Source organism: Mycobacterium sp. 2YAF39 (genome assembly GCF_052114565.1).
Taxonomy (GTDB): Bacteria; Actinomycetota; Actinomycetes; order Mycobacteriales; family Mycobacteriaceae; genus Mycobacterium.
Map to the genome: position 1 here is coordinate 112,545 of NZ_JBFREZ010000007.1, position 56,752 is coordinate 169,296.

Annotated in this window: 58 protein-coding genes (2 of these 58 only partly in view); 27 read left to right on the plus strand and 31 right to left on the minus strand. The window is 65.3% G+C overall.

Translation table 11 applies throughout. The features are described from left to right. The 3 genes from ypfJ to AB4Z42_RS20340 all read left to right on the plus strand — a co-directional run. Positions 1-788, plus strand: partial view of a KPN_02809 family neutral zinc metallopeptidase gene (gene ypfJ, locus AB4Z42_RS20330; RefSeq protein ID WP_442011021.1) — the 3' portion only. 97 nt of this gene lie to the left of the window's left edge; only the last 788 of its 885 coding nucleotides appear in the window; its start codon lies beyond the left edge, outside the window; it ends in the stop codon at positions 786-788. 197 nt (positions 789-985) lie between these two features. Beyond that, on the plus strand, positions 986-1,522 hold the full coding sequence (locus tag AB4Z42_RS20335) for a DinB family protein (protein WP_442011022.1): 537 nt from the start codon (positions 986-988) through the stop codon (positions 1,520-1,522). Next, on the plus strand, positions 1,506-2,339 hold the full coding sequence (locus AB4Z42_RS20340; RefSeq protein WP_442011023.1) for a mycofactocin-coupled SDR family oxidoreductase: 834 nt from the start codon (positions 1,506-1,508) through the stop codon (positions 2,337-2,339). Before AB4Z42_RS20335 ends, AB4Z42_RS20340 begins: the two co-directional genes overlap by 17 nt. Here AB4Z42_RS20340 and AB4Z42_RS20345 read toward each other — a convergent pair. After that, a complete protein-coding gene (locus tag AB4Z42_RS20345) occupies positions 2,336-3,220 on the minus strand; it encodes an acyl-CoA thioesterase (protein ID WP_442011024.1) in 885 nt (294 codons plus the stop codon). The two genes, AB4Z42_RS20340 and AB4Z42_RS20345, sit on opposite strands and share 4 nt — an antisense overlap. Positions 3,221-3,298: 78 nt before the next feature. Between AB4Z42_RS20345 and AB4Z42_RS20350 the strand changes: the two genes are divergently transcribed. The 4 genes from AB4Z42_RS20350 to AB4Z42_RS20365 all read left to right on the plus strand — a co-directional run bounded on the left by AB4Z42_RS20350 (position 3,299) and on the right by AB4Z42_RS20365 (position 7,766). Then, entirely contained in the window at positions 3,299-3,964 is a 666-nt protein-coding gene (locus tag AB4Z42_RS20350; RefSeq protein ID WP_442011025.1) for a TetR/AcrR family transcriptional regulator, read from the plus strand. A 112-nt stretch (positions 3,965-4,076) separates the two neighbouring features. Next, positions 4,077-5,297: an amidohydrolase family protein gene (locus AB4Z42_RS20355; protein ID WP_442011026.1), complete on the plus strand. Its 1,221-nt coding sequence runs from the start codon at positions 4,077-4,079 to the stop codon at positions 5,295-5,297. Between the two features lie 79 nt (positions 5,298-5,376). Next, positions 5,377-6,513, plus strand: coding sequence for an acyl-CoA dehydrogenase family protein (locus tag AB4Z42_RS20360; RefSeq protein ID WP_442011027.1), 1,137 nt, complete (start codon positions 5,377-5,379; stop codon positions 6,511-6,513). Beyond that, on the plus strand, positions 6,510-7,766 hold the full coding sequence (locus AB4Z42_RS20365; RefSeq protein ID WP_442011028.1) for an acyl-CoA dehydrogenase family protein: 1,257 nt from the start codon (positions 6,510-6,512) through the stop codon (positions 7,764-7,766). Before AB4Z42_RS20360 ends, AB4Z42_RS20365 begins: the two co-directional genes overlap by 4 nt. A 22-nt stretch (positions 7,767-7,788) precedes the next feature. On the opposite strand, the gene AB4Z42_RS20370 is transcribed toward AB4Z42_RS20365, so the two are convergent. The 3 genes from AB4Z42_RS20370 to AB4Z42_RS20380 form a co-directional block, all read right to left on the minus strand. Then, positions 7,789-9,639: a hypothetical protein gene (locus tag AB4Z42_RS20370; RefSeq protein ID WP_442011029.1), complete on the minus strand. Its 1,851-nt coding sequence runs from the start codon at positions 9,637-9,639 to the stop codon at positions 7,789-7,791. Between the two features lie 65 nt (positions 9,640-9,704). Beyond that, positions 9,705-10,721 (minus strand): Rv2578c family radical SAM protein, encoded by a 1,017-nt coding sequence (locus AB4Z42_RS20375; RefSeq protein WP_442011030.1) that lies wholly within the window; start codon positions 10,719-10,721, stop codon positions 9,705-9,707. 63 nt (positions 10,722-10,784) lie between these two features. Beyond that, positions 10,785-11,840: a phosphotransferase family protein gene (locus AB4Z42_RS20380; RefSeq protein WP_442011031.1), complete on the minus strand. Its 1,056-nt coding sequence runs from the start codon at positions 11,838-11,840 to the stop codon at positions 10,785-10,787. A 122-nt stretch (positions 11,841-11,962) separates the two neighbouring features. On the opposite strand from AB4Z42_RS20380, the gene AB4Z42_RS20385 reads away from it, so the two are divergent. Beyond that, positions 11,963-12,316 carry a gamma-glutamylcyclotransferase family protein gene (locus AB4Z42_RS20385; protein WP_442011032.1) on the plus strand — a complete coding sequence of 118 codons (354 nt, stop codon included), beginning with the start codon at positions 11,963-11,965 and terminating at the stop codon, positions 12,314-12,316. A gap of 1 nt (position 12,317) precedes the next feature. Here AB4Z42_RS20385 and AB4Z42_RS20390 read toward each other — a convergent pair whose 3' ends face one another. Next, positions 12,318-12,725, minus strand: a complete 408-nt coding sequence (locus tag AB4Z42_RS20390) for a hypothetical protein (RefSeq protein WP_442011250.1) — start codon at positions 12,723-12,725, stop codon at positions 12,318-12,320. Between the two features lie 243 nt (positions 12,726-12,968). Here AB4Z42_RS20390 and urtA point away from each other — a divergent pair, with 243 nt between their 5' ends. The 7 genes from urtA (at position 12,969) to AB4Z42_RS20425 (ending at position 19,461) form a co-directional block, all read left to right on the plus strand. Continuing rightward, the gene (gene urtA / locus AB4Z42_RS20395; RefSeq protein ID WP_442011033.1) at positions 12,969-14,234 is read left to right on the plus strand and encodes an urea ABC transporter substrate-binding protein; all 1,266 of its coding nucleotides are present in this window, start codon (positions 12,969-12,971) and stop codon (positions 14,232-14,234) included. A gap of 34 nt (positions 14,235-14,268) precedes the next feature. Then, positions 14,269-15,153 carry an urea ABC transporter permease subunit UrtB gene (gene urtB, locus AB4Z42_RS20400; RefSeq protein ID WP_442011034.1) on the plus strand — a complete coding sequence of 295 codons (885 nt, stop codon included), beginning with the start codon at positions 14,269-14,271 and terminating at the stop codon, positions 15,151-15,153. Beyond that, positions 15,150-16,262 (plus strand): urea ABC transporter permease subunit UrtC, encoded by a 1,113-nt coding sequence (urtC, locus tag AB4Z42_RS20405; protein WP_442011035.1) that lies wholly within the window; start codon positions 15,150-15,152, stop codon positions 16,260-16,262. Before urtB ends, urtC begins: the two co-directional genes overlap by 4 nt. Continuing rightward, positions 16,259-17,092, plus strand: a complete 834-nt coding sequence (urtD, locus tag AB4Z42_RS20410; protein ID WP_442011036.1) for an urea ABC transporter ATP-binding protein UrtD — start codon at positions 16,259-16,261, stop codon at positions 17,090-17,092. Before urtC ends, urtD begins: the two co-directional genes overlap by 4 nt. After that, positions 17,092-17,784 (plus strand): urea ABC transporter ATP-binding subunit UrtE, encoded by a 693-nt coding sequence (gene urtE / locus AB4Z42_RS20415; RefSeq protein WP_442011037.1) that lies wholly within the window; start codon positions 17,092-17,094, stop codon positions 17,782-17,784. The genes urtD and urtE overlap by 1 nt, the downstream gene beginning before the upstream one ends. Positions 17,785-17,860: 76 nt before the next feature. Beyond that, on the plus strand, positions 17,861-18,388 hold the full coding sequence (locus AB4Z42_RS20420) for a hypothetical protein (RefSeq protein WP_442011038.1): 528 nt from the start codon (positions 17,861-17,863) through the stop codon (positions 18,386-18,388). A 5-nt stretch (positions 18,389-18,393) separates the two neighbouring features. Beyond that, the gene (locus AB4Z42_RS20425; RefSeq protein ID WP_442011039.1) at positions 18,394-19,461 is read left to right on the plus strand and encodes an MBL fold metallo-hydrolase; all 1,068 of its coding nucleotides are present in this window, start codon (positions 18,394-18,396) and stop codon (positions 19,459-19,461) included. A gap of 7 nt (positions 19,462-19,468) precedes the next feature. Here the strand turns inward: AB4Z42_RS20425 and AB4Z42_RS20430 are convergent, their stop codons facing one another. Beyond that, positions 19,469-20,458, minus strand: coding sequence for an amidohydrolase family protein (locus AB4Z42_RS20430; RefSeq protein WP_442011040.1), 990 nt, complete (start codon positions 20,456-20,458; stop codon positions 19,469-19,471). Positions 20,459-20,709: 251 nt separating this feature from the next. Between AB4Z42_RS20430 and AB4Z42_RS20435 the strand changes: the two genes are divergently transcribed. Next, positions 20,710-21,258 (plus strand): TetR/AcrR family transcriptional regulator, encoded by a 549-nt coding sequence (locus AB4Z42_RS20435; protein WP_442011251.1) that lies wholly within the window; start codon positions 20,710-20,712, stop codon positions 21,256-21,258. 5 nt (positions 21,259-21,263) lie between these two features. Here the strand turns inward: AB4Z42_RS20435 and hisS are convergent, their stop codons facing one another. Next, the gene (gene hisS, locus AB4Z42_RS20440) at positions 21,264-22,529 is read right to left on the minus strand and encodes a histidine--tRNA ligase (RefSeq protein WP_442011041.1); all 1,266 of its coding nucleotides are present in this window, start codon (positions 22,527-22,529) and stop codon (positions 21,264-21,266) included. Beyond that, on the minus strand, positions 22,529-23,203 hold the full coding sequence (locus tag AB4Z42_RS20445) for an MBL fold metallo-hydrolase (RefSeq protein WP_442011042.1): 675 nt from the start codon (positions 23,201-23,203) through the stop codon (positions 22,529-22,531). The genes hisS and AB4Z42_RS20445 overlap by 1 nt, the downstream gene beginning before the upstream one ends. A 103-nt stretch (positions 23,204-23,306) precedes the next feature. Here AB4Z42_RS20445 and AB4Z42_RS20450 point away from each other — a divergent pair, with 103 nt between their 5' ends. After that, complete coding sequence (locus AB4Z42_RS20450; protein ID WP_442011043.1) at positions 23,307-24,185, plus strand: peptidylprolyl isomerase; 879 nt, start codon at positions 23,307-23,309, stop codon at positions 24,183-24,185. Then, positions 24,182-25,210 (plus strand): peptidylprolyl isomerase, encoded by a 1,029-nt coding sequence (locus AB4Z42_RS20455; RefSeq protein ID WP_442011044.1) that lies wholly within the window; start codon positions 24,182-24,184, stop codon positions 25,208-25,210. The genes AB4Z42_RS20450 and AB4Z42_RS20455 overlap by 4 nt, the downstream gene beginning before the upstream one ends. Positions 25,211-25,216: 6 nt before the next feature. On the opposite strand, the gene AB4Z42_RS20460 is transcribed toward AB4Z42_RS20455, so the two are convergent. The 7 genes from AB4Z42_RS20460 to yajC form a co-directional block, all read right to left on the minus strand. Further along, entirely contained in the window at positions 25,217-25,507 is a 291-nt protein-coding gene (locus tag AB4Z42_RS20460; protein ID WP_442011045.1) for a DUF4333 domain-containing protein, read from the minus strand. A gap of 50 nt (positions 25,508-25,557) precedes the next feature. Beyond that, positions 25,558-27,918: a RelA/SpoT family protein gene (locus AB4Z42_RS20465; protein WP_442011046.1), complete on the minus strand. Its 2,361-nt coding sequence runs from the start codon at positions 27,916-27,918 to the stop codon at positions 25,558-25,560. Between the two features lie 40 nt (positions 27,919-27,958). Continuing rightward, on the minus strand, positions 27,959-28,516 hold the full coding sequence (locus tag AB4Z42_RS20470; protein WP_442011047.1) for an adenine phosphoribosyltransferase: 558 nt from the start codon (positions 28,514-28,516) through the stop codon (positions 27,959-27,961). Further along, positions 28,483-30,138: an ABC transporter substrate-binding protein gene (locus tag AB4Z42_RS20475; RefSeq protein WP_442011048.1), complete on the minus strand. Its 1,656-nt coding sequence runs from the start codon at positions 30,136-30,138 to the stop codon at positions 28,483-28,485. Before AB4Z42_RS20475 ends, AB4Z42_RS20470 begins: the two co-directional genes overlap by 34 nt. 5 nt (positions 30,139-30,143) lie before the next feature. Next, positions 30,144-31,400, minus strand: coding sequence for a protein translocase subunit SecF (secF, locus tag AB4Z42_RS20480; protein ID WP_442011049.1), 1,257 nt, complete (start codon positions 31,398-31,400; stop codon positions 30,144-30,146). 4 nt (positions 31,401-31,404) lie between these two features. Continuing rightward, positions 31,405-33,249 (minus strand): protein translocase subunit SecD, encoded by a 1,845-nt coding sequence (gene secD, locus AB4Z42_RS20485; protein ID WP_442011050.1) that lies wholly within the window; start codon positions 33,247-33,249, stop codon positions 31,405-31,407. A gap of 72 nt (positions 33,250-33,321) precedes the next feature. Beyond that, positions 33,322-33,666 (minus strand): preprotein translocase subunit YajC, encoded by a 345-nt coding sequence (gene yajC / locus AB4Z42_RS20490; protein ID WP_442011051.1) that lies wholly within the window; start codon positions 33,664-33,666, stop codon positions 33,322-33,324. Between the two features lie 140 nt (positions 33,667-33,806). On the opposite strand from yajC, the gene AB4Z42_RS20495 reads away from it, so the two are divergent. The 3 genes from AB4Z42_RS20495 (at position 33,807) to AB4Z42_RS20505 (ending at position 37,170) form a co-directional block, all read left to right on the plus strand. After that, positions 33,807-34,217: a VOC family protein gene (locus AB4Z42_RS20495; RefSeq protein WP_442011052.1), complete on the plus strand. Its 411-nt coding sequence runs from the start codon at positions 33,807-33,809 to the stop codon at positions 34,215-34,217. A 148-nt stretch (positions 34,218-34,365) separates the two neighbouring features. Further along, positions 34,366-35,706 (plus strand): 4-aminobutyrate--2-oxoglutarate transaminase, encoded by a 1,341-nt coding sequence (gabT, locus tag AB4Z42_RS20500; RefSeq protein ID WP_442011053.1) that lies wholly within the window; start codon positions 34,366-34,368, stop codon positions 35,704-35,706. A gap of 21 nt (positions 35,707-35,727) precedes the next feature. Then, positions 35,728-37,170, plus strand: a complete 1,443-nt coding sequence (locus tag AB4Z42_RS20505; RefSeq protein ID WP_442011054.1) for a gamma-aminobutyraldehyde dehydrogenase — start codon at positions 35,728-35,730, stop codon at positions 37,168-37,170. 13 nt (positions 37,171-37,183) lie between these two features. Here the strand turns inward: AB4Z42_RS20505 and AB4Z42_RS20510 are convergent, their stop codons facing one another. After that, complete coding sequence (locus AB4Z42_RS20510) at positions 37,184-38,020, minus strand: alpha/beta fold hydrolase (protein WP_442011055.1); 837 nt, start codon at positions 38,018-38,020, stop codon at positions 37,184-37,186. Positions 38,021-38,078: 58 nt separating this feature from the next. Here AB4Z42_RS20510 and AB4Z42_RS20515 point away from each other — a divergent pair, with 58 nt between their 5' ends. Next, positions 38,079-38,543, plus strand: coding sequence for a MarR family winged helix-turn-helix transcriptional regulator (locus AB4Z42_RS20515; protein ID WP_442011056.1), 465 nt, complete (start codon positions 38,079-38,081; stop codon positions 38,541-38,543). On the opposite strand, the gene AB4Z42_RS20520 is transcribed toward AB4Z42_RS20515, so the two are convergent. After that, positions 38,540-38,827, minus strand: coding sequence for a hypothetical protein (locus AB4Z42_RS20520; protein WP_442011057.1), 288 nt, complete (start codon positions 38,825-38,827; stop codon positions 38,540-38,542). The genes AB4Z42_RS20515 and AB4Z42_RS20520 overlap by 4 nt on opposite strands. A gap of 232 nt (positions 38,828-39,059) precedes the next feature. Then, complete coding sequence (locus AB4Z42_RS20525) at positions 39,060-39,695, minus strand: hypothetical protein (RefSeq protein ID WP_442011058.1); 636 nt, start codon at positions 39,693-39,695, stop codon at positions 39,060-39,062. A gap of 233 nt (positions 39,696-39,928) precedes the next feature. Here AB4Z42_RS20525 and car point away from each other — a divergent pair, with 233 nt between their 5' ends. After that, entirely contained in the window at positions 39,929-43,426 is a 3,498-nt protein-coding gene (gene car, locus AB4Z42_RS20530) for a carboxylic acid reductase (protein WP_442011059.1), read from the plus strand. Between the two features lie 8 nt (positions 43,427-43,434). Here the strand turns inward: car and AB4Z42_RS20535 are convergent, their stop codons facing one another. From AB4Z42_RS20535 to AB4Z42_RS20560, 6 genes are all read right to left on the minus strand, one after another. Further along, positions 43,435-44,349: an alpha/beta fold hydrolase gene (locus tag AB4Z42_RS20535; RefSeq protein WP_442011252.1), complete on the minus strand. Its 915-nt coding sequence runs from the start codon at positions 44,347-44,349 to the stop codon at positions 43,435-43,437. Positions 44,350-44,361: 12 nt separating this feature from the next. Next, entirely contained in the window at positions 44,362-44,748 is a 387-nt protein-coding gene (locus AB4Z42_RS20540) for a DUF1304 domain-containing protein (protein ID WP_442011060.1), read from the minus strand. A gap of 26 nt (positions 44,749-44,774) precedes the next feature. After that, positions 44,775-45,845, minus strand: coding sequence for a Holliday junction branch migration DNA helicase RuvB (gene ruvB, locus AB4Z42_RS20545; protein ID WP_442011061.1), 1,071 nt, complete (start codon positions 45,843-45,845; stop codon positions 44,775-44,777). After that, positions 45,842-46,429, minus strand: a complete 588-nt coding sequence (gene ruvA / locus AB4Z42_RS20550; RefSeq protein WP_442011062.1) for a Holliday junction branch migration protein RuvA — start codon at positions 46,427-46,429, stop codon at positions 45,842-45,844. The genes ruvB and ruvA overlap by 4 nt, the downstream gene beginning before the upstream one ends. Beyond that, positions 46,426-46,992 (minus strand): crossover junction endodeoxyribonuclease RuvC, encoded by a 567-nt coding sequence (ruvC, locus tag AB4Z42_RS20555; RefSeq protein WP_442011063.1) that lies wholly within the window; start codon positions 46,990-46,992, stop codon positions 46,426-46,428. The genes ruvA and ruvC overlap by 4 nt, the downstream gene beginning before the upstream one ends. A gap of 87 nt (positions 46,993-47,079) precedes the next feature. Continuing rightward, complete coding sequence (locus AB4Z42_RS20560; RefSeq protein WP_442011064.1) at positions 47,080-47,388, minus strand: hypothetical protein; 309 nt, start codon at positions 47,386-47,388, stop codon at positions 47,080-47,082. A 142-nt stretch (positions 47,389-47,530) separates the two neighbouring features. On the opposite strand from AB4Z42_RS20560, the gene AB4Z42_RS20565 reads away from it, so the two are divergent. Then, complete coding sequence (locus AB4Z42_RS20565) at positions 47,531-48,754, plus strand: mechanosensitive ion channel family protein (protein WP_442011065.1); 1,224 nt, start codon at positions 47,531-47,533, stop codon at positions 48,752-48,754. On the opposite strand, the gene AB4Z42_RS20570 is transcribed toward AB4Z42_RS20565, so the two are convergent. Continuing rightward, positions 48,728-49,336: a TetR/AcrR family transcriptional regulator gene (locus AB4Z42_RS20570; protein WP_442011066.1), complete on the minus strand. Its 609-nt coding sequence runs from the start codon at positions 49,334-49,336 to the stop codon at positions 48,728-48,730. The genes AB4Z42_RS20565 and AB4Z42_RS20570 overlap by 27 nt on opposite strands. Positions 49,337-49,404: 68 nt before the next feature. Between AB4Z42_RS20570 and AB4Z42_RS20575 the strand changes: the two genes are divergently transcribed. Continuing rightward, entirely contained in the window at positions 49,405-50,235 is an 831-nt protein-coding gene (locus tag AB4Z42_RS20575; protein WP_442011067.1) for an alpha/beta fold hydrolase, read from the plus strand. On the opposite strand, the gene AB4Z42_RS20580 is transcribed toward AB4Z42_RS20575, so the two are convergent. The 3 genes from AB4Z42_RS20580 to AB4Z42_RS20590 all read right to left on the minus strand — a co-directional run bounded on the left by AB4Z42_RS20580 (position 50,225) and on the right by AB4Z42_RS20590 (position 52,132). Next, the gene (locus tag AB4Z42_RS20580; RefSeq protein WP_442011253.1) at positions 50,225-50,659 is read right to left on the minus strand and encodes an ester cyclase; all 435 of its coding nucleotides are present in this window, start codon (positions 50,657-50,659) and stop codon (positions 50,225-50,227) included. The genes AB4Z42_RS20575 and AB4Z42_RS20580 overlap by 11 nt on opposite strands. A gap of 6 nt (positions 50,660-50,665) precedes the next feature. Next, positions 50,666-51,421 (minus strand): YebC/PmpR family DNA-binding transcriptional regulator, encoded by a 756-nt coding sequence (locus AB4Z42_RS20585; RefSeq protein ID WP_442011068.1) that lies wholly within the window; start codon positions 51,419-51,421, stop codon positions 50,666-50,668. A gap of 114 nt (positions 51,422-51,535) precedes the next feature. After that, entirely contained in the window at positions 51,536-52,132 is a 597-nt protein-coding gene (locus AB4Z42_RS20590) for a TetR/AcrR family transcriptional regulator (RefSeq protein WP_442011069.1), read from the minus strand. Positions 52,133-52,195: 63 nt separating this feature from the next. Between AB4Z42_RS20590 and AB4Z42_RS20595 the strand changes: the two genes are divergently transcribed. Next, complete coding sequence (locus AB4Z42_RS20595) at positions 52,196-53,917, plus strand: CocE/NonD family hydrolase (protein ID WP_442011070.1); 1,722 nt, start codon at positions 52,196-52,198, stop codon at positions 53,915-53,917. A 59-nt stretch (positions 53,918-53,976) separates the two neighbouring features. Continuing rightward, positions 53,977-55,188 (plus strand): acyl-CoA dehydrogenase family protein, encoded by a 1,212-nt coding sequence (locus tag AB4Z42_RS20600; protein WP_442011071.1) that lies wholly within the window; start codon positions 53,977-53,979, stop codon positions 55,186-55,188. 62 nt (positions 55,189-55,250) lie between these two features. Here the strand turns inward: AB4Z42_RS20600 and pdxT are convergent, their stop codons facing one another. The 3 genes in view from pdxT to pdxS are tightly spaced (at most 9 nt apart) and all read right to left on the minus strand, a layout consistent with a single transcriptional unit that may run on beyond the window. Next, on the minus strand, positions 55,251-55,835 hold the full coding sequence (gene pdxT / locus AB4Z42_RS20605) for a pyridoxal 5'-phosphate synthase glutaminase subunit PdxT (protein WP_442011072.1): 585 nt from the start codon (positions 55,833-55,835) through the stop codon (positions 55,251-55,253). Further along, on the minus strand, positions 55,832-56,668 hold the full coding sequence (gene tesB / locus AB4Z42_RS20610) for an acyl-CoA thioesterase II (RefSeq protein ID WP_442011073.1): 837 nt from the start codon (positions 56,666-56,668) through the stop codon (positions 55,832-55,834). The genes pdxT and tesB overlap by 4 nt, the downstream gene beginning before the upstream one ends. A gap of 9 nt (positions 56,669-56,677) precedes the next feature. After that, positions 56,678-56,752: the 3' end of a pyridoxal 5'-phosphate synthase lyase subunit PdxS gene (gene pdxS / locus AB4Z42_RS20615; RefSeq protein WP_442011074.1), read on the minus strand. Its footprint extends 837 nt past the window's final position; the window shows 75 of its 912 coding nt (coding positions 838-912); its start codon lies off the right edge, out of view; it ends in the stop codon at positions 56,678-56,680.

Consider the following 56,752-nt stretch of genomic DNA (forward strand, 5'->3'; position numbering starts at 1 on the left):
GCGGTCTCCTCATTCTCGTCGTCGCGCTTTTCCTCGGCGTCGACCCGAGCACGGTGATACCGCAGCAGCAGATCGACAGCGGCGGCGTTGAGGCGCCCGGCTTCGACACCAGCCAGTGCAAGACCGCCGAGGATGCGAACAACATCGTGCAGTGCCGGGTGATCGCCACGGGCAATTCGGTGGACGCGGTGTGGCAGCAGCTGCTTCCGGATTACACACGGCCGCGCGTGCGACTGTTCACCCGCTCGGTCGACACCGCCTGCGGGCCTGCGACCAGCGATGTCGGCCCCTTCTACTGCCCGGGCGATCAGACGGCCTATTTCGACACGGACTTCTTCGACGTTCTCACCACGCAGTTCGGTTCGAGCGGCGGACCGCTGGCTCAGGAGTATGTGGTCGCCCACGAGTTCGGCCATCACGTGCAGGATCTGCAGGGTTCACTCGTCAACGCACAGCGGGATCCGCAGGGCGCCACGGGCGGCGGCGTGCGCACTGAGTTGCAAGCCGACTGCTATGCGGGCATCTGGGCGCACTACGCAGCCATCACCAAGCAGGAGAGCACGGGCGTGCCGTTCCTGGAGCCGTTGAGCGACAAGGACATTGCCGACGCGCTGTCGGCCGCGGCATCGGTGGGTGACGACCGCATCCAGCAGTCCGCGACCGGACGCGTCAATCCCGAGGCGTGGACTCACGGCTCGTCGGAGCAGCGGCAGAAGTGGTTCACCGAGGGATACCGCACCGGCGACATCAAGAGCTGCGACACGTTCTCCGCCACCGATCTGGGCTAGATTTCGCCAGTAGCTTATCGGCTTCGGCAGCCGCACGACGCGACCTAGCGTCGTGGATATGGACACCGTCGCCGTAACGCCGACCCTCACTATGCTGCGCGTGCGCGGGTGGCAGCTCTACGTATGGCGCGACGGCGATTCGGTCACCGTGGCAGCTGGAACCCAGCTCCGCGACACACGGCTGCCACACTGATCCAGTGACGTCCGAGCAAGACCCGATTGAGCCCGACACCAAGGACTGGACCTGGGTTCTCTCCCGCGCGTGCGCTGATTGTGGCTTCGATCCGGACTCTGTGCGCCACACCGAGGTCGCCGACCACATCCGCGCCGACGCCGCCGACTGGGTGCCGCGGCTGAGCGGGCCCCGCGTCAGGCGGCGGTCGCAGCCGACGGTGTGGTCGACGCTGGAATACGGCTGTCACATCCGCGACGTGCACCGCATCTTCGACCAACGCGTGCGGCTGATGCTCGACGAAGACGAACCGCTGTTTCCCAACTGGGACCAGGATGAGACGGCGCTGGCCGACGACTACGGGTCGCAGGATCCGGCCGTCGTCGCCACCGAGCTGTTCGACGCCGCCAACGTCGTCGCCGACACCTACATGCGGGTGCCCGCTCACGCATGGTCGCGGCGCGGCTTGCGCAGCAACGGCAGCGAGTTCACGATCGCGACAATTGCGGTCTACCACTTGCACGACATCGTCCATCACGCGCACGATGTCGACCATGGCTGAAGACACACCGCTGGCGGGCAAGGTCGCCTATGTCACGGGAGCGGCGCGCGGACAAGGGCGTTCACACTGCATCCGGCTGGCCCGGGCCGGTGCCTACATCATCGCGATCGACGCCTGCGGGCCGGTTGCCGAGCACAACGGCTATCCCCCGGCGCTGCCCGAGGATCTCGCCGAGACGGTGAATCTGGTCGAGGGCGAGGGGCGCAAGATCCGCGCCGAAGAGGTCGACGTCCGCGACCTCGACGGCCAGCAACGGGTGGTGGCCGACGCGATCGAACAGTTCGGCCGGCTCGACATCGTCGTCGCCAACGCCGGTGTGCTGAATTGGGGCCGGCTGTGGGAGATTTCGGCGCAGCAGTGGCAGGACGTCATCGACATCAACCTGACCGGCGTGTGGCACACCATCAAGGCCGTCGTGCCCGCGATGATCGAAGCGGGAAACGGTGGGTCGATCATCAACATCAGCTCGGCGGCGGGCATCAAGGCCGTTCCCGGCGGCGGGCACTACTGCGCAAGCAAATTCGGCGTCGTCGCGCTGACCAATTCACTGGCAATCGAGCTGGGCGAGTTCGGCATCCGGGTCAACTCGGTGCACCCGTACGGCACCGATACGCCGATGGGCAACGACGTGTCGATGTACCAGATGTTCGCCGACCATCAGACATACATCCACAGCTTCTCGCCTGGCGCCCTGCCGACCGACTCGCTCGCCGATCCCAACCTGATCTCCGACATCGTGTTGTGGTTGGCCAGCGATGCCTCATCACTGGTGACCGCGGCCCAGATCCCCGCGGACAAGGGCTATCTGAAGATCTAGAGCCGCGACTGCTCCTTGATGCTGGTGTCGGTGGTCCGCAGCGGGCGGATCAGCGCGTCCTGCCCGAACGAGGCGATGAGCTCGCCGCTTTCGGTGTGAACCGCGCCGCGCACATACGACATGCCCGCACCCACCTGGGTGCTCTCGTGGGTGTAGAGCAGCCAGCCGTCCCACGTGAACGGCTCGTGGAAGCTGACCGTCACCGTCATGGGCGCCGTCGACACCGTCAGGTGCGACTGTGCGGTCCCAATGCCTTCATGTGCACGCATCGTCGTCGAAATGCCGAGGTGTCCAGTGAAATAGGCAATCAGCGCCTTCGCGAGGTCGTCGCGGGTGGGGATCGGATCGTAATGCAGCCACGCGTACAGCTCCGGCGGGCCCACCTCGTCGGGGCTGTTCACGTCGACGACGTCGACCAACCGTAGTTGCCTGCCGGCCATCGGCATGTGCGACTCGTTCGCGTCGTCGGGGCCCGCGACATCGGGCCGCGGCAGGTTATGACGGATGACGTCGGCGGTGGGCACATCGGTGAGCACCGTCGCCGTGATGCACCGCTTGCCGTTCTGTTTCGCCGCGACGATCGCGGTCGCCGTCGACCGCCCCTCGCTGACGACGTCGAGTTCCAACTCGACCGGACCCGCACCCACCATGACCGCGCGGGCGAACACCGCGGACACCGAGCGCACCGACTTCTCCGGAAAGCGCTTGGCCACAGCGACAATCGCTTGAGCGAGCACCTGCGTTCCCTCGACGACCTGGCGATCGTCTTCGCCTGCAGGTCCCGTCTCGGCGGTGAATCTGTTCTCGCCGTCGGGCTGCACGTCGAACAGGTCGAGCAGGCTCTGAACGGTCCAGGGCGTCTGCGCTGAGTCTGTGGTCATGGGTGGGAACAGTAACCGAGCATGGGTAAAAGCGGTAACGTCGTTACCGACATTCGCGGACAACCCGGAAGGTGCCCCATGGCGAAGCGCAGCGGTCCGTCGTCGGGCGGAGCCGCCCGTCCGGCGACATCGGATGCCGTCGTCGACCTGGATCCGGAGTCACGTCCGAAGCGATTCATGAAGTCGGCGTTGGCGATTCTCGGCGAGACCGGCCGCACCGACTTCACGGTCCTGGAGGTCGTGGAACGGTCCAAGACCTCGCTGCGGTCCTTCTACCAGCACTTCTCCACCAAGGACGAGTTGCTGCTGGCGTTGGTCGACAAAATCATGTCGGAGTCGACGCGCAAATGGCGCGAGGACACCACCGGTCTGCCCGCCCTCGATGCCCTGCGGATACTCATCGACCGCATCTGCACGCCCGCGGAGACGACGACACAGGACAAGGTCAACAGGGGCCTCACGTTCTACAACGATCGCTTGGCCGAGGCGCTGCCCAGCGAGTACGCCCGCGTGCTGGCCCCGGTGCACGAGCTGATCAAGGACATCATTCGTAGCGGCATCGACGAGGGCGCGTTTCGCACCGATCTCGACATCGAGGCCACCGCCGCGCTGATCATGCAATCAGCGCTGGGCGCCATGCGAATACGGGTGCTCGGCGCCGAGCTGAGCGGTATCCCCATAGAGGCCGACCAGATCTACGACTTCTGTGTCAACGGCCTCACCGGCGGGCACAAACGCGCCTGACCTGCACGGTCCAATGTGAAAAACACCTCAACCAGCGGTGGTGTTTTCCCTGGTCCAGACGTGGTAATGTCATTACCACCACAGCCACATGAGACTCCCAGGAGGCGGAACAATGACCCGCGAACTCCCCTATCCGGTGTTCGATGCCGATAACCACTTCTACGAGCCCAAAGAGGCGCTGACGCAGTTCCTGCCCGATCACCGCAAGGGCGTCATCGACTACATCGACGTCCGCGGCCGCACCAAGATCATGGTGCGCAACGTGGTCAGCGACTACATTCCGAACCCGACGTTCGAGGTCGTCGCCCGGCCCGGCGCGCAGGAGGAATACTTCCGGCACGGCAGTGGCGGCAAGAGCTTCCGCGAGGTCATGGGCAAGCCGATGAAGTCCATCCCCGCCTTCCGCAATCCCGAGGCCCGCCTCGAGGTGATGGACAGCCTCGGGCTGGATTACTCGCTGATGTTCCCGACGCTGGCCAGCCTGGTCGAGGAGCGTCTCAAGGACGATCCCGACCTGATCCTCGACATCGTCCATGCGCTCAATCAGTGGATGTACGAGACATGGCAGTTCAACTACGAGGACCGCATCTTCTCCACCCCGGTGGTCAACCTGGGCAATGTCGATCGCGCCATCGAGGAACTGAACTGGTGTCTGGAGCGCGGCGCGAAAACCGTTCTGGTGCGGCCCGCCCCGGTTCCCGGCTACCGCGGCACGCGATCGCTCGGCGTTGAGGAGTTCGACCCGTTCTGGGATGCCTGCGTCAAGGCCGGTATCCCGGTGTCGATGCACGCATCGGACAGCGGCTACTCCGAGTACCTCAACGACTGGGAGCCCGGCGACGAGTTCAAGCCGTTCGCACCGACGTCGTTCCGCATGGTCGCGATGGGCAAGAGGCCCATCGAGGACACCATGGCCGCGCTGGTCTGCCACGGTGCGCTGACCCGCAACCCGGATCTGCGCATCCTGTCGATCGAGAACGGCGCGGATTGGGTTCCCTACCTGTTCAAGCAGTTCAAGAACGTCTACTCGAAGATGCCGCATGGCTTCCTGGAGGACCCGATCGAGGCGTTCCATCGCTGCGTCTACGTCGCCCCGTTCTGGGAGGACGACTTCGCCCAGATGGCGGACCTGCTCGGCATCGACCGCGTGATCTTCGGTTCCGACTGGCCGCACCCGGAAGGCCTCGCGCAACCGACGCACCTGATCGACGACCTTCAGGGACTCGACGCCGAGGGGCAGCGGAAGGTCATGGGTGGCAACATGATCGATCTGTTCAAGATCCCGAACGAGGTCGTCCACAAGCCGGGCGTTCCCGCACTGGAATTCGCCTGACCCCCGACGGTATCGATCGTGATGTGCGTGCCGGTGTTCCGGCACGCACTTCGCGCGTTAGTGAAAGTGAGCTCGCGCCGTGACCGACGTCGCAAACCCCGAACGGCTGCTGTTCGCCTCGACGACCCAGTCATTCCTCGAAAAGGGCGCCTCCCTCGGTCGGCTGCGTGAACTCCACGATGCCGGAACGTCGTTCGAGAACGACTGGTGGCGGCGCGCCGCCGAACTCGGCTGGACCAGCCTGCTGGTCCCGGAAGAACTCGGCGGCGGCAGCGTGTCCGGCGATGGCGTCGCCGACCTCGCTCTGGTCGCGGAACTGTGCGGCCGAACCGTCGCACCCGGACCGCTGCACCCGGTCAGCATCGTGCTGGCGGCGCTGGCGGAAGCACCCGGAGACCACGAGCAGACCATCGAATCCCTGATCTCCGGCGAGGTCGTGGCGTCGTGGGCGGTCTACGAACCGGGCAAGCAGTTCTCGCCCCTCGATGCGGAGGTGACCGCGACGCGCACCGACACCGGTTATCGCATCGACGGTGTGAAAGATCGTGTCGAGTCCGGTGCCGAGAGCGCGCTGCTGCTGGTGGTCGCGAACTGCGACGGCGCGGTGAGGCAGTGCCTGGTTCCGACCGACGCACCCGGCGTCACGGTCGAATCGCAACGCTCCATCGACATGGTGAAGTCCTATGCCCGAGTGCAATTCGACGGCGTCGAGGTGGACGCCTCCGCGGTCGTCGGCTCGGCCGAGCAGACCCCGGCGCTCATCGCCAGGCAGAGCCAGATCGCCACGATCCTGCAGTGCGCCGAGATCGTGGGCATCCTGGAGACGGTGCTGGACTTCACCATCCAATGGGGATTCGACCGGCATTCGTTCGGCAGGCCGATCGGTTCGTATCAGGCGCTGAAACACAAGTACGCCGACCTGAAGATCTGGTTCGAGTCATGCCGGGCGACGACGAACGCCGCGGTGGCCGAGGTGGCCATGCGCTCCGCAAGCGCCGATATGGCAGTCAGCGTCGCGAAATCCTATGTGGGCGAGCATGCTCCGGGGATGCTGCAGGACTGCATCCAACTGCACGGCGGAATCGGCGTGACCTGGGAGCACGATCTACACATATTTCTGCGGCGAGTCACGCTGTACCGCTCGCTGTACGGCACACCCGAGGATCACAACCTCCGCGTGTACGCGCTGACCAAGAACGTGGAGCACGCATCATGACCGAAACCGCAACGCCGACGACCGAGACGACGGAGTCGGTCGAAGAGTTCGCCGCGCGGGCCCGAACCTGGTTGGCAGAGAACATGCCATCGATCGATCCGGTCGACCCGCCCGCGCACGACCGTGGTGAAGAGGAACCGTGGAAACGCGCCCGGGAGTTGCAGAAGAAGCTGTACGAGGGTGGGTTCGCCGGAATCTGCTTCCCCCGCGAGTATGGCGGCCTCGGTCTCCCCATCGCTTACCAGAAGGCGTTCAACACCGAATCACGGTGCTATGAGCTGCCGGTAATCCTGAACACCCCGACTTTCACGATCTGCGCCGCGACCATCCTGGACACCGGGTCCGAAAAGCAGAAGCAGCAACACATCTCGGCCGCGCTGCGCGGTGAAGAGGTGCTCGTGCAGCTGCTGTCGGAGCCCAGCGGCGGGTCCGACCTCGCCGGTGTCATCACCCGCGCCGACCGTAAGGGCGACAAGTGGGTGATCAACGGCGCCAAGACCTGGAGCACCAGCGCGTTCGCCGCGGACTACGGGCTGATGCTCGCCCGCACCGACTGGGACGTGCCCAAGCACGAGGGCTTGACCATGTTCATGGTGCCCATCAACAGCCCGGGCATCACCCTTCGGCGCATCAAGCAGGTGAACGGCTCGGTCGAGTTCTGCGAGGAGTTCTTCGACAACCTGGAGCTCGGTGACGACGCCGTCGTGGGCGAGGTCAACGGCGGCTGGCACGTGGCCTCACGGCAGCTGTACCACGAGCGCCGTGCCGTCGGGGGCGGGTCGGAATTCGCGAGCGGCATTGGCGCCGAAGGCAAGTCCGACGTGCCGATCGACTACGTCGCGCTGCTCGAGGCAACGGGACAGGCCGACAGCGAACGGGCACAAGAGGCAGCAGGCCGCGCGCTGGTGCACCGGGCGGTGCGCGAGCAGCTCATCGACCACGTGTATCACGGCGTTCTCGACGGCTCGCTGCCGCCGGCCGCAGGCTCGATCATCCGGATCGCGCACGCTGACGTGCATCATCTTGAGTTCGATACCGTCCTGTCGCTCACCGGGAGTTCCGGCGTCGTGGATGCCGACGACGACATGATCCGTTTCGGTGAGCGCTACCTGTCGCGACAGGCGGCGGCGCTCGGCGGTGGCACGACCGAGATCGCGCGCAACATCATCGGCGAACGCGTGCTCGGCTTTCCTCGCGAGCACGCCGCTGATCGTGGGGTGCCGTTCAATCAGGTCAAGCGCAACAAGGGCTAGAACAGCGGCGCTAGTTGCCGCTTCAGGGTTGCGGCCGCACCTTCAGAGCGGGTCGCGGTTTTGGCGCTCCTTCGCGGAATCTGCTTTCGGGACGGTCTTTCGTCGATTCGTAGGCCGCGGCCAAGCCGGTGATCGCGTCGGCGACGAGCGGCCCCGCGGTCTTCAGCGTCGGAACTTTGTATGACGGCGGGTCCAACATCAGCTCGCGATAGCTCTTGAGATCGTCGCTCGACGGTGCGTTGAGCCGTACAGCAGCGGGCTCCACGAAATCCTCGAGCGTTTGGAACATCGAACGCAACCGCACCCAGCGATGGTTCTCGAAGTCGAAGTTGTCGGCCCGCTGTCCGGCGAACCGCCCGCGTTCCGCGAGCAGAGCGACGGTGGAGCTTTCCATGTCCAGGTTCAAGCCACCCTCTTGCTTGGTGTGATGTACCGCGACGATGCGGTCGCGGTATCCGGGGACCCGGGCCTGCATCGAGTCCGACCAATTCTGAATGGTGTCGGCCAGTGCGCCGACGAAGTCGGCCAGCGTCTCGATGGCTCTCGTGCGGGCCAGTATTCCGTCCCGGTTGGTCGCCGGCATCGACACATTCTGGTCAGGGTTCGCGTTCAGGCTCGCGACCGTGACGAGATCTATGCCGAAGGTGGGCCGGCCCGGGATCGCCGCGTCAAAGAAGTGGATCGGAAAGTTGCTTGTGATTCCGCCGTCGGAAAATCGGTGCACCACGATCGGGTGACCGTCCCGCGTGTAGTCGACGGCATGCAGCGGTACCGCGGAGAGCAGTATCGGGAAGCTCAGGCTCATCCGCACCGCAACGATGATCGGGAGGGCGTCGGCCGCTGGCAGCGGGCACAGACCGTTCGCTTCGAATCTCGCGAACACCTTCCGGTCGTCTTCGGATTCCGGAACCGCGGGATGCGCCGTCATCCACTCAACGATCCGCGGCGGGAACAAGCGGGCGAACTCCTGCGGATCGAATGCCCATGCCCGGGTCCTGAGTGGCATCTGATTCTGCGTCCCGGCGCTGAGATCGGTGGTCAGCATCGCAAGGGTGATACCGCGACTCGTCAAGTCGCCGAACGTCAATGGACCCTCGACTGCCGGCTTGCCTGAGATCTGATCGAACTTGTCAGCCAGCCACTCGGTGAGCGGCGGATGGCTGCTGTCCGGGGCGGCCATCCCCGAACACATGCCGTACAAGTTCTTGGGGACGTCCCTCGACAGCCGTATCACGACACTCGCCGCCACCGCCGCCAGCGCTGCGAGCAGGGACACGACGAGGCCGGCCAGCAGAAGTACGCCAGCCACCACTGTGCCTCCGCGACTTCGATCGGCAATCGCCCACGCCAGCAAGAGGCTTGGCGTCACGAGCCCGACCATGGCGACGGCGAGCAGGCCGATCGCCGGCAGTGGACGCAGTGTGCGCAGTCCTGGGATCACGGCTCGCCCGAACTTGCTGCGACTCGTTCCGCGACCGATCAGCACGGATACAAAGCGGTACAGCGTCCGTGTCTCGGCCTGAGCCTGAAAGAGATGGAACAACCGGGTGTGCCCGTCCGCGGTTTGCTCGGCGAGTTGGCTTGGCAGCGAGGCAAGTTGCGGAAATCCCGACGCCGAACTGTGAGTGTCGCGGCCGTATTCGGCCGCCGCCGCACCGCCGGCCGCGATGGCGCCTGCCGATGTCCCGCCGACCTGGACGAGCCGTCGCGCGGTGGCCAGTTCGCAGACGGTGTGGGGGTAGATCACCCCACTGGTGATCCCTCCCTTCATCACCAGATCACAGGTTTCGGTCAGCTCATCCCGGCGTGGGTAAGAATCGGGATTCAGCAGATCCGGGATTTCGACAGCCGTCGTCGGCTCAGGTGATGACATGCGGTTACCCCCTCAGGCCCTGCGCTCAGGCTATGCCGAAGACGATGCAGGGGCGGCACATTCAACTAGAACAGCGTCGGCTGCGATGCCTCGGCACAGTCGACCGCCGGAGCCGCCACCGCCCGAAACGGTCTGCGACCCGGCGCGAGACCGTGCTTGGCGATCAACGGGGTCACCCTGTCGTGCAGCATCTTCTTGTAGTCAGACGACAGATACGCTCCGCGCCTGTATAACTCGCGGTACACCGACACCAGTTCGGGATGGGACCGCGCAAGCCACGCCATGAACCACCCACGCGTCGAGCCCCGTAGGTGCAGACCGAACGCGGTCACTCCCGTCGCTCCCGCCGCGGCGATCTGACCCAACAACGCGTCGAGATGGTTCACGGAATCTGTCAGATGCGGCAGCACCGGCGCAACCATGACATGGCAGTCCAGGCCCGCTTCGCGGACGGCGGAGATGAGCCCCAGACGGGCCTGTGGTGTCGGCGTTCCGGGTTCGACGTCCTTGTGCAGTTCGGGATCGCCGACGGCCAGCGACACCGCCACGCTGACGTCGACGCGGCGGGCCGCCTCGGTGATCAACGGCAGATCGCGGCGCAACAATGTGCCCTTGGTCAGGATCGAGAACGGTGTACCGGAATCCGCAAGCGCCGCAATGATTCCCGGCATGAGTGCATAGCGTCCCTCGGCGCGCTGATACGGGTCGGTGTTGGTGCCGAGCGCCACCGTCTCGCGTTGCCACGACCGCCGAGACAACTCGCGCCGGAGCACGTCGGCGACATTGGTCTTCACCACGACCTGGGTGTCGAAGTCCGTGCCGGAGTCCATCTCCAGGTACTCGTGGGTGGGCCGGGCGAAGCAGTATCTGCACGCGTGCGAACAACCGCGGTAACCGTTGACGGTGAAGCGGAAGGGCAACATCGACGCGTTCGGCACCTTGTTGAGCGCGGATTTGCAGAGCACCTCATGAAACGTGATGCCGTCGAACTGCGGCGAGCGCACGCTGCGGACGAAGCCAATCCGCTGCAGTCCGGGCAGCGCGCCGTCATCGACGCTGACGCCCTGCGCGTCCCATCGCATACCTCTATTCGAACTTATGTTCGATACGATGTCAAGGTAATTACGCGCGTGGCGGACGTTCGACTACGCCAGCCGACGACGGAGCAGATCGGCGACTCCGTGGTCTGCTATCGCAGCGTCGGCGCGCATCGTCGCGGCCATACCGATCTCGATCGGCTGCCACTTCGAGCCCATTCCCGCCGTCACGACGGCAGCGATCCACGCCGAGATGAGATGCACCTTGTACTGATCCCAGGCCTCTCCGATGTCGAGGACTGCACCGTGCTCCGCGATTGCCCTGCAGTAGCGGTCGATCAGCTGCCGTTCGTGGGCGCGACGCAAGTCTGTCGGTACTGAGTTGCCGAGAAAATACGCGACATCCCGCATACCCGGCGCACAGCCGACCATCGCCCAGTCAAGAAAGCCGGACCGGTCCCCGTCGGCGAACATGTTGCCGAGGTGAGCGTCACCGTGGATGAGCGTGGGCGTTCCTTCGGCGATGAGGTGCGGAACCTGTTCAGCGCGAGGCAGATACACCTCGGCCAACTCGCGAGACGCCGCGGGCAATTGATCTCCGAGTTGCTCGACGGCGTATTGGATCAACGCCGCGGCCGAACCGTAGGTCTTGGAACGAAGCCATGCCAGGTCCCCGTCCGGCGAAAACCGCGGGCTGCCCCAGAACGCGCCGTGCAACGCGGCGAAGGAATCCACGGTGTGTTCGACGAAGGGAAGGAGGTCAGGGTCGCGGTAATCGGGAAAGTTCACGCCGGCGGCAGTCAGGTCCTCGAGCACCATGATGTAGGCGCCTGCGCCGTCGTACGCCGCGTGCAGCGGTAGGGGGTGACGCACGGGCACGTCCGTCGCGACGTCGGTATAGAAGCGCGCCTCGGCGACGCCCATACCCGTTTGATCGACGAAAGCGCGTTGTTCGACGTCGAAAGGCGCGAGCTTCACGAACGCCGAGTCCGGCAGTCGGGAGTCATCGTGTGTCAGTTCGACGCGCGCACGCCCTGTTGTCCCGGCGTGCGTCTCCACGACGTCGATTGCGCGGACCTCCGCGCCAGGCGCGTACGTCTGGAGCACGTCCTGTAGCCACTCGGCGGTGATGTCCGCGACCTCGGTCGGAATCGGCACAGTCACGTGCGCACGCTAACGCAGTACCACCGCCTCGATCAGGAGTTTCGCCGACGACGAAGGAGTCCTCCCGATCGTCGATCAGTGCCAGGCCGGCCCAGCGCAGCCCTTTTCCCATTGTCGCCCTTATGGTGTCGCTGGTGAGCGAACTGTTGTTCTCCTACGGCACGCTGCGACAGCCGGGCGTTCAGCGCGGCGTCTTCGGCCGGGAACTCGGTGGCCGACCGGACGCGATCGTCGGGTACGACCTCGACTATGTGACGGTCACCGATCCACGCGTTGTCGCGGCAAGCGGCAGCGACCGCCATCCGATTCTGAAGGCGACGGATCGTCACGGGGCCGCCGTCGAGGGCACGGTGTTCGCCGTCAGCGACGACGACCTGGTGGCCGCCGACGAATACGAGGTCGACGACTACGAGCGAATTGCGGTACCGCTGCGGTCAGGCGATCAAGCCTGGGTCTACGTGTTCGCCGGGCGGTGAATTACCAGCGACTCAGCTGGCAGAAGGCCGTGGTGGGCCCGGTGTTCTGGACAGCCAGCTGACCGTCGACCCAGATTTCGCAATGCGCGTTCGGCGGTGCCTCCATGGCATGGCCGGCCCGAGCCACGCTGATGTACGCCCACTGGGGGTCGCTCAGCGTCGCGGTGGCTTCCCACGGCACGACAAAGCTGCCCCTCGTCGAATAGGCATTCGCGTCGGCGTTGAAGGCCTTCAAGTCCGGGGGCGAGCTGATGACGTAGTTGATGTCAAAGCTCAGCGGAGCGTCCGCGCTGACAACGTATTTGACGTTCGGCGCCGGTGGCTGCGCGTGCCCCGTCGCCTGGCTGACCGCAAGTGAACCCGCCGCCAGCACGAGCGCCGCCCCGACCATGGATGTCGCTTTTCGCATGTTGGTCACATCGCCGCACCGTACGCGACCGTTACAAACTGAGCAGACGAGCTACTTCGGTAACCGCTAACGGCAAAGAAACACGTGCCTGCCTACAGGTTAATTTGTTCGTCACACACAGACATTTGGCAGAAACACCGCCGCTCTAACGTCCCGATTCGACACCTGCGCGGTGTCACAAATTCCGCACTCCAGTCGACGCCATCCGTCGATGTGCGCTGCTGATATAGGGAAAGGCTGTCAATGCGACTACCACGACGCTCCTCGTTGAGAAGGTCGGCGCTAGCGACCGGAAGCATCGTCGCTGTGGGTGCCCTGCTGTTGGCGGGCTGTGGAAGCAAGGCCACCGAGTCCGACTCGGCAAACGCGACGTCGTGCGTGGACACCTCGGGTCCGACCGTCAAGGTGGGCTCGCTGAATTCGTTGTCGGGCACGATGGCGATCTCCGAGGTGACGGTGCGTGACGCCATCGCGTTGGCCGTCGACGAGATCAACGCCAAAGGCGGCGTCATGGGCAAGCAGATCCAGGTCGTCGGCGAGGACGGTGCGTCGGAGCCCACGGTGTTCGCCGAGAAGGCTGAGAAGCTGATCAGCAGCGACTGCGTGGCGGCGGTGTTCGGCGGGTGGACGTCGTCGAGCCGCAAGGCGATGCTGCCGGTTTTCGAGAGCGCGAACTCGCTGCTGTACTACCCCGTCCAGTACGAGGGCCTGGAGTCGTCGAAGAACATCTTCTACACCGGTGCCACGACCAATCAGCAGATCGTGCCCGCGCTGGACTACCTCAAGGAGAAGGGCGTCAAGTCGCTCTATCTCATCGGCAGTGACTATGTGTTCCCGCAGACGGCCAACCGGATCATCAAGGCCTACGCCGATGCCAACGGTATCGAGATCAAGGGTGAGGACTACACGCCCCTGGGCTCGACGGACTTCTCCACCATCGTCAACAAGGTCCGCACCGCCGACGCCGACGCCGTGTTCAACACGCTGAACGGTGACTCGAACGTGGCGTTCTTCCGCGAGTACAAGAACGTCGGCCTGACACCGCAGGCGATGCCCGTGGTGTCCGTGTCGATCGCCGAGGAGGAGGTCGGTGGCATCGGTGTGCAGAACATCACCGGCCAGCTGACGGCGTGGAACTACTACCAGACGATCGACACCCCGGTGAACGACGCGTTCGTCAAGGCCTATAAGGCCAAGTACGGCGCCAACAAGCCGACGTCGGATCCGATGGAGGCCGCCTACGTCTCGGTCTACCTGTGGAAGAACACCGTCGAGAAGGCGAAATCGTTCGAGACGGGCAAGATCCAGGAGGCCGCCGGAGGCGTCACGTTCGACGCGCCGGAGGGCCTCGTCACGATCGACGGCGAGAACAACCACATCACCAAGACGGCACGCATCGGCGAGATCCGTCCGGACGGCCTGATCTACACGATCTGGGAGTCCCCGGGCCCGATCGAGCCGGACCCCTACCTGAAGTCGTACCCGTGGGCCGCGGGCCTGTCCGGCTGATTCCGGACTAGCGAAGCGACGGAAGTATGTGTAAGTGGATGTTCTGATCGGGCAGCTGGCAACGGGATTGAGCCTTGGCTCGATCCTGTTGCTGGCCGCGCTCGGATTGTCGCTGACCTTCGGTCAGATGGGCGTCATCAACATGGCGCACGGCGAGTTCATCATGGCAGGCTGCTACACCGCCTACGTGGTGCAGCAGATGATCTCCAGTGCCGGTGTGTCCCTGTTGATTTCGCTGGTCGTCGGCTTCTTCGTCGGCGGCGCCATGGGTGTGCTGCTCGAGGTCGCCTTGATCCAGCGGATGTACCACCGACCGCTGGACACCCTGCTTGTGACATTCGGTGTCGGTCTGATCCTGCAGCAGATCGCCCGCGACATCTTCGGCGCTCCCGCGGTCAACGTCATCGCTCCCGTATGGCTGTCGGGTGGTGTGGAGATCCTCGGCGCGGTCGTCCCCAAGACCCGGATCTTCATCCTCGTGCTCGCCGTCGCCTGTGTGGTGGCGCTGGCCACCGCGCTCAAGGTCAGTCCGATGGGCCGTCGCATCCGGGCGGTCGTGCAGAACCGCGATCTCGCCGAAACCAGCGGCATCTCCTCACGAAAGACCGACATCACAACGTTCTTCATCGGTTCGGGACTCGCGGCCGTCGCCGGTGTCGCGTTGACGATGATCGGGTCGACCAGTCCGACGATCGGGCAGAGCTACCTGATCGACGCATTCCTGGTCGTTGTGGTCGGTGGGCTCGGCCAGATCAAAGGCACCGTCATCGCGGCGTTCTCGCTCGGCTTCCTGAACTCGTTCATCGAGTACAACACCACCGCGTCACTGGCGAAGGTGATCGTCTTCGTGATCATCGTGATCTTCCTGCAGGTCCGTCCGCAGGGCCTGTTCACCGTTCGCACAAGGAGTTTGGTGTGAGGACAGTTCTCGGCCGCTGGCAGACCTGGGCGGGTTTCGCCATCGCGGCGGTGGTGTTGTTCGGCGTGGCCCCAGTGGTGTTGTCGGACTTCCGGCTGTCGCTGCTCGGGAAGTTCCTGTGCTTCGCGATCGTCGCGGTCGGCATCGGACTGGCGTGGGGCCGCGGCGGAATGCTGGTCCTCGGCCAGGGCGTCTTCTTCGGCCTCGGCGGCTACATGATGGGCATGCACCTCAAGATCGCCGACGCCGGAATCCGCGGCGACGACGTGCCCGACTTCATGCAGATCGCCGGCGTGCGGGAACTGCCCGCCTACTGGCAACCGTTCGCCTCCCCCGCCTTCACACTGCTGGCGATCGTGCTCCTGCCGACGGCTCTCGCCGCAGCATTGGGTCTCGGCGTCTTCAAACGCCGCGTCAAGGGTGCGTACTTCGCGATCCTTTCGCAGGCACTGGCAGCCGCGCTGGCGATCCTCCTCGTCGGACAGACCAGCATCGGTGGCAGCAACGGGCTCAACAGGTTTCGTACCTTCTTCGGATTCACACTGAACGATCCAGCCAACCGGCGAATGTTGTACTTCATCGCCGCCGGTGTGCTGCTCATCGTCGTCGCCGTGGTCCGGCAACTCATGCAGAGCCGCTACGGCGAGCTGTTGGTGGCCGTGCGTGACGGCGAGGAGCGGGTGCGCTTCCTGGGCTACGACCCCGCCAATATCAAGGTCGTCGCCTACACCGTCGCCGCGCTGTTCGCCAGCATCGCCGGCGCGCTGTTCGCCCCGATCGTCGGCTTCATCGCGCCCTCACAGGTCGGCATCCTCCCGTCGATCGCGTTTCTGATCGGTGTCGCGATCGGCGGACGCACGACACTTCTCGGGCCGGTGTTGGGCGCGATCGGCGTGGCGTGGGCCCAAACCCTGTTCTCCGAACGCTTTCCATCGGAATGGACATACGCCCAGGGTCTGCTGTTCATCGTCGTCGTCGGCTTCTTTCCCGCAGGCTTTGCCGGGCTGGCGGTGTTGCTCAAACGCCGCAGGAAAGCCAACCCCGAACCGCAAGTGGAGAAGACGTCTGACTCCGACCCCGACGCAGAGAAGGTGGGCGTGAGTTCATGACCGAGGCCGAAGCCAGCATCGCGGGCAGGGAACCCGTCGTCGGCGGCAACGTCGGGATGGGCACCCATTACCTCGAAGTGCGCGGTCTGACAGTCGATTTCGATGGCTTCAAGGCGGTCAGCGACGTCGACCTCACCCTGTTCCAGGGAGATCTGCGATTCCTGATCGGCCCCAACGGCGCCGGAAAGACGACGGTGATCGACGCGATCACCGGCCTGGTGCCCGCGTCCGGTTCGGTGAACAAGTCGGGCGTCGAACTGCTGGGCAAGAAGGTGCACCAGATCGCGCGGCGCGGGGTGGGGCGCACCTTCCAGACCGCGAGCGTGTTCGAGCAACTCACCGTGCTGCAGAACCTCGACATCGCGGCGGGTGCGGATCGGTCGATCTTGACCCTGCTGCGTCGCCGCACCAGCGTGCTCCCGGCGATCGAACAGGCGCTGCACACCATCGGGCTCACCGAACTGGCCGATAAGCCCGCAGGGGTGCTTGCCCACGGGCAGAAGCAGTGGCTGGAGATCGGCATGCTGCTGGTTCAGAACGCCGATGTGCTTCTGCTCGACGAACCGGTGGCGGGGATGAGCACCGAGGAACGCGAAGAGACCGGAAACCTGTTGCGCCGCATAGGCGCTGAGCGCACCGTCGTCGTCGTCGAACACGATATGGATTTCATGCGCGCGTTCGCGACGTCGGTGACAGTGCTCGCGCGCGGGCGAGTGATCGCCGAGGGTTCGGTGGCCGAGGTACAGGCCAACCCGAAGGTGCAGGAGGTCTACCTGGGGACCGCCGCGGCGGGCGCCGACGGCATCGAACTGGTCGAGGAGAATTCCTGATGCTGCAACTGGTCGACGTCCGCACAGGTTACGGCCGCAGCGAGGTCATTCACGGCGTCAGCATCGAGGTACCGACCGACGGAGTGGCCGCAGTGATGGGCCACAACGGGGCCGGTAAGACGACATTGCTGCGCGCGGCGGTCGGTCTGCTCAAATGCAGTGCCGGCAAGGTGCTGTTCGACGGTGACGACATCACGAAGCTACGACCCAGCGCGCGCGTCAAGCGTGGCCTGGCCTACGTACCGCAGGGACAGCAGTCGTTCGGTCAGCTGACGACGGCCGAGAATCTTCAGGTAGTCGCCGACGGCCGCAAGAACGGCAAGCAGCTCGTCGACGAGCAGCTCGATCTGTTCCCCGCGTTGAAGGAACTTCTCACACGTCGGGCCGGCCTGCTGTCGGGCGGCCAGCGCCAACAACTGGCCATCGCGCGCGCACTGATCACCACGCCCACGTGCCTGATTCTCGACGAGCCGACCGAGGGCATCCAGCCGTCCGTCGTCGCTGAGATCGAAGCCGCGATCACCGCCCTGACCCAGCGCGGCGGTCTCGGGGTGCTACTTGTCGAACAGCACATCGGCTTTGCGCTGGAATCCGCACAGCGCTACTACATCCTTGAGGCCGGCCGCGTCACGTCCAGCGGCACCGGCGGCTCGGCCTCGGAGGCCGACGTCCGCGCCGCCATGGCCATCTAGCGCGTCTCCCACCTGCACTGTCGATCTTTGCTGGTTCGGGCACGCCCGGGCCGCCCCGGATGGCACGCTGCAATGCGTGAGCGCACCCGCAGAGGTCCAGGTACTGGTCGATACGGGCGGGCTCGTCGTCACCGACGACGGCCGCCGGGTCAACGTCTTCGACCGCTGCACAGGTGCGCTGGCGATACTCGCGTTCGTCCTGGGCGTATTCACGCTTGTCGTCGGTGGCTTCGGCGTGATGGCGCTCATCACAGGAGTTCCCTCCACGGCGCTCGGCGCGATATTCGTCGCGGTCGGAGTCGCGATCGATGTCGTGTTGTATCTCGTGGTCCGCAAGATCCGCAGGCGTCGCAGCCAACCGCTGCACTATTGCCGCTCGGTCGCGGTGATCGACCGCAAGCTCGGCTTGTTCAGCTACGGCGGCGGCGCCATCGTGCCGCTGGACCAGGTGCGCTTCGCCCGCAAGATGCAAATCGGTTCCAGCTCGCCCAAACTCGTCGCGCTTACACCAGGCGGAACGAAAGTCCTCAAGCGCGGCAACCCGTTCGACGGTGGCGTCGGCAACGTCGACGAAGTTCTCAGCGCGGTCGTCCGAGGCGGCTGATCACCGTGCAGGTCCCGAGGCGGTCCGCGCTGGCACTGTTCGCAACCGGCGTCGCCGGAGCCGCCTTCGGCGTGTCGTCATGCCGCACAGCACCGTCCACGACCACGCAGGCCCTACCCGAGAAGGCGCTCATCACGCTCGGCGTCCAAGCCGGACCACCACCGATTCCGAACAAGACCGGAATCTCGTCCGCGCTGAAGATCGGCGACGACGTTTACCAGATCGACTGCGGCCTGGGCTCGTTGAACGCCTTCACCAACGCCGGCCTCAAGTTCGACCAGTTGCGAAGCATGTTCATCACGCACCTGCACACCGATCACACGGTCGACTACGGCAGCTTCCTTTTCTCCGGCGCGTATACGGCCGCCAAAGACAAGGCGCCGGTGACGGTGTACGGGCCTGGCGCTGCGGGCGGACTGCCGCCCAGCAGAGTCGGCAACACCGATCCCGCGACGATCGATCCCGCTCACCCGACCCCGGGCCTGGCCGAGATGACGAAATCCCTACAGCAGGCGTTCGCGTACACGAACAACATCTTCATCCGCGATATGGGGACCGACGACGTCCAGAAGCTGTTCGACGTCACCGAGATCGCAGTGCCCCCAGGAGCGACCTACCAAGACAGATCGCCGAGGATTGACCCCTTTCCGGTGATGTCGGACGACAACGTGACCGTCACCGCGACGCTGGTCTCCCATTACGACGTGTTCCCCGCGTTCGGCTTCCGATTCGATCTGAACAAATCCGGTGTGTCCGTCACGTTCTCCGGTGATACCACCAAGTCCGACAATCTCATCGCGCTGGCGACGGACACCGACATCCTCGTGCACGAGGCGCAGTTCAGCCTCGATGACTCCTACTACGGCAACAGGTTCCCACCCAACTACCTGACCAGTTCGCATACCTCAGCCGAGCAGGTGGGCGAGGTGGCTGCGTCGGCCAACGCCAAGCACGTCGTCCTGAGTCACTACGACCCAACCGATCTGCCGGACTCTCAATGGACCGATGAAATCGGGAAGCACTTCCCAGGGGAGATCACCGTCGCGCGCGACGGCCAGGTCTTCGCCCTCTGACCGGAACTCAGACGCCTAGAACAGCCGGAATTCGCTCGCCGAACAGCTTTATCGCGTTCTCGGCGCTGACCTGGCGGCGCGTCGCGTCATCCATCGGATAGGACGCCAGGAAATCTGCGCCGGCCCGGTTGTCGTCCATCGGGTAGTCCACCGAGAACATCACCCTGTCTGCACCCATCACCTCCAGCGTGCACGCGAAGGCCGGCGGGCAGAAGTTACCGCTTGTCGTGACGTGAAAGTTGTTGCGCAGATAGTCCGAGGGCAGGTGCTGCAACCGTTGACCAGAACCGTCACCGCCGAGCCCGTAATACCGGTCGACCCGGTAGGCCGCGAACGGAAGCATCTCGCCGAGGTGCCCGATGATGATCTGCAATCGCGGGAACTTGTCGAACAGCCCCGAATAGATCAGCCGCAACACGTGCGTCCCCGTCTCGGCGGCGAATCCCCACGATGCCAGGTGCAGACCCTCGTCGACATATGGTGCGAACCACGCGTCCATCACGGCGGGGTGCGGCGTCGTCGGATGAAGGTAGACGGGTGCTCCCAGTGCTTCCGCGCGGGCAAACAGCGCCTCGTAGGCCGGATCGTCGAGGTACCGACCCTGACAGTGCCCGTTGATCAGCCCGCCGACGAGCCCCAATTCGGTTACCGCGCGCTCGAATTCAGCGGCTGCCGCATCCGGGTCCTGGGTTGCCAGCGTCGCGAAGCCGCCGAATCGATGCGGATTCGCGCGCACCGACTCGGCCAGGTCGTCGTTGGCGCGTCGCGCGAGGTCTACTGCCGTTGCGACGTCGGTCTCGTCCTGCACGCCGGGATCGAACAACGACAGGATCTGGAAATCGATACCCGCGGCATCCATCTGCTCGATCCGAAGTGGACCGCGGTCGTACAGCCGGTCATAGGCAACGGTGTTGTTGGCATGCAGCCACGTCGCCACGACGTTGCCGTCGCTGGCCGGATCCCAGGCGTAGTGCTCCTCGAGCGCAATCAGCGACATAACACCTCCGTATTCGGGTCGACCCGAACCCTACGCGTCACATTCGGCGCCGTACGCAGAAAGTTGAGCCCGCTCAACGCAGGTATTGTTGACACGGTTGACCTGAGTCAACGGGGGTACCTTGAACTCTCGACAGCCACACCCCGAGGAGGCCGACCATCCCCGCCGCAGCACCGCAGAGCGACAACGCCCGGCGGCGGCAGGAGCGCCGCGTCGCTGATCGGCGCGCATCGAAACTGCGGTGGCGCAAGATCCTCGAGGGTGCGGCCGTGGTGTTCCTCCGCGACGGCTATTCCCGCACTCGGCTCGAGGACGTCGCGGCCGAGGTCGGTATCAACCGCGCCTCTCTCTACTACTACGTCGGCACCAAAGAGGAGCTCATGGTCGCGCTCATCGAGGCGCCGGCGTACGAGATGACGCAACACTGCCGCGACGCACTCGAGGCTGACCTGCCCGCCGACGAGAAACTGCGTCTGGCGCTGCTCGCGTACATCGAAGACCTGCAGTCCCATCCCGAGCTATTCGTGCTCTTCAACGAGAGCCAGCACCTTGCGACGATCCTGGAGGCCCAGCCGATTGTCGCCAACGCCGACGCCTACGGTAAGACGCTTCTGGCGATCATCAAAGAGGGTATCGACTCCGGCGCGTTCCGCTCAGACCTCGATGCGCGACTGGTGATGCTCGGCATTCTCGGGATGCACAACTGGATTCACCGGTGGTACGTGCCGGGTGGCCGCAACTCGCTGAACGAGATCGGCGAGGTCTTCGCCGAGATGGCGCTCTCCGGCCTGCGGCCCTAGGCGATCTAGGCGCGACTCAGCCGCGAAAGTATCACGCTCAGAACCTCTTCGACGGGGACGTCGACCTGTTCTCCTGTCGCCAGGATCTTCACCCCGATGGTGCCTGCCTCGATGTCGCGGTCACCGGCGATCAGCGCGATCGAGGCGCCCGACCGGTCCGCCGCACGCATCGCAGCCTTGATGCCGCGGTCACCGTAGGAGATATCGACGCGTACCCCGGCGGCGCGCAGCCTCGCGGCCATGACCGCCAGCGTGGTCTTGGCCGACTCGCCCAACGGCACGCCGTAGACGTCGACGCGCGATGTGCCGCCGACCGACTTGCCCTCCGCCTTGAGGGCAAGCACCGTCCGATCCACTCCGAGACCAAAGCCGATGCCGGACAGGTCTTTTCCGCCGAGCTGATTCATCAAGCCGTCATAGCGGCCACCGCCGCCGATACCCGACTGCGCACCGAGGCCGTCGTGCACGAACTCGAAGGTGGTCTTCGTGTAGTAGTCCAGGCCGCGCACCATCCGCGGGTTGATGAGGTACGGCACACCGAGCGCATCCAGATGCGCCAGGACGGTGTCGAAGTGCTGTTTGGCGGCGTCGGAGAGGTGATCCAGCATGACGGGCGCGTCGGCGGTCATCGCGCGCACGTCGGGACGTTTGTCGTCGAGTACCCGCAGTGGGTTGATCTCGGCACGCCGCCGGGTGTCCTCGTCGAGGTCGAGCTTGAACAGGAAGTCCTGCAACAGTTCCCGGTATTGCGGACGGCACGAGTCGTCGCCAAGCGAGGTGATCTCCAGCCGGAACCCGTCGAGCCCCAGCGAGCGGAATCCGGCGTCGGCGATGGCGATGACCTCGGCGTCCAGCGCGGGGTCGTCGACGCCGATCGCCTCCACCCCCACCTGTTGCAGCTGCCGATAGCGGCCGGCCTGCGGACGTTCGTAGCGGAAGAAGGGACCGGCGTAGCAGAGTTTGACTGGGAGCGGCCCGCGGTCCAGCCCGTGTTCGATCACTGCGCGCATCACGCCCGCGGTGCCCTCCGGGCGCAGTGTCACCGAGCGGTCGCCGCGGTCGGCGAATGTGTACATCTCCTTGGAGACCACATCGGTGGACTCCCCGACCCCGCGCGCAAACAACGCGGTGTCTTCGAAGATCGGCAGTTCGACATCGCCGTAGCCCGCGCGGCGGGCGGCGGCCAGCAGGCCGTCACGGACGCCGACGAACTGCGCCGAGTCGGGCGGCAGATAATCCGGGACGCCCTTGGGCGCCTGAAAATCACTCACTAGTTCAAGCCTTCGAGAAACGGGTTGGTGCGGCGTTCGTCACCGATCGTGGTCTTTTCGCCGTGCCCAGGTAGTACCACGGTGTCGTCGTCGAGAACCAACAGTTTTGTGACGATCGAGCCGAGAAGATCGCGACCACTTCCACCGGGCAGGTCGGTGCGGCCGACGGACTGCCGGAACAAGGTGTCGCCGGTGAAGACGAGTTCGTCGGTTCCCTCCGATACGCGGAACACGACCGAGCCGCGCGTATGGCCCGGCGTGTGGTCGATCGTCACCGTGATATCCCCCAGTTCGACTGTCTCTTCTCCGACGGACCCTCCTTTGCACAACTCGATCACCTGCTTGGGCTCCGAGAACAGGGCGCCGAACGCGAGTTGCGCCAGCCGTGGACCGAAATCCTTGATCGGGTCGGTCAGCATGAATCGGTCTTCGGGGTGAATGTACGCCGGGCAGCCGTACATATCGGCCACCTTCTGCGCCGACCAGATGTGGTCGACGTGTCCGTGGGTGAGCAGCACCGCCGCAGGTGTCAGGTGGTTCTCGTCCAGAATTCGCCGCAACGGGCCCATCGCCCGCTGTCCCGGATCGACGACGATCGCGTCGGCTCCCGGGCGCTGGGCCAGCACGTAGCAGTTGCACGCCAACATGCCTGCCGGGAATCCGGTGACCAACACAGCGTCCAGTTTTCCATCCCCCGATGTCGCGGGTGCTAACGCCACACTCAGCAATGCCTGGCACACTCGTTGCCGACCGATCAACACAAGGAGGACGACGGCGGTGCCGACCAACGAACAACGGCGGGCGACAGCAAAGCGCAAACTCGAGCGGCAGCTGGAGCGCCGGGCGGCCAAGGAGCGTAGACGTCGCATTCTCACGATCGTCGGATCCGTCGTCGGCGTAATCGTCGTCGTTGCCGCGGTCGTGACCACCGTCATCCTCACCAGGGACGACTCAGACAGCCAGAACACCGCTGCGACCAGCACGTCGAGCACGGCAAGCGAGGCGCCGGCCGCCGACGGCAAACTGCCGCCCTTCACCGCACCCGCCGGCCTCGGTGACAACTGCCAGTACCCGGCCTCCCCGGAGAAGGCCAGCAAGCCGGTCAAGCCGCCGCGCGCGGGCAAGGTGCCGACCGATCCCGCCCAGGTCAGCGCCAGTATGGAGACCAGTCAGGGAGATATCGGCCTGATGCTGGACAACGGCAAGTCGCCGTGCACCGTCAACAGCTTCGCCAGCCTGGCGAATCAGAACTTCTTCAAGGACACCACCTGCCATCGGCTGACGACCTCGGACACGTTGTCGGTGCTGCAGTGCGGCGATCCGACCGGCCAGGGCACCGGCGGGCCGGGCTACCAGTTCCCCAACGAGTACCCGACCGACCAGTACCAGCCCGACGACCCCAAGCTGAGCGAACCGGTGCTCTATCCGCGCGGAACACTGGCCATGGCCAATGCCGGGCCGGGCACCAACGGCAGCCAGTTCTTCCTCGTCTACAAGGATTCGCAACTGCCGCCCAACTACACGGTGTTCGGCACGATCGACGAAACCGGACTGGCCACCCTGGACAAGATCGGTGCGGCGGGTACGGCCGACGGCGGTCAGGACGGTAAGCCGAAAACGGACGTCAAGATCACCTCGCTCCTCCTGGACCCGTGACGTACCCACCACCTCCGTACGGCGGCTATCCGCCGCCATACGGCGCGTATCCGCCTCCCTACGGCTATCCGTCGGGATACCCCGGCTATGCGCCACCCCAGCCCACGAACGCGATGGCCATCGCGTCATTGGTGTGCGCGTTCCTGATCGCGCCGCTCGGGATCGTGTTCGGGCACATGTCGTTGTCACAGATCAAGAAGACCGGCGAAGAGGGCCGGGGACTGGCGCTGGCGGGCCTGATCATCAGCTACCTGATCACTGCGCTCGCCATTCTGGTGGTGGTGTTGAGCGTGCTGCTCGTCATCGCGGTGGGCCGCAGCCTCGAGAACCTCGACGGGATGACCCACTATCCCCCGTACACGGCGACGCCCACACAACCGATCGATGCCCCGCCACTGCCCGAGTTCAAGCCGCCCGCCACGTTGGGGTCCAACTGCCAATACCCGGCCACGACGGAACCGGCGAGCAAGCCCGTCAAGCCGCCCCGCACCGGACGGGTCCCGACCAACCCCGCATACGTCAGCGCCAGCATCAAAACCAACCGCGGCGGCATCGGGCTGCAACTGGACAACGCCCAGACTCCCTGCACGGTCAACAATTTCGCCAGCCTGGCCCAGCAGGGGTTCTACGACGACACGTCATGTCACCGGCTCACCACGAGCCCGTCACTCAAGGTGCTGCAGTGCGGCGATCCGACCGGAGAAGGCACGGGCGGCCCGGGCTACCGGTTCCCCAACGAGTATCCGACCAACCAGTTCCGGCTGTCTGACCCGGCGCTGAAAACGCCCATGCTGTACCCGCGGGGCACGCTCGCGATGGCCAACAAGGGCCAGGGCACCAACGGCAGCCAGTTCTTCCTCGTGTACGGGGACTCGGTCCTGCCGCCCACCTACACGGTGTTCGGCACCATCGACCAGACCGGGCTGGCCACGCTGGAAAAAATCGCCGATACCGGTGTCACCGGCGGTAGCGACGACGGTCAGCCGACCCAGAAAGTGACGATCGAGTCGGTGCGGCTGGACTGAGGCGGGCTACGTCGGGTGTGTCTCGATATAGAACTCGACGTCGTCACCGTCGACCTTGGTGATGCGCATGTCCGCGGTGTACTCCGTGCCCTCGGGCCCGGTGAACTTGCACTCGAACTTCGTGCCCACCTTCGCTTCGACACCTTCCGGACACTTCACGTCCTTGGGTTCGAAACCGGTTTGCTTCTTTACCAGATCAACGACTGATTGCGCAGCGCCCTCGGGCTTGATGGTCGAGCCGCAACCGGCAATCAGCAGGGCAACGGCGGCGAGAGCAGCCACGAGTGCGGTACGCATCGCCGAATTATGACAGAAATCAACGTTCGCGAGATTGTTCGCTCAAAAGCTCATGCCGCGGACGTCACGCGGTAGACGTCGTAAACGCCCTCCACATTGCGCACCACGTTGAGTAGGTGTCCGAGATGCTTGGGATCGCCCATCTCGAAGGTGAACCGGCTGACCGCCACGCGGTCGTCGGAGGTGGTCACCGACGCGGACAGGATGTTCACCTTCTCGTCGGCGAGCACGCGGGTCACGTCCGACAGCAACCGGTGTCGGTCGAGGGCCTCCACCTGGATGGCCACCAGAAACACCGACGACGGCGACGGCGCCCACTGCACATCGATGATGCGTTCCGACTGCTCCTGCAGCGAAGAGGCATTGGTGCAGTCGGTGCGATGCACGCTGACCCCGCCGCCGCGGGTGACGAATCCCATGATGTTGTCGCCGGGCACCGGGGTGCAGCATTTGGCCAGCTTCGACAGCACTCCCGGCGCGCCGGGCACGGCGACGCCGACATCGTCATTGCTGCGTTGGCGCACCGGCATGGTGGAAGGTGTCGAGCGCTCGGCGATCTCGTCGGTGGCATCCTCGTCACCACCGACCTGAGCGACGAGCCGCTGCACCACGTGGCGGGCCGACACATGGCCTTCACCCACCGCGGTGTAGAGCGCGGACACGTCCACGTAGCGCAACTCACGGGCCAGTGCCGCGACCTGTTCGGCATTCATCAACCGCTGCAACGGGATTCCGGCGCGCCGCACTTCGCGTGCGATCGCATCTTTGCCGGACTCGAGCGCCTCTTCGCGCCGTTCCTTGGCGAACCACTGGCGGATCTTCGCCTTGGCCCGAGGTGACACCACGAACGTCTGCCAGTCACGAGAGGGGCCGGCGTTGGGCGCCTTGGACGTGAATACCTCTACCTGGTCGCCGTTCTCGAGCTTGCGCTCCAAGGCGACCAACCGGCCGTTGACGCGAGAGCCGATACAGCGATGCCCGACCTCGGTGTGCACGGCATACGCGAAGTCCACCGGAGTGGACCCGGTAGGCAGCGTTATCAGATCGCCCTTCGGCGTGAACACGAAGATCTCCTGCACCGCAAGGTCGTAGCGCAGCGATTCGAGGAACTCGCCGGGATCGGCGGCCTCCCGCTGCCAGTCGAGTAGCTGGCGCATCCAGGCCATGTCGTCGATCTCCGCGGCCGCATAATTGGCCGGAAGTCCGTTGCGGCCCTTGGCCTCTTTGTAGCGCCAGTGCGCGGCGATGCCGTATTCCGCGGTCTTGTGCATGTCCGTGGTGCGAATCTGCACTTCCAGCGGCTTGCCCTCGGGCCCGACGACAGTGGTGTGGAGCGACTGATAAACGCTGAACCGCGGCTGGGCGATGTAGTCCTTGAACCGCCCGGCGATCGGCTGCCAGAGCGAATGCACCACGCCCACAGCCGCATAGCAGTCGCGGACCTCATCGCAGAGGATGCGCACACCGACGAGGTCGTGAATGTCGTCGAAGTCACGGCCCTTGACGATCATCTTCTGGTAGATCGACCAGTAGTGCTTCGGCCGGCCTTCGACGACGGCGTTGATCTTCGACGCGTTCAGCGTCGCGGTGATCTCGGCGCGCACCTTCGCCAGGTAGATGTCGCGGGACGGCGCCCGATCGGCGACCAGCCGCACGATCTCCTCGTACTTCTTGGGATGCAGGATCGCGAACGACAGATCCTCGAGCTCCCATTTGACGGTCGCCATACCGAGCCGATGTGCCAGCGGCGCAATCACTTCCAGCGTTTCACGGGACTTGGTGGCCTGCTTCTCGGGTGGCAGGAAGCGCATGGTGCGCATGTTGTGCAGCCGATCGGCGACCTTGATCACCAGCACGCGCGGATCGCGGGCCATCGCGAGGATCATCTTGCGGATGGTCTCGCCCTCGGCCGCGGTGCCCAGCGCAACCTTGTCCAGTTTGGTCACACCGTCGACGAGATGACCGACCTCGGTACCGAATTCCTCGGTCAGCGCCTCGAGGGTGTAGCCGGTGTCTTCGACGGTATCGTGCAGAAGCGCCGCGATCAGCGTCGTGGTGTCCATCTCGAGCTCGGCCAGGATGCTGGCGACGGCCAGAGGGTGGGTGATGTACGGGTCGCCGGATCGGCGCAACTGATCGGCGTGACGTTCATCGGCCACCTCGTACGCGCGCTGCAGCAGCGTCAGATTGGCCTTGGGATAGAACTGCTTGTGGACCGCGACCAACGGCTCGAGCACCGGGTTGACGCCGCTGCGCTGTGCGGTCATCCGGCGGGCCAGTCGGGCCCGCACCCGGCGCGATGCGCTCGTCGATGTCTTGGGGATCTCCAGGGGCTGCGTCTCGGGCGACTGGCTGCTCGGCGGCGACTGCACAGCCTGGCCCGTGCCGGGAGCGTCCCCGTTCGAAGCCATGGTCACCTCCTGAAGTCGGTCAGACTCTTCAGGATACGGCTCAGACCACGAGCAAGGACGTGACCGGCAGCGGTTCGAGCACGTCGCGGCCGCCCAGCGCCGTCAGTTCGAGCACGACGGCAGCGCCGGTGACGGTCGCACCGCAGGTCCGCAGCAATTTCGCCGCCGCGGTGACGGTGCCGCCGGTGGCGAGCACGTCGTCGATGATGACGATCGAGCGCCCGGCGAGCTCGATGCCGTCGGCGGGCAACTCCAGCGTGGCGGAGCCGTATTCCAGCTGGTAGGTCTCGCTGCGCACCGGCGGGGGCAGCTTGCCGCCCTTGCGGACCGCCAGCACGCCGGTCCCGAGCCGTAGGGCCACCGCAGCGCCCAACAGGAATCCGCGCGCGTCGATACCCGCGACCAGATCGGCGCCCCGAGCGGTCTCGGCGAGCGCATCGGTGACAGCGGCCAGCCCGTGCGCGTCGGCAAGCAACGGCGTCAGATCCTTGAACTCGACACCCGGCTCGGGAAAGTCGGGCACCTGCCGCATCAGCGACGAGACCAGCGACGCGATGTCCGAGCTCACTGGCCCAGTACCCACCGATCCATGTTCCATCCCGCACCCCATCGAGTCGGACTGCTACTCACCGCGTACATGTCTTTCGACGTCAACACGGTCCGCTGCTGACGATAAAGCGGAAGCGTCGGCATTTCAGTCCACAGGATCGTCGCGCCTTCACCGAGCAGCCGGGACAGTTCCTTGGGGTCCGATGTCACGGCGATCGTCGAGATGATGCCGTCGACCTGCTCGTTGGTGAAGCCGGACAGATTGTTGCCGTTACCGGAGTGCAGGTCGTAGGCGTCCATCGCATTCGAGCCGGTCGACCCGCTGCCCGCGGCGCCACCCGTGCTGGCCAGCAGGACGTCGATCTTGTTGTCGCGCAGCGTCAGCGGGCCCGTGTCGTTGGTCGCGACGTCCTGCACGGTGATTCCGGCGGGCGCGCACGCCTTCGCGATGGCACCGACGGTCGCCGCCAGCCGGGCGTTGGGACTCTGGTATCCGATCCGGACGGTCAACGGCCGCCCGGCGATATCGGTCCGCGCGACAGCGGGATTCGAGATCGTGAACTGATTGGCCTCGACCGCACTCTCCGCCGCGCTGTAGGCGTCCTCGGTCACGGGATTCAGACGCGAGTTGGCGACCGGCACCTCCGCGTTGCGTGCGATCACGTCGCGTGGTGTGCAATGCGCCAGTGCACGCCGCTCCGGCGGCTGAGACAGCGGACCCTGCGAGGCGAAGATGAGCTGCTCGATGCCGGCGGACGGGGCGTCGGTCTTGGCGTAGCCGTCGGGAAGGTTCAACGTCCCCGACGATCCGGCCGCTACGTCGACGACGTCGTAGGCCCCCTGATTGATGCGGTCCTGGATATCGGCGCCGCGCGGCCACACGGTGATCTTGGAGGTGATGGGCGGCGCGCCCCACCATTTGTCGTTGGCGACGAGCACGACGGCGCCGTCCTTGGTCACCGATTCGAGCTTGTACGGGCCCGACGACGGAAACTTCTTGATGTCGATGTCCGGCGTCAGATTCCAAGTGGTGTTCCACACCTGGGCGATTCGTCCGACTGTCTGGCCGTCGTTGTTGGTGATGGCGGTCGTGACACCGCCGTCTCCCAGTCCGAGTACGTCGGCGATCACATGCGAGGGCATCATCGACGTGGCGGCGAACAACTGGCCGTAGTCGACGAACGCGCGATCCTGCGCGAACGACACCCGCGCCTTCTTCTGCCCCGGCGCACAGTCGACGGACGCGATGTCGGAGTAACCGGCGCGGCTCGCCGCGTCGAAGCCGGGAAACCGTCCGGACTGTGACGCCCAGGCCAGCACCATGTCGTCACACGTGATCGGCTTGCCGTCCGAGTACACCGCCTCGGAGTTGATCTCGTAGTCGAGTATCAGAGGCGCCCGACCGACGACGGAGATCTTGCCGAAGTCGTGATCGCCGACGACCTGGCCGTCGGGGCCGTGATAGTTGAAGCCGGTGAGCACGCGCGCGAACGCCTGCGGGCCACCGGATGCGGCGCCGGCGACGGTGTTCGTGTTGTACGTCGTCAGCATGCCGTCCATGGCGAAGTCGATGCTGTCGGCGGGACCGCGCGAACAGGAGGACACTCCCGCGGCCGCGACGATCAGCGTGGCCGCCAGAACACCTCCACGCCGGCTCCAGGCCTTGATCATCTGGCCTACCGCCGCCGGGTGTTGCGCTTACCCGACGGTCGACCGGTGCGGCCGACAGGCCGTGCGCCCGGTGCCGGCTTCTCGGGCGCCGAGATGGTGCTCGCGACCGCCGCCGGCGTCGCCGCCTCGGGTGCCGACACATCATCGTCGGCCTCCAATGTCCTTGCGGCACTTCCCTTGCGGCGGTTCAACACCCGACGGGTGTGGTTGCGCACGAGCGTGGTGCGCTCCCGCAGAGTCACCAGAAGCGGTGTGGCGAAGTAGATCGACGAGTACGTGCCGACGATCACACCGACCAGCTGCACGAGCGCCAGGTCCATCAGCGTGCCCACGCCCAACAGCCAGACCGCGATCACCATCAGGGCGAGGATCGGCAACACCGAGATCAGGCTCGTGTTGATCGACCGCATGAACGTCTGATTGACCGCCAGGTTGGCGTGCTCGGCGAACGTTCGGCGGGTGGTGTGCTCGAAGCCGTGGGTGTTCTCCTCGACCTTGTCGAACACGATCACCGTGTCGTACAGCGAGAAGCCGAGGATGGTCAGCAGACCGATCACCGTCGCAGGTGTGACCTCGAAGCCGACGATGGAATACACACCGGCGGTGACGACGAGGTCGAACACCAGGGTGGCCAGCGCGGCGAGTGCCATGTAGCGCTCGTATCGGATGGTGATGTAGATCGCGGCGAGTGCCAGGAACACGACAAGGGCGATGAGTGCCTTGTCGGTGATCTGCCCGCCCCAGGTCTCCGACACCGCCGAGTCGCTGATCGCGTTCTTGTTGGGCTTGCCGTCGGGACCTCGCGGCTGGAACGCGTCGAAGAGCGCCGTGCGCAGCTTTTCGATTTCGTCGTTGTTCAGGGTCTCCGAGCGAATCTGCACCGTCGCCGAGTCGCCGCTGCCGACGAGCACCACCGCTTCGGGTGCCTTGCCCAGCGCCTTGCTGAACACGTCTTCGACCTGCTGGGTGGTGACGATGCCGGACCCGGTCTGGGCCGGCATGGACACCTTGGTGCCGCCCTCGAAGTCGATGCCGAACGTGAAGCCGCGAATCAGGATGCTCCCGACCGCGACGGCGACGATCAGGCCGCTGATCGTGAACCAGAGCTTGCGCTTGCCGATGACCTCGAATGCGCCGGTTCCGGTGTAGAGGCGGGTGAAGAAGCCATGTCGCGGCGCGGTGGCGCTTTCGGCGCTTTCGAGGTCCGGTGCCTCGACGGCGCCCGTCGTGAGGTCGTCTAGCTCGTTGTCTTTGGCGGCCATTCCGCTATCCCCGTCCCGTCCCGTGTGCGGCCGCTCGCCGTTCGCGCGCGATCTGCTGCACCGCGCCCAGACCGTTGAGCCTGGGCTTGGCCATCGTCGGCGACTTCGACGCGATGTACACGACCGGCCAGGTCACCAGGAACACCACCACCACGTCGAGGATCGTCGTCAGACCCAGCGTGAACGCGAAGCCCTTCACCTGGCCGACGGCGAGCACGTAGAGAACCGCCGCGGCCAGGAAGGTGACCGCGTTGCCGGACAGAATCGTCTTCCGGGCACGGCCCCAGCCGCGGGGCACAGCCGAGCGGAACGAACGACCGTCGCGAATCTCATCCTTGATGCGCTCGAAGAACACCACGAACGAGTCGGCGGTCATACCTATACCGATGATCAGACCCGCGATGCCGGCGAGGTCCAGCGTGTAACCGATATATCTGCCAAGGAGCACCAGAATCGCGTAGACCATTGCGCCGGAAGCCACCAGCGACAGTGCGATCAGCACGCCCAGAATCCGGTAGTAGAGCAGTGAATAGAGCAGCACGAGGCCCAGCCCGACCGCGCCGGCGATCAAACCCGCCCGCAGCGACGTCAAACCCAGTGTCGCCGAGACGGTTTCAGCCTCCGACGATTCGAAGGACAGCGGTAGCGAGCCGTATTTCAATACGTTTGCCAGTTCGCGCGCAGTCGTCTCGGTGAATGATCCGCTGATCTGCGTGCGTCCGCCCGGAATGGGTTCTCGCACCTCGGGTGCGCTGACCACCTCGGAATCCAGGACGAACGCGGTCTGGGTTCCGACGTTGGCGGCGGTGAAGTCCGCCCAGATCTTGGTGGCGTCGCTCTTGAACTGAAGGTCGACGATGTACTGGCCCTGCTGCTGATCGAGACCCGAACTGGCGTTCTCGATCTGCTCGCCGTTGATGATCGACTTGTCCAGCAGGTAGACGTTGCCGTCCCTGCCGCAGGTGACCAACGGCAGGTTGGGGTCGTCGTTGCCGGCCAGCACGTCTTCCTCGCCACAGCGGGTGGCCTGGAATTGCAGCGCAAGGATCTGGATCTGCTGATCCGCGCTCTGCCGCAGTTCCTTCTCGTCGGCGATGCGCTGCGCGAGCGGGGCCTCTCCGGGAGGCGGCGGTGCGGGCTGCTGGCCCGGCGACGGCGGCGGTGCCGGTGTCTGCTGCTGGCCCGGCGACGGCGCGGGTGCCGGTGCCGGTGCCGGCTTGGGCGACGCGGGAGTGGGCGCCGGAGTCGTCGCGGGCTGGGCCGGCGGCTCGGGATAGGGACGCGGCTGCGGAGCAGGCGACTGTGGTGGCGGAGCTGCTCCCGGCGGAGCCGCCGGCTGTGCGCCGCCTCCCGGCGGAGGCATCCCCGGGACTCCAGGCATGCCGGGAGTCCCGCCCGGAGGAGCACCGGGGGGTGCACCCGGCGGCGCGCCCTGCGGTCCTTCGCCGGGGGGCTGTCCCTGTCCAGCGGCGGGCATCGCATGGATGACCGGCCTGATGTACAGCCGTGCCGTCTGCCCCAGGTTGCGCGCCTCGCTGCTGTCATTGCCGGGCACGGTGATGACGAGGTTGTCGCCGTCGATGATGACTTCGGACCCCGACACGCCGAGACCGTTGACGCGGTCACTGATGATCGATTGCGCCTGGTTGAGCGCATCGCGAGTCGGACGCGAACCGTCGGGGGTGCGAGCGGTGAGTGTTACGCGGGTGCCGCCCTGCAGGTCGATGCCGAGTTTGGGCTCGGCCTTCTTGTCCCCTGTCAGGAACACCAAAAGGTATGCGCCGACCAGCAGTACCAGGAAAATCGCAAGGTAGCGGGCGGGGTGCACCGGCGTCGAAGACGATGCCACGTTTCTAAGGTCTCCTCGAGATCAGTTCGTCAGCACCGCAAAGGGTACGTGTAAAGGCTGAGTCCTCAGCCCTCAGTCCTTCTTGTTCGGGCTTTCTGTGATTTCGCTGACGGCCGACTCTTCGTCGTCGATGTCCTCGAAATCGTCGTCCTCATCGACATCCGGCCCGATCTTGTCGCGCACGGCCAGCTTCATCCACGTGGTGATCACGCCCGGTGCGATCTCCAGTTCGACGGTGTCGTCGCCCACGCTGGTGATCGTGGCTTCCATGCCCGACGTCGTGTGGATGCGATCGCCGATCTCCAGTGACTCGTGCAGATCGATGGTGGCCTGCATCGCCTTCTTCTGGCGGCGCGATGCGAAGAACATGAATAGGCCCATGATGATGATGAGGGGCAGGAAGATGACCAAATCCATGTCAGCAGCCGTCTTTCGTATCGGTCTCGTTGTCACAGCGCAGACCGGCAGGTCAGGCGCTTCGTCAGTGACCAGTGTGCCATTGTTGCCGCGGGCGAATGAGCGCCCCCGTCGCTGCGGCCCAGTGCTAGCTTCGATGAGTGCTCGGCCACCTCGGCATCAACGTTGACGACCTGAAGGCGGCCAAGAGCTATTACGACGCGGTCATGCCCCTGCTGGGATTCGACGAGTTCTTCACGGCCGAGGACGAGTTCGCGTATCTACCGGCGGGCGGCAAGCCGGGCACATATCTCTTCTTCTATCCGTCGGCCGAGGCGTCGCAGTACTCGCGGCACAAGACGGGGCTCCAGCATCTGGCCTTCAGGGTGCGAACCCGATCGCTGGTGAACGAGGTGCACGGGCTCGTCACCGAGCTGATACCGCAGTTCGGCGGGGAGGTCCTGCATCGACCGCAGAAGTTTCCGCAGTATCCGCAGCCGTATTTCGCGACGTTCTGGCTCGATCCATGGGGAGTGATGCTCGAAGCCGTGTGCCATCACGACCGAGATTGAGCAACCGCGACGAAATCCGTCGCGTCATTGCGCGGCAACCGACGATTCCGCTAGAAGGTGCCGGGGTTTTCGACAGGATCGGTGCGCCGCCGACTAGGCTCGAACCGCGGCGCGTCGGGCGTCGAACCCAGGTCGTCAGGAGGCGTAATTGAGCACCCTCGAGCAGAGCCGCTACCTCGCCACCCCGATACCCGGCCCGCTGTCTCAGGCACTGATCGACAGGAAGACCGCCGCCGTATCCCGCGGGGTGGGCACCACGATGCCCGTGTACGCGTCCCGGGCATTCGGCGGGATCGTCGAGGACGTCGACGGCAATCGGCTGATCGATCTGGGTTCGGGCATCGCGGTGACCACCATCGGAAACTCGTCGCCCGCGGTCGTCGCCGCCGTCACTGATCAGGTGGCGCGGTTCACGCACACATGTTTCATGATCACGCCATACGAGGGATATGTCGCGGTCGCCGAGCAGCTCAACCGGCTCACGCCCGGCACCGGCGAGAAGCGATCTGCGCTGTTCAACTCCGGCTCGGAAGCGGTGGAGAACGCGATCAAGATCGCCAGGACGTACACGCGCAAATCGGCCGTCGTGTCCTTCGATCACGCGTATCACGGGCGCACAAACCTCACGATGGCGCTGACCGCGAAGTCGATGCCCTACAAACACGGCTTCGGCCCGTTCGCGCCCGAGATCTACCGTGCCCCGCTGTCCTACCCGTTCCGCGACGCGGAGTTCGGCAAGGAGATGGCCACCGACGGCGAGCTAGCCGCCAGGCGCGCGATCACCGTGATGGACAAGCAGGTCGGCGCCGACAACCTCGCCGCGGTGATCATCGAACCCATCCAGGGTGAGGGTGGCTTCATCGTCCCGGCCGACGGCTTCCTGCCCACGCTGCTGAACTGGTGCCGGGACAACAATGTCGTGTTCATCGCCGACGAGGTGCAGACCGGGTTCGCGCGCACCGGCGCGATGTTCGCGTGCGAACACGAAGGCATCGAACCGGATCTCATCGTCACCGCCAAGGGCATCGCCGACGGTATGCCGTTGTCCGGAGTCACCGGCCGCGCCGAGATCATGGACTCGCCGCACGTGAGCGGGCTCGGCGGCACCTACGGCGGCAATCCGGTCGCGTGTGCTGCGGCGCTGGCGACCATCGAGACCATCGAGGCCGACGGGCTCGTCGAGCGGGCGCGCCAGATCGAGACGCTGATGAAGGACCGGCTCGGCCGGTTGCAGGCCGAAGACGACCGGATCGGCGACGTGCGTGGCCGCGGCGCGATGATCGCGATGGAGTTGGTCAAGGCCGGCACGACCGAGCCCGATGCGGATCTGACCAAAGCGCTGTGCGCGGGTTGTCACGCCGCGGGCGTGATCGTGTTGTCCTGCGGCACGTTTGGCAACGTGCTGCGTTTCCTTCCGCCGTTGGCAATCAGCGACGACCTTCTGGTCGAAGGTCTCGACGTCCTTGCTCTTGTCCTCAAAGACCTGTAACCGAAGAGGAAGTGGTACAACATGGCCGGCAAAACTCGAGTTCAGAATTTCATCGGCGGCGAGCTCGTCGACTCCGTGAGCGGGGCCACGATGCCGTTGGTCGATCCCAGCACCGGCGAGGAGTACGCCACCGCGCCGATCTCCAATGAACAAGACATCGACAACGCGTACGGCGCGGCGTCGAAGGCGTTCAAGGACTGGAAGCGCACGACGCCGTCGAACCGTCAGAAGGCGCTGCTGGACTTCGCCGACGAGGTGGAGAAGAACGCGCAGGCGCTCGTCGAGGCCGAGGGACGCAATACGGGTAAGCCGAACCACGTCACCGCGGCGGAAGAGATTCCGCCGATGCTCGACCAGATCCGCTTCTTCGCAGGTGCGGCAAGGGTATTGGAGGGTAAGTCCGCCGGCGAGTACATGGAGAACCACACCTCGTGGATTCGCCGTGAGCCGGTCGGGGTCATCGGCCAGGTGTCGCCGTGGAACTACCCGATGATGATGGCGATCTGGAAATTCTGTCCCGCGATCGCGGCGGGCAACACCGTGGTGATCAAGCCGAGCGACACCACCCCGGTCACGACTGTCATGCTCGCCGAGATGGCGGCCAAACACTTCCCGCCCGGTGTGCTGAACGTCGTGTGTGGGGACCGTGACACCGGCGCAGCGGTGGTCGCGCATCCGACACCGGAGATGGTGTCGATCACGGGTTCGGTGGCCGCGGGTCGCGCGGTGGCCGTGAGCGCAGGCGGTCACCTCAAGCGCACTCACCTGGAGTTGGGCGGCAAGGCGCCGGTCATCGTGTTCGACGACAGCGACATCGCCGGCGCCGCTGAGGGAATCGCGACGGCGGGATATTTCAACGCGGGCCAGGACTGCACCGCGGCAACCCGGGTGCTGGCCACGGCCAAGGTCGCCTCGGATCTGACCGATGCGCTCGCCGAGCAGGCGCGCGGGGCGACCACGACGTTCGGTAAGGCCGCGGACGACGAGGACGCGTGGGTGCCACCGGTCAACAACGTCAACCAGATGGAGCGCGTGCTGTCGTTCTTCACCGATGTGCCGTCGCACGCCAAGGTGGCCGCGGGCGGAGAACGCCAGGGCGACAAGGGTTTCTACGTGGCGCCGACGGTCGTAGGTGGGCTTCGCCAGGACGACCGCCTTGTGCAGCAGGAGATCTTCGGCCCCGTGATCACGGTGCAGGCGTTCTCCGACGAGGACGAGGCGATCGCATGGGCCAACGGCACCGAATACGGCCTGGCGTCCTCGGTGTGGACCAAGGATGTGTCGCGGGCACTGCGCGTCTCAGCGGCGCTGGACTTCGGCTGTGTGTGGATCAACACCCACATCCCGCTGGTCGCCGAGATGCCCCACGGCGGATACAAGTCCTCGGGCCACGGTAAGGATCTGTCGATGTACGGCCTCGAGGACTACACGCGCATCAAGCACGTGATGGCCTTCACCGGCTAGCTGGTTCCCGCCCCTATTTCGCGGCGTGGTTGTGGTCTGTTCGCGCCCAGAAGTCGGTGATGGACTTCAGCACTCGTTCGCGGTCGATCAGCAGAGGCGACGAATGACCGGAGCCCGCGGCGGCGAGCACCGTCGCGTCGGCCATGGTGTCGGCGACGACCTGCGCGTCGGCGGGTCGCCATCCCGTGCAGTCCTCACGACCCGCGACGATCAATGTCGGCACAGCGATTTTTGCCATGTCGGCGGTCATATCGGGCCGGTTGAGCATCATCGATCGCATTGCGTGGAACATCGCATTTCTCTGCGCGCCGGTGAACCCGCTCATCACCGTGTTCGCGAGATCGGGTGCAAGGTCAGCTGATTCACGCCCGACGAGCGCGTCGGACAGTGGCTTCAGCAGAAGCGGGTTCGACCCGGCGAATTGGTAGAGCTGCACGAGCGGCCATGCCTTGGTCCAGCGCTCGACCGAACGAAGCGCGTGCGCCGGTGTGCCGATGGTGGTCAACGTCCGGATCCGGCTCGGCCGGCGGAGCGCCAGCTGAATCCCGATGTGACCTCCCCAGGCGTTCCCCACCCAGTCCGGGGGCTCGTCCAGACCAAGGGCGTCCAGCACCTGCTCGGCGGCCGACACACATTCACCAAACGTGAAATCGCGATTCACCGGCTCGCTGCGGCCGTGACACGGTCCGTCGATGACGAACACGGAGTGGTTGCGGGCCAATTCGTCCTGGAGGCCACACCAGGATCGAGAGTCCAGAAACAGGCTGTGCCACAACACGACCGGCGAGCCGGCCCCCATTCGCTCGACGTGCAACCCACCAAGGTCGGTGGCGATGAACTCGGTAGCCATGACATCTCCAATTACTTCGGAACCCGAAACTTCGGTATCCGTAGTATCCTCATCGGCGATGGCCGCGTCAAGAGATCCGGCGCCCGACCGCCTCGCGATCGGGCAGCTTTTGGTCAGGTTGTTGCGGGAGTTTCGTGACGACCTCGCTGAACCGCGTGCGGATGCGGGATACGGCGATCTGCGTGAGACCCACTTCCAGATATTCGGCAATATCCGGATGGGAGGCATTCGGCTCACCGAACTCGCCGACCGCGCGCAGCTGAGCCTGGCTGCTGCCTCGGAATTGGTCAACGACCTTGTCGGCTTGGGTTATTTGACCCGTCGGCCGGACCCCGCCGACGGTCGCGCCAAGCTGATCGACCTGACGAAGCGGGGACAGTCGCTCATGGCCGATGCCGGCCGTCGGGTCATCGAGATCGAGGCGCGGTGGGCAGTGCTCGTGGGACCCAGGAACTTCACGCAGATGACGCGCACGATGCAGCGCCTTCTCGACGAACTCGATCCGAAGGACTCGCGAAGCTAGTCGGCGCCGGTCACCAAGGTGGCGACGAAGCTGCGGATATCGTCGACGGTGAGTTCGGTGCCGTCGACCTCGAGCGCGATCAGCGTGGTCATGAGATCGTCGGCGGGCTTACAGCACCTCTCGGCGATCATCACGTCGACATGGTGATACAGCGCGTCGAGTGCCTTCGAAGTCAGCGGTCCGGCGGCAGCCCAGCGATAGAACAAGGGCCAATCCTTCTGCGGCACACCCAACGCCGCGCAGATGGCCGCAGTTGTGGCTTGGCGGGTACTAGCGGTGGACACGTCGGCCTCCTCGTCGATTGATCGGGACGACTCCACTGTCTTCATGCCCGCAGTACCGATCATCCGCCGTGAGGCGTGGGTCTGACGTGATCGAGGAGCAAATCACGCATCCGGCGCCGAATCGTCAGTCACAAAGGCAGTTACCGAGTCACCGGCCAACCGTGACAGCCAGCGTGAGCGCCACAGCTCCCGCCGCCGGGTCAGCAGGCTCCCACGATGGATCAAATGCGACTCAGTGGGCGGGCGTGCGCCGCCGGCTGAATGTGTCACGCCAGGCACGATGCCGCCCCGTCGTGGCCTCCGTCGGTTGAATCTGGGTGACCTCGTCGGTGTCCGAGAATGCCGGCTGCGACTCCGCGGCGACCACCGGGCTGTCTACGTATTCGACATCACGCACGCTGCGAACCGAGATGCGACCCAGCGCCGCCGCACCCAGGAACACGATCAGCGCGCCGAGTCCGTAGAAGTAGGCCAACTCCAGTACCAAAGTCTTGGTCTCCGTCACCGCCACAGGTGCGCCCACATCGCCGATGTCCAACAGCCCCGCTGATGCGCGGCCGACGACGAACCACGCACCGGCGAGGACGCCCAGCCACCCGCCGAGCATCGCCGTGGCGCGGTTGCGAGAGATCAGCAGAAGAACCCCGCCGACGACGGCGACCACACCAGGTAACACCTGAAGCCACCCGCGCGCTTCGCTCCACGCCCACATCCTGTCCGGGCCGAAGGCGAAATCGAAGGCCGGCCCGACGAGCGGGCCGATTGCGCCCCAGGCGCCGAGAAGGATCAACAGAAAACCGCTCAGCGCGCCGCGGCTGCGCTGCATCTGAAGGCGACCGCCCCTGGTCCGAACTCGCGTATCAGTCATGGACGGGGGCGTACCCGAAGGGTAAAAGGCGTAATCCGTCGCGTGGGCCCGTCGGCGCGTCGCGGCTGTGATGGTGGCCACCGAGCCTCCGCCTGACCTGGTCATCTGTCGTCTTCACAGCGGATTGCCAGCGACTTAGCGGAATAGCTTTAGCAACGCTAACGATATTTCTAGTAGTTGGGCCCAATGAAGCGCCCAGGTTCAAATCCACTGTGTTATCGAAGGATTGCGCCATGTCCACTGACACCCGTGAAGCGCGCCTAGCACGTCGCATCTCAGATCTTTACGCCAACGACCCACAATTCGCCGCGGCCAAGCCAGACCCGGCCATCAGCGCGGCGATCGAACAACCCGGGCTGCCATTGGCAGACGCCGCGCGAACCGTGATGGAGGGCTACTCCGATCGTCCGGCGGTCGGACAACGCGCCGTCGAGTTCGTCACCGACCCTCAGAGCGGCCGCACGACGGCGAAGGTTCTCCCCCACTTCGAGACCATCAGCTACGGCGATCTGTGGAACCGCGTAGAGGCGCTCACGAGTGCCCTGTCCGATGTGCTTCCCGGCGACCGCATCTCCGTCCTCGGCTTCACCAGTGTCGACTACACGGTCATCGACCTGACGACTGTCACCCTCGGCGCAGTGTCCGTACCACTTCAGACCAGCGCGCCGACCACTCAGCTGCAGCCGATCCTCACCGAGACCGAACCGGTGGTCTTCGCGTCCAGCATCGACTACATCGACCAAGCCGTCGAACTGGTGCTCACCGGCCACACGCCTAGCCGGCTGATCGTGTTCGACTTCAGCCCCGAAATCGACGAGCACCGCGAGGCCTACGACGCAGCGCGAGTACGGCTCACAGAGGCGGGCAGCACGGTCGTGGTGGAGACGTTGCAGGACGTGTTGGAGCGCGGGAAGGCGTTGCCCGCAAGTCCTGCTGCCCAACGTGACTCAGATGACTTGGCCCTGCTGATCTACACATCCGGCAGCACAGGTGCGCCGAAGGGTGCGATCTATACCCAGAGCTTGGCAGCCAAGATGTGGCGCCCGGCCGCGTGGGGCTGGGCAGACAGCAACGACCCGTTCATAACCCTGAACTTCATGCCGATGAGCCACGTGATGGGGCGCGCCAGTCTCTATGGCACCCTCGCACACGGCGGGACGGCCTACTTCGCCGCCAAGAGCGACCTGTCGACCTTCCTGGAGGACCTGGCGCTGGTTCGGCCCACCCAGCTGAATTTCGTACCGCGCGTTTGGGAAATGCTGTCGGCGGAAGTCCACAGCCAGCTAGACCGGCTGTTGCCGGATGGCGCCGACGGCGCCACCGAAGCCGAATTCGTCGCCGATGTGCGCGCGCAGCTGCTCGGTGACCGATACATCACCGTGGTGACCGGCTCTGCCCCGACCTCGCCGGAACTGACGCAATGGGTCGAGACGTTCCTCGACATGCACTTGGTCGACGGCTACGGATCGACCGAAGCCGGCGGCGTGATGGCCGACGGGCAGGTGCGCCGGCCACCGGTGATCGAATACAAGCTCGTCGACGTTCCCGAGTTGGGCTACTTCAGCACCGACCGCCCACATCCTCGTGGTGAGCTGCTTCTCAAGACGACGAACATGTTCCCCGGCTACTACAAGCGGCCCGAGGTGACCGCCGAGGTTTTCGACGCCGATGGCTTCTACCGAACCGGCGATATCGTGGTCGAGCTCGAGCCGGAGCGCCTGCAGTATGTCGATCGCCGCAACTTTGTGCTGAAGCTTTCGCAGGGCGAATTCGTCACGGCCTCAAAGCTGGAAGCGGTGTTCCAGAACAGTCCGCTCGTTCGTCAGATCTACATCCACGGCAACAGTGCACGGTCATATCTGCTGGCGGTGGTTGTGCCGGTATCCGAAGCGGCCGCGCAGGGTGACACCGAACAGCTGCATCGCGCGATCGGCGACTCATTGCAGGATGTCGCGAAAGCGGCAGGCCTGCAGGCCTTTGAGATCCCGCGCGACTTCATCATCGAGCCGACGCCGTTCACATTGGAGAATGGTCTGCTGACTGGTATCCGCAAGTTGGCCCGGCCGAAACTCAAGGAGCTCTATGCCCCTCGGCTGGAGCAGCTGTACACGGACCTGGCGGAAGGCCAGGCGACCGAATTGCGCGAGCTTCGCCAGAATGCCGGCCAGCGTCCGGTCACCGAGACCGTCCGCCGCGCCGCAGCGGCGCTGCTGGGTGCGGCGGCCTCCGAGGTGCCCGCCGATGCACAGTTCACCGACCTGGGCGGAGACTCGTTGTCGGCGTTGACATTCGCCAACTTGCTACGCGATATCTTCGACACCGACGTGCCTGTCGGGGTGATCGTCAGCCCCGCCAACGACCTTGCGGCACTCGCGGAATACATCGACACCGAGCGGGCGGGCAGCAAACGGCCAACGTTCGCAGCCGTGCATGGCCAGGGAGCCACCGAGGTCCATGCCGGCGATCTGACGCTGGACAAGTTCCTCGATGCACAGACGCTCTCTGCTGCCGGGTCGCTGCCCGGGCCGAGCCAGGAGGTGCGCACCGTTCTGCTGACCGGCGTGACCGGATTCCTCGGCCGCTACCTGGCCCTGGAATGGCTCGAGCGGATGCACCTCGTCGACGGCAAGGTGATCTGCCTGGTGCGCGCCAAGGACGACGCCGCGGCCCGGCAGCGGTTGGACGATACCTTCGACACCGGCGATGCCGACCTGCTCAACCACTACCGGCACCTGGCCGCCGACCACCTGGAGGTGCTCGCCGGAGACAAGGGCGATGTCGACCTCGGCCTGGATCAGGCCACCTGGCAACGACTGGCCGACACGGTTGATCTGATCATCGACCCCGCCGCACTGGTCAACCACGTCCTGCCGTACGAGCAGTTGTTCGGCCCCAACGTCGTTGGCACGGCGGAGCTGATCCGCATCGCGTTGACGACCAAGATCAAGCCGTACGTCTACACATCGACTGTCGGTGTCGGCGATCAGATCGACCCGTCGAGATTCACCGAGGATGCCGACATACGCGTCGTAAGCGCGACCCGCGCGGTCAACGACAACTACGCCAACGGCTACGGCAACAGCAAGTGGGCCGGCGAAGTGTTATTGCGCGAGGCCCACGATCTGAGCGGTCTGCCGGTAGCGGTGTTCCGCTGCGACATGATCTTGGCGGAGCCCCGATACGCCGGCCAGCTCAACGTGCCTGACATGTTCACCCGGCTCCTGCTGAGCCTGGTGGCCACCGGAATCGCACCCGGGTCGTTCTACGAGCTGGATGCCGCAGGCAATCGGCAGCGGGCCCACTATGACGGCCTGCCAGTCGATTTCATCGCAGACGCGATCTCCACCCTGGGTGCACATCAGGCCCACGGTTTCGAGACCTATCACGTGATGAACCCGTACGACGACGGGATCGGACTCGACGAGTATGTCGACTGGCTGGTCGACGCCGGTTATCCGGTCGACCGGGTCGCGAACTACGGCGAATGGCTGCAGCGGTTCGAGATGAGCATGCGGTCCCTGCCCGACCGGCAGCGTCAGGCTTCGCTGCTGCCCTTGCTGCACAGCTACGCGCAACCCGCCAAGCCGCTTCGCGGTTCGTTCGCCTCGACCGAGCACTTCCGCACTGCAGTGCAGGAGGCGAAAGTCGGCCCGGATAAAGACATCCCGCATGTCAACGCGGAGATCATCGTCAAGTACATCACCGACCTGCAACTGCTCGGTCTGCTGTAGAACGAGGGCTAGCCGCCCCGGCGGACCTGGTCGACGATGCCGATGATGGTGTCGGCCACGAACTTCGGCTCATAGAGCATGACGTTGTGGCCGGCACCGGGCACAACGATGTTGGTGGTTCCCATAGCGGCTGCGAGCATGCTGTTCGCCTGGTGGATCTGCGCTTGCGTGTAGTTGTCCGGCTTGAGCGTCTCCGGCGAGGCGAACTTTGCGGAGCTCAGCACGATCGACGGAACCCGAGGCAGTGGCGGCGCATGGCTGATGCGGGAGAATGCGTCGTCCATCATGACCGCTTCGTCTCCGGGTGCGGGTGGCGTCGCGCTGTCGGACTGAAACGCCGCATTTTGCGCCGGGTTGCCCAGTGACATCAGGAATTCCGAAACTCCGTCGACCATCACCATGCCCGCGACCAACTCCGGATGCGTACGCGCCAACAGGTCGAGCACCAGCCCGCCGTAGGAGTGGGCAACGAACACCAGCGGTGTCGGTAACTGAGCGGCGTTGATCAGTGCGACGACGTCGTCGACGTCCTGTTGCAGGCCGTGCGGTTGCGGCCCAGGGGTGGACATGTCCTCGCCGTCGGGCCGGGTATTCGGCCGGTCATAGACGCATATCCGTGTCGTTCTGGCCACCGTGGGCTGTACTGCGTCCGGGCTGGGCTCCAGCTGGGCCTCGGTGATGATGTCGTACGGCGACGCTCGGATCGGGTCGTCAGGCGGCACAATATAGTTCCAGGCCTCGGCATAGCTGCCCTTACCGGGAATGACGAACACCGCAGGAGCACCCTCGCCCTGGCATTCGAGATACAGCTGACGGCCCTGACCAACATCGAACAGACCGGACGGCGCCCCGATCGGATCGGCCGAACTCTTCGCACACCCGGCGACGAGCAGCAGAGCCAACAATACGACTACGGAGCGCATCACACCGCGACGCTATATCGCCAGACCCACTCCCAGCAGCACGACCGCGATCAACGGCAGGATCCCCTGGGTGATCGCCGCGCGCGCCTTGTCGGGCGAGGACACGAGCAGCACCAGCGCCGCGGCGAGCATGGAGCCGGTGCCGGCGAAGATGAGCGCGAGCCCGGTGCCGAGGTTCGCGAGCCCGGCAATGACGATGCCAACTAAGGTCACGACCGCAAGGAACAAGTTGTAGAAGCCCTGATTGAACGCGAGTTCCTTGGTGGCCAGGGCCTCCTCTTCGCTGATCCCGAACGTCGCCCTGGTCCGGGCCGACGTCCACGTCAGCGATTCCATCACCCAGATGTAGACATGCAGCAGCGCAGCGAGACCCGCGAAACTCAACCCTGCGTAAATCATTCAGGCACCTGCGCTTTCGACTCGACCTATTCGAACAGACCGGCCTGCCCGAATCCAGCGGCTCCGGCGGGCGGCGTCATTCCGAGGTGGGTCCAGGCCTGGGCGGTGGCGACGCGTCCGCGCGGCGTGCGTGCGATCATGCCGGCGCGCACCAGGAACGGCTCGCACACCTCTTCGACCGTGGTGGCTTCCTCGCCGACCGCGACCGCCAGCGTCGAAACCCCGACGGGACCGCCGCCGAAACTGCGGGTGAGCGCCGACAGTACGGCGCGGTCGAGGCGGTCCAGCCCGAGCTCGTCAACGTCGTACACGGCCAGTGCGGACTTGGCGATATCGCGGGTGATCACGCCGTCGGCACGCACCTCGGCGAAGTCGCGGACCCGCCGCAACAACCGGTTGGCGATGCGGGGCGTACCCCGTGAGCGCCGGGCGACTTCAGCTCCGGCGTCATCGCGGAGCTCGATGCCGAGGATCCCCGCCGAGCGGATCAGCACCCTCTCCAGCTCTGCCGGTTCATAGAAGTCCATGTGGGCGGTGAAACCGAACCTGTCGCGCAACGGGCCCGTCAGCGCCCCCGAACGCGTGGTGGCGCCGACGAGCGTGAACGGCGCGACCTCCAGCGGGATGGACGTGGCACCCGGACCCTTTCCGACGACGACGTCGACGCGGAAATCCTCCATCGCGAGGTAGAGCATCTCCTCGGCGGGCCTGGCGATGCGGTGGATCTCGTCGATGAAGAGCACGTCATGCTCGACGAGGTTCGACAGCATGGCCGCCAGATCACCGGCCCGCTCCAGTGCCGGGCCCGACGTGACCCGAAGCGAGGTGCCCAGCTCGGCCGCGATGATCATCGCCAGGGATGTCTTGCCGAGGCCCGGCGGGCCGGACAGCAGGATGTGATCCGGTGTGCCGCCGCGGTTCTTGGCCCCTTCGAGAACCAACTGCAGCTGCTCGCGAACACGGGGTTGACCGATGAACTCCCCCAGTGACCGCGGCCGAAGGCTGGCGTCGATGTCACCCTCGCCGACGGTCAGCGCGGCAGAAACCTCCCTCTCGGCGGTGTCTTCGGATTCCGCGTCCTCGAATCTGCCGGTCACTTCTTACCCAACATCGACAGCGCCGAGCGCAGCGCACTTGTGGTGTTGGCCTCGGGTTCGTTGGCAAGCACCTTGTCGGTGGCCTCTTCGGCCTGCTTGAGCGCAAAGCCAAGGCCGACAAGCGCTTCCACGACGGGGCCGCGTACGGAGTGCCCGTTCAGCGCGGCGACACCGGCGGGCGCGACGGCGCCCATCTTGTCGCGCAGGCTCAACGCCATCAGCTCGGCGGTCTTCTTTCCGACCTTGGGAATCCGGGTCAACGCGGTGATGTCGCCGTCGGCGATCGCACGGCGCAGCGTCGGCCCGTCATACATCGCAAGGGCGCCGAGGGCGATGCTCGGTCCGATGCCCGACACCGCGAGCAGCGTGAGGAAGAGGTTGCGGGCGTCGGCGTCCGAAAAGCCGTACAGCGTCATCGAATCCTCGCGCACGATCATCGCCGTGATCAGCCGGGCCTCGTCGCCGCGGTGCAGTGCCGCCAGGGTGGCCGGGGTGGCCATCACCTTGTAACCGACGCCTGCGGCCTCGATGACGACGTGGTCGAGGGCGATGTCGAGGACCTCGCCGCGGACGGATGCGATCATCGTGCCGCCTTCGCTTTCGCCTTGATCGTGGCCTTGTACTTGCGTTGTTGCTCGGCGGCCAAGGCCTCGGCCGCCGCCATGCGGGCGATCATCGGGGCGCGCCAGCAGTGACAGATCGCCAGCGCGAGCGCGTCGGCGGCGTCGGCGGGCGTCGGCTTTGTCTGCAGCGCAAGGATTCTCGTCACCATCGCGGTGACCTGGGCCTTATCGGCCCGACCGTTGCCGGTGACGGCGGCCTTCACCTCGCTGGGCGTGTGGAAATGGACGTCGATGTCGCGCTTGGCGGCGGCGAGCGCGATGACACCGCCGGCCTGCGCGGTGCCCATCGCGGTGTTCGCGTTCTGGTTGGCGAACACCCGCTCGATCGCGATGACGTCGGGGCGGTGGGTGTCCATCCAGTACTCGACGGCGTCGCTGATGGTCAGCAACCGACGGTGCAGCGGCTCATCGGACGGGGTGCGGACGACGTCGACGTCGAGCGCGATGACCTGCCGCCCGGTGCCACCCTCGATGACGGACAGCCCGCAGCGCGTCAACCCCGGGTCGACACCCATCACCCGCACGGGCCAGCTCCTTGGTCTGTGAACACCTGTTCGAAGAGCTTAACGCCGACATGGGACACCTCAGGGTCCCGACACGCCCCGTCCTGGTTAGACGGTGAAATGCCCGGAGCGGCCGCCGGCCACGACCTCCTGGGCGATCTCGTTGACCCGCCGCTGTGAGCTGTTCCAGCCCCGGACCTGTTCCCGGCCCACCTGGTGACCGTTTCTTTCGACGGTGATCACCCACCGCACCCCGCAGAACTTCGCCAACAACCAGAACGGCCACAACACCGCGAACAGAATGCCGATCATCACCTCGAACAAGCCGAAGGTGAGGTCGAGCGCGTCGCCGGGGAACGGCCACCACCGCCGGTTGATCGACCAGACCGTGCCGTCAGGAGCCGTGAAAATCGCCACGCGGTTTATTTTGCTTGCCGCATCGGGTAATCCGCGCGTTCGGGGGAATTGCGACGCGGGTCACTCGATGTGACGTTCACGGCGAGCGCGGCTACCGTCGCGAAAGACCTGCCCCCAAACCCCGTGGAGCTGAACACACTTTATGCCCGACGAGCAGAATCTGGAGACCGCGACAAATATGGCCGTCACCTTGGCGTGGGCCGCAGGCGCTGTAGCCGCCGTCTATCTGGCGGGGGTGATCCTGACCTGGGTTCTGACGCGAATCAGCCGTCGCAGCGACTTGATCAGGGACATCGAAGTACTCACCCGGTTGCCGTTACGCGCGGCGATGATGGTTCTCGCCGCTTCGATCGCGGTGCGACGGACCACAGATGCCGCCGATTCATGGCGCGGCTGGGTGGACCACACGCTGCTGATCCTGATGATCACCGCGGTGACCTGGTTGCTCACCGGCCTGGTTCGCGTGGCCGAGCGGCGCATGATCGCCCGCTACGGCGGCGGCGGGGAGGAGATCTCCGACGCCGATCGCCGCTGGCGGCGTGTGCGAACTCAGGTGACGGTGCTGCGCAGGCTCGGCATCGCCGCCGTCATCGTGTTCGGCATAGCCGCGATCCTGATGACCTTCCCGTCGTTTTCCGATATCGGCACCACGGTGTTCGCGTCGGCGGGTGTCTTGTCGGTCGTCGCGGGCCTGGCCGCGCAGACCTCGCTGGGCGCGGTGTTCGCCGGCATGCAGATCGCGTTCTCCGGCGCCATTCGCGTCGGCGACGTGGTGCAGCTGGAGAACGGGCAGTGGTGGGGCCGCGTCGAGGAGATCACCCTGAGCTACGTCGTCGTGCGCCTCTGGGACGAGCGACGGCTCGTGCTGCCGTCCACCTACTTCACCACCGAACCGTTCGAGAACTGGACCCGCAGCGACACCGAGATCATGGGCAGCGTCGAGTTCGATGTCGACTTCTCCGTCCCGTTCAACGACATGCGCGCCGAGCTCGACCGGCTGCTCGCCTCCAGCGAGCTGTGGGACGGCCGGCGCGGCGTCCTGCAGGTGACCGACGCGGTCGGCGGCGTCGTCCGGGTCCGCATCGTGGTCAGCGCCCCGAACGCAGGCGCGCTGTTCGACCTTCGCTGTGACGTGCGCGAAGGCATGGTCGATTGGGTTCAGCACAGGCAGGTGCTGCCGACCCAGCGCATCGAGGAGGCGGCGCCTACCGAACCGCGCAGGCGCGCCGTCGACGACGGCACGACATCGCGTGTGGCGTCCGGCATGTTCTCGGGAAGTCCCGAGGCCGAAGAGCGCGCCCGGGCCTTCGACGAACACTCCGACTACGACGAGGACGACCTAGCGCGGACCAACGGGCGCGGCTGAGCCCCGTTCGGCCAGCGCCACACCTCGATACTGCGGGGCCAGCACCCTGCCCGCGGCGAGCAGCGGCTCGGCGTCGCGCAGCGTCCGTGCGAGGACGAAGGCACCCTCCAACGCCGCGATGAGCGCTAGCGTCACCTCGCGGGCCTGTGACTGGACGAGGCCGCGGGCGGCAAAATAGGCGGCGCCACCGTCGATCCAGCTGCTGAACACGGCGGCCGTCGTTTCGCGAAGTACTTCGACGGTGTCCGCGACCTCGGCGGCAACACTGGCGACCGGGCACATATTGGCGAAGCCGGTCGTCGCCATATCCTCGGCGGCCTGGACGAACACGCCCTCGATCGCCTCACCCAGGTCGTCGTAAGCGCCGACGATCGACGGGATGAGCAGCGCGTAGGCGGCCCCGGCGCTGACCAGCGCCTCGCGTGCGATCTGGACCTTGCCGCCACGGAAGTGGTGATACAGCGAGCCGATCGGCGCACCTGAAGCCTGCGCGATGTCCTTCATGCCGACCTCGGCGTAGCCCTTGTGCCGCATCAGCTCGACCGCGGCGGTCAGGATCGCCTCTTTGGTGGACCTTGCCATTCGCCCCTCCTGCAGACAGACTAGAGCATACGTTCTAGAATCATCGTTCTACTACCGGGAAGGGCGCCATGAAATCCGTCGACGTCGCCGCAGGAGCCATCGAATATCGGGAGGAAGGTGACCCCGGCGGCGCGCCCGTCGTGCTGCTGCACGGCCTCTTGATGAACGACACGGTCTGGACTCTTGCGCTGCCCCATCTGCCGACGGGGTTCCGCTACCTGATGCCGGTACTGCCGATCGGCAGTCATCGGATCCCGATGCGTCACGACGCCGATCTCACGATGCCGGGCATGGTCGACGTCGTCGCCGACTTTCTCGACGCCCTGGATCTCACCGACGTCACACTCGTCGTGACCGACTGGGGTGGTCCGCTCTTCCTCACGGACAGGGGTCGCGACAAACGCATCGCCCGCATGGTCATCTGTCCGTCGGAAGCCTTCACCAACTTCCCGCCCGGATTCCCCGGCAAGGTCACCTGGGTGGGCACCCGCACCACCGGCACCGTCAAGATGGCGATGGGGCAGCTGCGCATCGGATGGCTGCGCAAGCGGTTCTTCCTGTTCGGCATGATGGCCGCCAAACCGATCCCCCAGAGCATCGTCGAGGCGTGGACAGATCCGGGAATCGCGGACGTCCGAATTCGGCGCGACCTACTGAAATATGCGCGTACCACGTTCGACAAGGCCGAGTTGGTGCGCGCCACCAACCGGCTCGCCGACTTCAGTGGTGACGTGCTGGTGTTGTGGAGCCGCAACCGGGTGATGCCCGTCGCGCACGCGGAAGCCCTGGTCCAATTGACCGGCGGCACACTACGTTACGTCGACGACGCGAAGGTGCTGATCATGCTCGACCAACCCGAGGAAACCGCGCGGGCCATCGCCGATTTTCTCAGGGGCTGAGCACGCCGATCTGTCTCATCTGCGCATAGACATCGACGACGCCCCAGGTCTCGGCGACGCGGCCGTCGACGAAGCGAAAGATGAAGATCTCGTTGTAGGTCACCGATCTGCCGGTGGGTGCAGTGCCCATGAACTCCCCCTGGTGGGTACCGGTGACGGTGTTGCGGGCGACGATCTTGTCCCCTGCCGCGATCAGATCGTCGACGGTGAGGTGGACGTCGGGGTAGACCGAGAAGAGCATCGACCAGACCTGCTTGAGTTTGTCCGCGCCGGTGGCGTCGATCGGCAGCGGCGTGCGGATCTCCGCGTCCGGCAGGACGAATTCGTCGATGACCCGCTCGAGCAGTTCGAGGTCGCCCGCGTTCACCGCGTCATGAAAGCGTTTGAACGCAGCCCTGTTTCGGGTTTCCTCGGATGTGGTCAGTTGCTGTCAGTCCTCGTCGAGTTGGGCGGCGACGTCATCGGGGATATCCATGTTGGTGTAGACGTCCTGGACGTCGTCGCTGTCTTCGAGTGCGTCGACCAGCTTGAGCACCTTGCGCGCGCCGTCGAGGTCGACCGGCACTGTCACCGACGATTGAAAGCTGGCTTCCGCGGACTCGTAGTCGATGCCCGCATCCTGCAGCGCGGTGCGGACAGCCACGAGATCGGTCGGCTCGCAGATGATCTCGAACGTGTCGTCGAGGTCGTTGATCTCCTCGGCGCCGGCCTCGAGCACCGCGGTCAGCACGTCGTCCTCGGTGAGCCCGTTCTTCTCGAGGGTGACCAATCCCTTGCGGGAGAACAGATAGGCGACCGATCCCGGGTCGGCCATGTTGCCGCCGTTGCGGGTCATCGCGACGCGCACCTCACCCGCGGCGCGGTTGCGGTTGTCGGTGAGGCACTCGACCAGCACCGCCACGCCGTTGGGGCCGTAACCCTCGTAGGTGATGTTCTGATAGTCGGCGCCGCCGGCTTCCTCACCGGCGCCGCGCTTACGGGCCCGCTCGATGTTGTCGTTCGGTACCGACGACTTCTTCGCCTTCTGGATCGCGTCGTAGAGCGTCGGGTTTCCGGCTGGGTCGCCGCCGCCGACTCGCGCGGCCACTTCGACGTTCTTGACCAGCTTGGCGAAGTTCTTGCCGCGGCGTGCGTCGATGACGGCCTTCTTGTGCTTTGTGGTCGCCCACTTGGAATGGCCGCTCATGCCTGTACTACTCACTTCCTGGAATCGTGCTCAACGTCCGATCGACGAGTCTACGTGTGGGTGCGATTTCGGCGTGGCTGGTCACGCTCAGCGTGACCCAGCACGCCGAAATCACTACGTCAGATCGCCCTGGATGTAGTGCTGCAGATTCGGCGCGATGGCCGCGACCAGTTCGTCGTCACTCATGGACGCCACCGGTTCGACCTTCCAGACGTAGCGCATCATCGCCAGACCCATGATCTGCGACGAGATGAGGCCGCTCCGCCGCAACCGGTCGCGCTCGTCGACGCCGAGCGCAGACACCCCTATCAGGCTGCTTTCGACGACCCTGCGGAGCTTTTCGCGCGTCGCCTCGTCATGCGCCGCAGTCAGCAGGACTGCGCGCAGCACCGGACCGATCTCGTCGTCGACCCACGCCCCCAACATCAGACGCAACAACGCCGCGCCCAGTTCGTCGACCGGCGTGGTCCATGTCGTGGCGACACTCTCCAGCCAGCGCTGCGGCGGGTTCGTGGCAGCGTCCAGCAGGGCCTCCTTCGACCCGAAGTAGTGGTAGACGAGTGCCGGGTCAACGTCGGCGCCCCGGGCGACGGCCCTCATCGTGGTGCCGGCCCAACCATGCTGGGCGAATTCGTCGCGCGCGGCCGACAGGATGCGCGCGGACAGCACTCCCCGTTCATCGCGGGGTCCGGGCGCTGCGGTTTTCGGCACGAGGAGGAGCCTACCAAAAGTTTCACGTTGCGTTGAGACTAGTTTCAACGTAGCGTGAAACTCATGACGAGCGAACGACCACTCAATGGACCACAGGACACTGGTCGGGAGTACCGCAATCTCAGTCGGCGACAGTTCACGATTCGAAGCGACGACAACCGCCGGGTGCCGATGCGTGACGGTGTCACCCTGCTGGCCGACGTCCACCGCCCGACCGCGGACGGCAAGTACCCGGCGTTGATCGCGGCGTCGCCCTACCCCCGCCAGATGCAGGACTTCGGCGCTCCCGCCGGGTTCATCGAGGCGGGCGACACCGACTTCTGGGTCTCGCGCGGATACGTCCACGTGATCGCGAACGTCCGAGGAACTTGCGGCTCAGGTGGCACCTTCGCCTTCTTCGACCCCCAAGAGCGCCAAGACATGTATGACCTCGTCGAGTGGGCGGCCGCGCAGCCGTGGTGCGACGGCAACGTCGGGATGATCGGCATCAGTTACTTCGCGATGACCCAACTCGAAGCGGCCGTCGAACGGCCCCCTCACCTCAAGGCGATCTTCCCTGTCGCGGTGACCGCCGACCTCTACGACGCGGCAAGCCATCACGGCCTGGCCAGCACGTCGTTCATCACCCCGTTCCTGTCGATGATGGGCCTGACATCGGATCGCAGCGACGGATTCTGGCGCCGCAACCCGGTGATCGCGGCGGCCCGCAAGATCCTCAATACGGGGCCACTGCACCGCAGGTTCGCGACCATGAACGGCGAAGCCGCGGTCACGATGATGCGGGCACTCCTCAAACTGCCGCACAGCCCACATCCGTGGGATGACTTGTGGCTGGACACGATCGTGAAGCACCCCTTGCGTGACGACTGGTGGGAGGCGCGAAACCTGTTGCCACTGCTGAAGAACATCGAGATACCCGTCTATCTTGGCTGCGACTGGGAGAACGTGCCCTTGCATCTGCCGTCGACCTTCACCGCATGGGAAGCCTTGGCGGACAACCCGAATGTGCGGATGGCGCTGCTGGGCCAGTTCGGCCTCACCTGGCCGTGGGAAAGCCTTCATCACGAGGCACTCGCGTGGTACGACCACTGGCTCAAGGGCTACGACACCGGCATCGTGGACGGTCCGCCGATCCGCTACGTGCTGCCCGGCGCCGACGGCTGGCACACCTCCGATCAATGGCCGCCCGCTGCAACGACTCTCAAGGAGTTCGCGCTGTGCGCCGACGGCAAGCTCGACATTGCTGAGGGCGCGCCTGGTCGTCGTGAGTACCTGACTCTCGGCGCAGGGCTGAATCGGGTCAAGTCCAGCCCCCTCGACCCTCCTTCGCTGCTCTCGTGGACCAGCGCGCCACTGACCGAAACGATCGACGTTGTGGGCGATGTCGAGCTGCGCCTCGTCGCGTCGGCCACCGCGTCCGACACCGCGTGGATCGCAACGCTCGAACACGTCGCCGCCGATGGCACCGCCACCGCGGTCACCGCCGGATGGCTGAGGGCCAGTCTGCGCGAGGTCGACGAGGCGGCGAGCCGCGACGGAGCGCCGGTCCTGCCGTGCCGCACATTCGCGCCCGTGCCGATAGGCGATGACGTCGAGTATCGGATTCCGCTGGTGGCCAATGCCCGCCGTTTCGCTGCCGGTGATCGCATTCGACTCACTCTCACAAGCGACGACCAGGACCCGAAGACACCGGCGATCATGAACTTTCGCCACGCGAGTGTCGGCACCAGCAGCGTGAACACCGTCGCTTCGTCATCTCGACTGGTCCTGCCGGTCCAGGCCTAGCCCTGTTAACTCGGCCACAGTCTTTCGCGAGTAACTTACTCCAGAGTAAGATTTTGGCCATGTCGTTTTCGTTGGACCTCTCCCCCGATCTGGTGCATATCCGCGACTGGGTGCACGAATTCGCCGTCGACGTGATCCGCCCCGCCGCATCGGAGTGGGACGAACGTGAGGAGACGCCCTGGCCGATCATCCAGGAGGCGGCCAAGGTCGGCGTCTACTCGATGGAGTTCTTCGCCGAACAGGCCGGCGAGCCGTCCGGTCTGGGCATGCTGGTCGCATTCGAGGAGATGTTCTGGGGTGACGCCGGGATCGCCCTGTCGATCCTCGGTACCGGCCTGGCCGCCGCATCACTGGCGGGCGGTGGAACTCCCGAACAGTTGGCCGAATGGCTACCGCAGATGTTCGGCACCGTCGACGACCCCAAGGTGGGGTCCTTCTGCTCGTCGGAGCCGGGCGCCGGTTCTGACGTCGGCGCGATTCTCACACGCGCGCGCTATGACGAGGCGACCGACGAATGGGTGCTCAACGGAACGAAGACGTGGGCGACCAACGGCGGCATCGCCGAGGTGCACATCGTCGTCGCATCGGTATATCCGGAATTGGGCAGCCGCGGCCAGGCGTCGTTCATCATTCCGCCGAACACACCCGGCTTCCGGCAGGGGCAGAAGTTTCTCAAGCACGGGATCAGGGCGTCGCATACGGCCGAGGTCGTGTTGGAGGACGTCCGCATCTCCGGCCGTTTGATCCTCGGTGGCCGAGAGAAGTTCGAGGAGCGGATCGCGCGGGTCCGCGAAGGCAAGAGCTCGAAGGGTCAGGGCGCGATGGCCACCTTCGAGCGCACCCGTCCCACCGTCGGCGCGATGGCGGTGGGTGTCGCCCGTGGCGCCTACGAGTACGCGCTCGATTACGCCCTGCAGCGTGAGCAGTTCGGACGCAAGATCGGCGAATTCCAGGCGATCGCCTTCAAATTGGCGGATATGAAGGCCCGTATCGACGCCGCTCGCCTGCTCGTCTGGCGGGCGGGCTGGATGGCGCGCACCGGCAAACCCTTCGACAACGCCGAAGGATCGATGGCCAAACTCGTCGCCAGCGAGGCGGCCGTTTATGTCACCGATGAGGCGATCCAGATCCTCGGCGGCAACGGCTACACGCGTGAGTATCCCGTCGAACGGATGCACCGAGATGCCAAGATCTTCACCATCTTCGAGGGCACCAGCGAGATTCAGCGGCTGGTCATCGGCCGCGCGGTGACGGGTCTCCCCATCCGCTAGCTCGTTGTGATTTCGGCGTGGCTGGTCACGCTCAGCGTGACTGCGCACGCCGAAATCGCCACCTACAGCAGGTCGACGAACAGTTTGTGGATGCGGCGATCGCCGGTCATCTCCGGATGAAACGACGTCGCGAGCATCTTGCCCTGACGCACCGCGACGATGTGTCCGGCGGCCTGCCCCAGCACCTCGACGTCCGGGCCGACGCGCTCGACCCACGGCGCCCGGATGAACACGGCGTGCACCGGCTTGTCGAGACCGGTGAAGTCGATGTCGTCCTCGAACGAATCGACCTGACGGCCAAAGGCATTGCGGCGCACCGTCATATCGATCCCATTCAGAGGTGTCGCGTCGCGCCCGGCGGTGCCGGCGTCCAGGATCTCGGTGGCCAGCAGGATCAAGCCCGCACACGAACCGTAGGCGGGCATACCGCCGGCCAGCCTCGACCGCAGCGGTTCGAGCAACTCGAATTCGCGAAGCAGATGGCTCATCGTGGTGGACTCGCCGCCGGGGATCACAAGGGCGTCAACGGTTTCGAGTTCGCGCAGCCGCCGAACCGTGGACGCCTCGGCTCCCGCCTCGCGCAAAGCGGCGAGATGCTCGCGCGTGTCACCCTGCAGCGCCAACACACCGACGTGTGGTGCGCTCACGGCGTGTAGTCGCGCTTGTAGCGGGTGAGCCCTTCCTGGGTCACCGCCGCCACCATCTCACCGGTCTGGGTGTAGATCTTGCCCTGGGTCAGCGAGCGTCCGCCCGATGCCGACGGCGACGACTGGTCGTAGAGCAGCCATTCGTCGGCGCGGAACGGACGCATGAACCACATCGCGTGGTCCAGCGATGCAACCTGCAGATGTTGACGCTCCTCGGCGTGATGCACCTGCGCCGAGCCGAGCAGAGTGAGGTCGCTCAGATAGGCCAGCGCGCAGACGTGGAGCACGAAATCGTCGGGCAGCGGGTCGCGGTGCCGGAACCACACCTGCTGCTGAGAAGCCTTGCCCGGCAAGCGTTCCAGCTTCTCCTGGGGTACCACGCGCACATCCCACTCGGCGAACTGCCGGAAGCCCGCGTCGTCGAAGGCCTTGACCTCCGTCAGGCCGGGCAGGTCGTCGGGCGGAGGCGCCGACGGCATGGTGTCCTGGTGGTGGATGCCGCTCTGGTCGGTCTGGAAGGACGCCGACATGGAGAAGATGGTCTCGCCGTGCTGGATCGCGTTGACCCGGCGGGTGGCGAACGATCCGCCGTCGCGCAGTCGCTCGACGATGAACACCGTGGGCGCCTTGGCGTCTCCCGGCCGCAGGAAATAGCCGTGCAGCGAGTGCACCTGATACTTCGGTTCGACCGTGCGGACCGCCGAGACCAGTGACTGGCCGGCTACATGACCGCCGAAAGTCCGCTGCCAGTTGCCCGATTCGGGGCTGAAGACACTGCCGCGGTAGATGTTGACCTCGAGTTGCTCGAGATCAAGGATCTCTTCGATCGCCACCTGATGTTCTTACCAGCCGCGTTCGGCGAGCCGGTGCGGGGCGGCCACATCCTCCACGTTGATTCCGACCATGGCCTCCCCCAG

Excerpts from the sequence above, each read along its gene's own strand:
- AB4Z42_RS20340 (WP_442011023.1), top strand. The coding sequence starts at position 1,506 with ATGTCGACCATGGCTGAAGACACACCGCTGGCGGGCAAGGTCGCCTAT.
- AB4Z42_RS20345 (WP_442011024.1), bottom strand. The coding sequence starts at position 3,220 with ATGACCACAGACTCAGCGCAGACGCCCTGGACCGTTCAGAGCCTGCTC.
- AB4Z42_RS20350 (WP_442011025.1), top strand. The coding sequence starts at position 3,299 with ATGGCGAAGCGCAGCGGTCCGTCGTCGGGCGGAGCCGCCCGTCCGGCG.
- AB4Z42_RS20355 (WP_442011026.1), top strand. The coding sequence starts at position 4,077 with ATGACCCGCGAACTCCCCTATCCGGTGTTCGATGCCGATAACCACTTC.
- AB4Z42_RS20365 (WP_442011028.1), top strand. The coding sequence starts at position 6,510 with ATGACCGAAACCGCAACGCCGACGACCGAGACGACGGAGTCGGTCGAA.
- AB4Z42_RS20370 (WP_442011029.1), bottom strand. The coding sequence starts at position 9,639 with ATGTCATCACCTGAGCCGACGACGGCTGTCGAAATCCCGGATCTGCTG.
- AB4Z42_RS20375 (WP_442011030.1), bottom strand. The coding sequence starts at position 10,721 with ATGCGATGGGACGCGCAGGGCGTCAGCGTCGATGACGGCGCGCTGCCC.
- AB4Z42_RS20385 (WP_442011032.1), top strand. The coding sequence starts at position 11,963 with ATGGTGTCGCTGGTGAGCGAACTGTTGTTCTCCTACGGCACGCTGCGA.
- AB4Z42_RS20390 (WP_442011250.1), bottom strand. The coding sequence starts at position 12,725 with ATGCGAAAAGCGACATCCATGGTCGGGGCGGCGCTCGTGCTGGCGGCG.
- urtA (WP_442011033.1), top strand. The coding sequence starts at position 12,969 with ATGCGACTACCACGACGCTCCTCGTTGAGAAGGTCGGCGCTAGCGACC.
- urtD (WP_442011036.1), top strand. The coding sequence starts at position 16,259 with ATGACCGAGGCCGAAGCCAGCATCGCGGGCAGGGAACCCGTCGTCGGC.
- urtE (WP_442011037.1), top strand. The coding sequence starts at position 17,092 with ATGCTGCAACTGGTCGACGTCCGCACAGGTTACGGCCGCAGCGAGGTC.
- AB4Z42_RS20430 (WP_442011040.1), bottom strand. The coding sequence starts at position 20,458 with ATGTCGCTGATTGCGCTCGAGGAGCACTACGCCTGGGATCCGGCCAGC.
- AB4Z42_RS20460 (WP_442011045.1), bottom strand. The coding sequence starts at position 25,507 with ATGCGTACCGCACTCGTGGCTGCTCTCGCCGCCGTTGCCCTGCTGATT.
- AB4Z42_RS20465 (WP_442011046.1), bottom strand. The coding sequence starts at position 27,918 with ATGGCTTCGAACGGGGACGCTCCCGGCACGGGCCAGGCTGTGCAGTCG.
- AB4Z42_RS20470 (WP_442011047.1), bottom strand. The coding sequence starts at position 28,516 with ATGGAACATGGATCGGTGGGTACTGGGCCAGTGAGCTCGGACATCGCG.
- AB4Z42_RS20475 (WP_442011048.1), bottom strand. The coding sequence starts at position 30,138 with ATGATCAAGGCCTGGAGCCGGCGTGGAGGTGTTCTGGCGGCCACGCTG.
- secF (WP_442011049.1), bottom strand. The coding sequence starts at position 31,400 with ATGGCCGCCAAAGACAACGAGCTAGACGACCTCACGACGGGCGCCGTC.
- yajC (WP_442011051.1), bottom strand. The coding sequence starts at position 33,666 with ATGGATTTGGTCATCTTCCTGCCCCTCATCATCATCATGGGCCTATTC.
- AB4Z42_RS20505 (WP_442011054.1), top strand. The coding sequence starts at position 35,728 with ATGGCCGGCAAAACTCGAGTTCAGAATTTCATCGGCGGCGAGCTCGTC.
- AB4Z42_RS20510 (WP_442011055.1), bottom strand. The coding sequence starts at position 38,020 with ATGGCTACCGAGTTCATCGCCACCGACCTTGGTGGGTTGCACGTCGAG.
- AB4Z42_RS20515 (WP_442011056.1), top strand. The coding sequence starts at position 38,079 with ATGGCCGCGTCAAGAGATCCGGCGCCCGACCGCCTCGCGATCGGGCAG.
- AB4Z42_RS20525 (WP_442011058.1), bottom strand. The coding sequence starts at position 39,695 with ATGACTGATACGCGAGTTCGGACCAGGGGCGGTCGCCTTCAGATGCAG.
- car (WP_442011059.1), top strand. The coding sequence starts at position 39,929 with ATGTCCACTGACACCCGTGAAGCGCGCCTAGCACGTCGCATCTCAGAT.
- AB4Z42_RS20535 (WP_442011252.1), bottom strand. The coding sequence starts at position 44,349 with ATGCGCTCCGTAGTCGTATTGTTGGCTCTGCTGCTCGTCGCCGGGTGT.
- AB4Z42_RS20540 (WP_442011060.1), bottom strand. The coding sequence starts at position 44,748 with ATGATTTACGCAGGGTTGAGTTTCGCGGGTCTCGCTGCGCTGCTGCAT.
- ruvA (WP_442011062.1), bottom strand. The coding sequence starts at position 46,429 with ATGATCGCATCCGTCCGCGGCGAGGTCCTCGACATCGCCCTCGACCAC.
- AB4Z42_RS20565 (WP_442011065.1), top strand. The coding sequence starts at position 47,531 with ATGCCCGACGAGCAGAATCTGGAGACCGCGACAAATATGGCCGTCACC.
- AB4Z42_RS20570 (WP_442011066.1), bottom strand. The coding sequence starts at position 49,336 with ATGGCAAGGTCCACCAAAGAGGCGATCCTGACCGCCGCGGTCGAGCTG.
- AB4Z42_RS20575 (WP_442011067.1), top strand. The coding sequence starts at position 49,405 with ATGAAATCCGTCGACGTCGCCGCAGGAGCCATCGAATATCGGGAGGAA.
- AB4Z42_RS20585 (WP_442011068.1), bottom strand. The coding sequence starts at position 51,421 with ATGAGCGGCCATTCCAAGTGGGCGACCACAAAGCACAAGAAGGCCGTC.
- AB4Z42_RS20595 (WP_442011070.1), top strand. The coding sequence starts at position 52,196 with ATGACGAGCGAACGACCACTCAATGGACCACAGGACACTGGTCGGGAG.
- AB4Z42_RS20600 (WP_442011071.1), top strand. The coding sequence starts at position 53,977 with ATGTCGTTTTCGTTGGACCTCTCCCCCGATCTGGTGCATATCCGCGAC.